The 43,807-nt window shown below is 28.1% G+C and carries 45 protein-coding genes and 2 pseudogenes; 46 read left to right on the top strand and 1 reads right to left on the bottom strand.

Translation table 11 applies throughout. The features are described 5' to 3' along the window. Nucleotides 1–223: pseudogene (locus tag J7M77_RS10775) on the bottom strand (hypothetical protein); the annotation flags it as partial. A gap of 270 nt (nucleotides 224–493) precedes the next feature. Here J7M77_RS10775 and J7M77_RS10770 point away from each other — a divergent pair. The 46 genes and pseudogenes from J7M77_RS10770 to J7M77_RS10550 all read left to right on the top strand — a co-directional run. Next, on the top strand, nucleotides 494–763 hold the full coding sequence (locus J7M77_RS10770) for an HPr family phosphocarrier protein (protein WP_296878388.1): 270 nt from the start codon (nucleotides 494–496) through the stop codon (nucleotides 761–763). 99 nt (nucleotides 764–862) lie between these two features. Beyond that, a complete protein-coding gene (gene mraY, locus J7M77_RS10765) occupies nucleotides 863–1,840 on the top strand; it encodes a phospho-N-acetylmuramoyl-pentapeptide-transferase (protein ID WP_296878387.1) in 978 nt (325 codons plus the stop codon). Between the two features lies 1 nt (nucleotide 1,841). Next, nucleotides 1,842–3,182 (top strand): UDP-N-acetylmuramoyl-L-alanine--D-glutamate ligase, encoded by a 1,341-nt coding sequence (gene murD, locus J7M77_RS10760; RefSeq protein WP_296878386.1) that lies wholly within the window; start codon nucleotides 1,842–1,844, stop codon nucleotides 3,180–3,182. Between the two features lie 118 nt (nucleotides 3,183–3,300). Then, entirely contained in the window at nucleotides 3,301–4,293 is a 993-nt protein-coding gene (locus J7M77_RS10755; protein WP_296878385.1) for an FtsW/RodA/SpoVE family cell cycle protein, read from the top strand. A gap of 162 nt (nucleotides 4,294–4,455) precedes the next feature. Further along, nucleotides 4,456–6,015 carry an AAA family ATPase gene (locus J7M77_RS10750; RefSeq protein WP_296878384.1) on the top strand — a complete coding sequence of 520 codons (1,560 nt, stop codon included), beginning with the start codon at nucleotides 4,456–4,458 and terminating at the stop codon, nucleotides 6,013–6,015. A gap of 789 nt (nucleotides 6,016–6,804) precedes the next feature. Continuing rightward, entirely contained in the window at nucleotides 6,805–7,317 is a 513-nt protein-coding gene (locus J7M77_RS10745) for a hypothetical protein (RefSeq protein WP_296878383.1), read from the top strand. A gap of 25 nt (nucleotides 7,318–7,342) precedes the next feature. Beyond that, nucleotides 7,343–7,957 (top strand): sugar transferase, encoded by a 615-nt coding sequence (locus tag J7M77_RS10740; protein ID WP_296878382.1) that lies wholly within the window; start codon nucleotides 7,343–7,345, stop codon nucleotides 7,955–7,957. A gap of 11 nt (nucleotides 7,958–7,968) precedes the next feature. After that, complete coding sequence (locus J7M77_RS10735) at nucleotides 7,969–8,787, top strand: aldolase/citrate lyase family protein (protein ID WP_296878381.1); 819 nt, start codon at nucleotides 7,969–7,971, stop codon at nucleotides 8,785–8,787. Beyond that, the gene (locus J7M77_RS10730; RefSeq protein ID WP_296878380.1) at nucleotides 8,774–9,688 is read left to right on the top strand and encodes an NAD(P)-dependent oxidoreductase; all 915 of its coding nucleotides are present in this window, start codon (nucleotides 8,774–8,776) and stop codon (nucleotides 9,686–9,688) included. The genes J7M77_RS10735 and J7M77_RS10730 overlap by 14 nt, the downstream gene beginning before the upstream one ends. After that, nucleotides 9,688–10,662, top strand: a complete 975-nt coding sequence (locus J7M77_RS10725) for an acyltransferase family protein (RefSeq protein ID WP_296878379.1) — start codon at nucleotides 9,688–9,690, stop codon at nucleotides 10,660–10,662. Before J7M77_RS10730 ends, J7M77_RS10725 begins: the two co-directional genes overlap by 1 nt. Continuing rightward, nucleotides 10,659–11,762 (top strand): EpsG family protein, encoded by a 1,104-nt coding sequence (locus tag J7M77_RS10720; protein ID WP_296878378.1) that lies wholly within the window; start codon nucleotides 10,659–10,661, stop codon nucleotides 11,760–11,762. The genes J7M77_RS10725 and J7M77_RS10720 overlap by 4 nt, the downstream gene beginning before the upstream one ends. Before the next feature lie 31 nt (nucleotides 11,763–11,793). Then, entirely contained in the window at nucleotides 11,794–12,924 is a 1,131-nt protein-coding gene (locus J7M77_RS10715) for a glycosyltransferase family 4 protein (protein WP_296878377.1), read from the top strand. A gap of 23 nt (nucleotides 12,925–12,947) precedes the next feature. After that, nucleotides 12,948–14,051 (top strand): glycosyltransferase family 1 protein, encoded by a 1,104-nt coding sequence (locus J7M77_RS10710; RefSeq protein WP_296878376.1) that lies wholly within the window; start codon nucleotides 12,948–12,950, stop codon nucleotides 14,049–14,051. After that, on the top strand, nucleotides 14,041–14,931 hold the full coding sequence (locus J7M77_RS10705) for a glycosyltransferase family A protein (RefSeq protein ID WP_296878375.1): 891 nt from the start codon (nucleotides 14,041–14,043) through the stop codon (nucleotides 14,929–14,931). Before J7M77_RS10710 ends, J7M77_RS10705 begins: the two co-directional genes overlap by 11 nt. After that, nucleotides 14,924–15,154 carry a glycosyltransferase family 2 protein gene (locus J7M77_RS10700; RefSeq protein WP_296878374.1) on the top strand — a complete coding sequence of 77 codons (231 nt, stop codon included), beginning with the start codon at nucleotides 14,924–14,926 and terminating at the stop codon, nucleotides 15,152–15,154. Before J7M77_RS10705 ends, J7M77_RS10700 begins: the two co-directional genes overlap by 8 nt. A gap of 22 nt (nucleotides 15,155–15,176) precedes the next feature. Beyond that, a complete protein-coding gene (locus J7M77_RS16905) occupies nucleotides 15,177–15,347 on the top strand; it encodes a glycosyltransferase (RefSeq protein WP_367236987.1) in 171 nt (56 codons plus the stop codon). 68 nt (nucleotides 15,348–15,415) lie between these two features. Then, on the top strand, nucleotides 15,416–15,709 hold the full coding sequence (locus J7M77_RS10695) for a hypothetical protein (RefSeq protein WP_296878371.1): 294 nt from the start codon (nucleotides 15,416–15,418) through the stop codon (nucleotides 15,707–15,709). Between the two features lie 342 nt (nucleotides 15,710–16,051). After that, the gene (locus J7M77_RS10690) at nucleotides 16,052–17,248 is read left to right on the top strand and encodes a glycosyltransferase (RefSeq protein ID WP_296878369.1); all 1,197 of its coding nucleotides are present in this window, start codon (nucleotides 16,052–16,054) and stop codon (nucleotides 17,246–17,248) included. Nucleotides 17,249–17,252: 4 nt separating this feature from the next. Further along, on the top strand, nucleotides 17,253–18,347 hold the full coding sequence (locus tag J7M77_RS10685) for a glycosyltransferase (protein WP_296878367.1): 1,095 nt from the start codon (nucleotides 17,253–17,255) through the stop codon (nucleotides 18,345–18,347). Further along, entirely contained in the window at nucleotides 18,331–19,350 is a 1,020-nt protein-coding gene (locus J7M77_RS10680) for a glycosyltransferase (RefSeq protein ID WP_296878365.1), read from the top strand. Before J7M77_RS10685 ends, J7M77_RS10680 begins: the two co-directional genes overlap by 17 nt. Before the next feature lie 110 nt (nucleotides 19,351–19,460). After that, nucleotides 19,461–20,540 carry a glycosyltransferase gene (locus tag J7M77_RS10675; RefSeq protein ID WP_296878363.1) on the top strand — a complete coding sequence of 360 codons (1,080 nt, stop codon included), beginning with the start codon at nucleotides 19,461–19,463 and terminating at the stop codon, nucleotides 20,538–20,540. Then, nucleotides 20,528–21,691 (top strand): polysaccharide pyruvyl transferase family protein, encoded by a 1,164-nt coding sequence (locus J7M77_RS10670; protein WP_296878361.1) that lies wholly within the window; start codon nucleotides 20,528–20,530, stop codon nucleotides 21,689–21,691. Before J7M77_RS10675 ends, J7M77_RS10670 begins: the two co-directional genes overlap by 13 nt. A gap of 2 nt (nucleotides 21,692–21,693) precedes the next feature. Beyond that, nucleotides 21,694–22,206: an acyltransferase gene (locus J7M77_RS10665; RefSeq protein WP_296878359.1), complete on the top strand. Its 513-nt coding sequence runs from the start codon at nucleotides 21,694–21,696 to the stop codon at nucleotides 22,204–22,206. 4 nt (nucleotides 22,207–22,210) lie between these two features. After that, nucleotides 22,211–23,374 (top strand): Coenzyme F420 hydrogenase/dehydrogenase, beta subunit C-terminal domain, encoded by a 1,164-nt coding sequence (locus tag J7M77_RS10660; RefSeq protein WP_296878357.1) that lies wholly within the window; start codon nucleotides 22,211–22,213, stop codon nucleotides 23,372–23,374. Then, nucleotides 23,353–24,903, top strand: a complete 1,551-nt coding sequence (locus J7M77_RS10655) for an oligosaccharide flippase family protein (protein ID WP_296878355.1) — start codon at nucleotides 23,353–23,355, stop codon at nucleotides 24,901–24,903. The genes J7M77_RS10660 and J7M77_RS10655 overlap by 22 nt, the downstream gene beginning before the upstream one ends. Next, on the top strand, nucleotides 24,884–25,741 hold the full coding sequence (locus J7M77_RS10650) for a metallophosphoesterase (protein ID WP_296878353.1): 858 nt from the start codon (nucleotides 24,884–24,886) through the stop codon (nucleotides 25,739–25,741). The genes J7M77_RS10655 and J7M77_RS10650 overlap by 20 nt, the downstream gene beginning before the upstream one ends. Nucleotides 25,742–25,743: 2 nt before the next feature. Further along, nucleotides 25,744–26,904, top strand: a complete 1,161-nt coding sequence (locus tag J7M77_RS10645) for a nucleotidyltransferase family protein (RefSeq protein WP_296878351.1) — start codon at nucleotides 25,744–25,746, stop codon at nucleotides 26,902–26,904. A gap of 9 nt (nucleotides 26,905–26,913) precedes the next feature. After that, nucleotides 26,914–27,765 carry a hypothetical protein gene (locus tag J7M77_RS10640; RefSeq protein ID WP_296878349.1) on the top strand — a complete coding sequence of 284 codons (852 nt, stop codon included), beginning with the start codon at nucleotides 26,914–26,916 and terminating at the stop codon, nucleotides 27,763–27,765. A gap of 72 nt (nucleotides 27,766–27,837) precedes the next feature. Then, nucleotides 27,838–28,176: a PqqD family protein gene (locus J7M77_RS10635; protein WP_296878348.1), complete on the top strand. Its 339-nt coding sequence runs from the start codon at nucleotides 27,838–27,840 to the stop codon at nucleotides 28,174–28,176. Further along, entirely contained in the window at nucleotides 28,173–28,595 is a 423-nt protein-coding gene (locus tag J7M77_RS10630) for a hypothetical protein (RefSeq protein ID WP_296878347.1), read from the top strand. The genes J7M77_RS10635 and J7M77_RS10630 overlap by 4 nt, the downstream gene beginning before the upstream one ends. 49 nt (nucleotides 28,596–28,644) lie before the next feature. Then, complete coding sequence (locus tag J7M77_RS10625) at nucleotides 28,645–29,766, top strand: radical SAM protein (RefSeq protein WP_296878345.1); 1,122 nt, start codon at nucleotides 28,645–28,647, stop codon at nucleotides 29,764–29,766. After that, on the top strand, nucleotides 29,756–30,220 hold the full coding sequence (locus J7M77_RS10620; protein WP_296878343.1) for a S24/S26 family peptidase: 465 nt from the start codon (nucleotides 29,756–29,758) through the stop codon (nucleotides 30,218–30,220). Before J7M77_RS10625 ends, J7M77_RS10620 begins: the two co-directional genes overlap by 11 nt. Continuing rightward, on the top strand, nucleotides 30,208–31,962 hold the full coding sequence (locus J7M77_RS10615; protein ID WP_296878341.1) for an ABC transporter ATP-binding protein: 1,755 nt from the start codon (nucleotides 30,208–30,210) through the stop codon (nucleotides 31,960–31,962). Before J7M77_RS10620 ends, J7M77_RS10615 begins: the two co-directional genes overlap by 13 nt. 12 nt (nucleotides 31,963–31,974) lie before the next feature. Beyond that, a complete protein-coding gene (locus J7M77_RS10610; RefSeq protein ID WP_296878340.1) occupies nucleotides 31,975–32,709 on the top strand; it encodes a CpsB/CapC family capsule biosynthesis tyrosine phosphatase in 735 nt (244 codons plus the stop codon). Beyond that, a complete protein-coding gene (locus tag J7M77_RS10605; RefSeq protein ID WP_296878338.1) occupies nucleotides 32,706–33,515 on the top strand; it encodes a hypothetical protein in 810 nt (269 codons plus the stop codon). Before J7M77_RS10610 ends, J7M77_RS10605 begins: the two co-directional genes overlap by 4 nt. Before the next feature lie 10 nt (nucleotides 33,516–33,525). Beyond that, nucleotides 33,526–34,896 carry a polysaccharide biosynthesis tyrosine autokinase gene (locus J7M77_RS10600; protein WP_296878336.1) on the top strand — a complete coding sequence of 457 codons (1,371 nt, stop codon included), beginning with the start codon at nucleotides 33,526–33,528 and terminating at the stop codon, nucleotides 34,894–34,896. A 4-nt stretch (nucleotides 34,897–34,900) separates the two neighbouring features. After that, nucleotides 34,901–36,295, top strand: coding sequence for a polysaccharide biosynthesis tyrosine autokinase (locus tag J7M77_RS10595; RefSeq protein WP_296878334.1), 1,395 nt, complete (start codon nucleotides 34,901–34,903; stop codon nucleotides 36,293–36,295). A gap of 19 nt (nucleotides 36,296–36,314) precedes the next feature. After that, the gene (locus tag J7M77_RS10590; protein WP_296878333.1) at nucleotides 36,315–37,478 is read left to right on the top strand and encodes a hypothetical protein; all 1,164 of its coding nucleotides are present in this window, start codon (nucleotides 36,315–36,317) and stop codon (nucleotides 37,476–37,478) included. 121 nt (nucleotides 37,479–37,599) lie between these two features. After that, nucleotides 37,600–37,737: a hypothetical protein gene (locus tag J7M77_RS10585; RefSeq protein WP_296878331.1), complete on the top strand. Its 138-nt coding sequence runs from the start codon at nucleotides 37,600–37,602 to the stop codon at nucleotides 37,735–37,737. After that, nucleotides 37,734–39,299, top strand: coding sequence for a recombinase family protein (locus tag J7M77_RS10580; protein WP_296878330.1), 1,566 nt, complete (start codon nucleotides 37,734–37,736; stop codon nucleotides 39,297–39,299). Before J7M77_RS10585 ends, J7M77_RS10580 begins: the two co-directional genes overlap by 4 nt. Before the next feature lie 26 nt (nucleotides 39,300–39,325). Next, nucleotides 39,326–39,448, top strand: coding sequence for an FtsW/RodA/SpoVE family cell cycle protein (locus J7M77_RS10575; protein WP_296878327.1), 123 nt, complete (start codon nucleotides 39,326–39,328; stop codon nucleotides 39,446–39,448). A gap of 28 nt (nucleotides 39,449–39,476) precedes the next feature. Next, on the top strand, nucleotides 39,477–40,553 hold the full coding sequence (gene murG, locus J7M77_RS10570; protein ID WP_296878326.1) for an undecaprenyldiphospho-muramoylpentapeptide beta-N-acetylglucosaminyltransferase: 1,077 nt from the start codon (nucleotides 39,477–39,479) through the stop codon (nucleotides 40,551–40,553). Nucleotides 40,554–40,562: 9 nt separating this feature from the next. Then, a complete protein-coding gene (murB, locus tag J7M77_RS10565; protein WP_296878324.1) occupies nucleotides 40,563–41,477 on the top strand; it encodes a UDP-N-acetylmuramate dehydrogenase in 915 nt (304 codons plus the stop codon). 3 nt (nucleotides 41,478–41,480) lie between these two features. After that, nucleotides 41,481–42,245: an FtsQ-type POTRA domain-containing protein gene (locus tag J7M77_RS10560; protein ID WP_296878322.1), complete on the top strand. Its 765-nt coding sequence runs from the start codon at nucleotides 41,481–41,483 to the stop codon at nucleotides 42,243–42,245. 87 nt (nucleotides 42,246–42,332) lie between these two features. Next, the gene (locus tag J7M77_RS10555) at nucleotides 42,333–43,592 is read left to right on the top strand and encodes a cell division FtsA domain-containing protein (protein WP_296878320.1); all 1,260 of its coding nucleotides are present in this window, start codon (nucleotides 42,333–42,335) and stop codon (nucleotides 43,590–43,592) included. 24 nt (nucleotides 43,593–43,616) lie between these two features. Further along, nucleotides 43,617–43,807: pseudogene (locus tag J7M77_RS10550) on the top strand (cell division protein FtsZ); the annotation flags it as partial.

Below are 43,807 nucleotides of genomic sequence, written 5' to 3'. Positions count from 1 at the left end.
TTCCTAGAATAATAAGACTAAATCCTAAGTAATTAAGTGTATTGTTGATATAATAAAGAATGCATTCAAACCAGTTTGCAAATGAAATAGTTCCGGCAGTATATAATGAAAATAAATATTTAGTAACATCGTAGAAGCTAAAGATAAAAGCAATTAAAAAGATTATTGCTAGAAGATATAAAATAATTGAAAGTTTATTGTATTTTTTTAGTTTTGATATCATAAATTTTCCTCCTGTTAGTTAATATAGATTTATAATAAGGGATAATTGTGGGTAAATTATGTAAAATAAGTTATATTTAAATGAAATATAATTCATATAAATAATTAAAAAGATAAGCATATTTTAGTGATAATAAACGTATTATTTAAATGCAGTATTGTTTTATCTAGAGATGATTTCTTAATATTATTTTAATGAAAAAGAGAATTATAATAGATGAAATAATTTAGCAACAATGGTATAATATAAGTAATAAAGGAGGTATGCAATATGGTAAAAAGAATTACTGTTACCGTAATTGATCCAGTTGGTCTATATGCGACTCCAGCAACCGAATTAGTTGATAATATGAAGGTGTTTAAAAGTGATATTAAACTAGTCTACGCTTCTAAAACTGTCAACATGAAATCATTGATGGGTGTTTTATCATTAGGAATACCAACAAAGGCTCAAATTGAAATCATTGCTGACGGGGAGGATGCTGATGCAGCAATTGACCATGCAATGAAAAAGATGAAAGAATTGGGTATTTGCGACTAACAATGATTGAATAAATGGGACTTTCTGTCCCTTTTATTTTGCCTATTTATTGATAATATGATATAGTAAAGACGGATTTTGAAAAAAGGGGTTAGATACATGGAAAATTTTTTTAAGTTAGTACTTGCCTTTGTGATTGGGTTTATTTTAGTGTTAATTGCAATGCCTAAAGTTATCCCGTTTTTACATAAGATGAAATTTGGACAAGTAGAACGTGAAGAAGGATTGGAATCTCATAAAGTAAAAAATGGAACACCGACTATGGGAGGAATTGTTTTTGTTTTAGCAGCAATTATTGCCATGATCGTTGTTAATATTGGGGGATTGTTTAATCCGGAATTGATCTTAGCGACAATTGTATTAGTTGGTTATAGTTTAATTGGTTTTGTTGATGATGCTTTAATTATTGTAAAACATAGTAATAAAGGATTATCACCATTAGCTAAATTATTAGCACAGATTGCTTTAGCAATAATTTGTTATATCTTTGCGATTAACTTTATTCCTGATTTTACTTCAATAGTAACAATACCAGTTATTAAAGTAGATATTGATTTTGGTATTTTATATCCATTATTAATTTTAATTATGTTTGCTGGTGAAAGTAATGGAGTTAATTTATCAGATGGATTAGATGGGCTGGCAACAGGTCTTTCAATGGTTGCCATTGCACCATTTATTATCTTTGCTATTATGACTAAAGACTACGCTTTAGCTAGTTATGCAACAGCAATGGTAGGGGCATTGCTTGGATTTATGATGTTTAACTACCATCCAGCTAAAATTTTTATGGGTGATGTTGGTTCTCTTGGTTTAGGAGGCTTTTTAGCGATTTTAGCAATCTTAACAAAACAAGAATTATTACTTATTTTAGTTGGTGGTGTTTTCTTAATGGAAACTCTATCAGTAATTATTCAAGTTGTTTCGTTTAAAACACGCGGTAAACGGGTCTTTAAAATGGCACCAATCCATCATCATTTTGAAATGTTAGGATGGAGCGAACAACAAGTTACTATTTCATTTTGGTTTATTGGGTTTATTTGTGGAATTTTATCAATTGTAATTGGGGTGTTATAAGATGTTAACAGGAAAAAAAGTATTGGTAATTGGACTAGCCCGAAGTGGTAAAGCAGCAATTAGATTATTACATCATTTAAATGCAACAATTACGGTCAATGAAGCTAAAGATGCTAAAGACATTCCTGAATATCAACAATATCTCGATATGGGAATTGAAATGGTTACTGGTAGTCATCCTGATGAATTATTTGAACGTGATTTTGATTTTGTAATTAAAAATCCAGGGATTAATTACCATAAACCATTTATCTTACGATTAAAAGAAAGAAAAATTCCGGTTTATACGGAAATTGAATTAGCTTATCAGGTAGCAAAAAAACAACATTATATTGCAGTTACTGGTACTAATGGAAAGACTACTACGGTAACTTTAATTGACAAAATTTTAAAAGGACAGTATAAAAATGTTCATCTAGCTGGTAATGTTGGTTATCCACTTTGTGATATTGTCATGGATAATAATTTATTAGAAGAAGAAAATCATTATGTGGTCATTGAAATGAGTAATTTCCAATTATTAGATATTGATACTTTTAAACCACATATTTCCACAATTATTAATTTAACGCCAGATCATTTAGATTATATGGCTTCATTAGATGAATACTATGCTTCAAAAACAAATATTTATAAAAATACCGATGAAAATGATTATTATATCGTCAACAATGACGATGCAACTGTTTTAAAATATTTACAAGATTATCAAGTTCCTTGTCAAAAGATAACTATGTCTTTAACTGATGAAGCAACTTGTATGATCAAAGATCAAGCAATCTATTATCAAGGCGAAAAAATTATTGCTTTAGATGATATTAAAGTAGTCGGAAATCATAATGTACAAAATATTATGGTAGCAATTTGTGCTTGTAAATTAGCTGGAGTTGACAATCAAATCATTAATCAAGAAATTGCTTCATTTATGGGCGTAGAACATCGAATCGAATTTGTTCGTGAAATCAATGGAGTTAAAGTTTATAATGACTCTAAAGCGACAAATACTGATGCCAGTATTATTGCTTTAAAAGCTTTTGATAAACCAGTAATTTTATTAATGGGCGGTTTTGAAAAAGGTTTAGACTTAACTGAAATGGCAAGTTATGGAAATAAAATCAAGCGTTTAATAACATTTGGCGCAGCCGGGAAACGTTTTAAAGATGAAATGCATGTTGGAAATAGTATTTGCGTTAAAAATCTTGAAGCAGCTACGCTTGAAGCTTTAAAAGAAGCTACTGCCGGTGATATTGTTTTACTTTCACCATCAACAAGCAGTTTTGATGAATTTTCCGGTTATGAAAAACGTGGCGAAGTATTTAAAGAAATTGTTAATAAATATTAAAAGTCATCATTTGATGGCTTTTTTATATCTAACAAATTAAAAACAATATCAATTTAAATATGACTTCTTTTTTACATTTTTAAAAATAATGACACATATACTTATACTGGTGGTATAAATGAAACGTAATCGTGTAGTTATTTTAGTTTTAATGATTGTTTTAATTGGACTTGCAATGGTATATAGCGCTAGTAATATTTGGGCTGGTTATAAATACAATGATTCATTGTATTATATTAAACGACAGCTTATTTTTGCAGTTATTGGGGTTATTTTGATGTTTGTAGTAGCTAAGATTGATTATCATGTTTATCAAAAACATGCAAATATTTTTTTGATCATTACTTTTATTTTAATGATCTTAGTCTTGATCCCTGGTATTGGTGCTGTTCGTGGGGGATCACGTTCCTGGTTTAATTTAGGGATCATTTCTTTACAGCCATCAGAACTATTTAAAATTGCGATGATTATTTATGGTGCTAACTATATTAGTAACCATTACCATGAGTTAAAGAAAATAAAAGCTAGTTTAAAATTATTAATTATTTTATTTTTAGGGTTTGGATTAATTATGTTACAACCTGATTTTGGTAGCGGGGTAGTAATGGTATGTTCGATTATTGTAATGATCATCGTTAGTCCGTTTCCGTTTAAATATTTTATTATGTTAGGAATTGTTGGCGTAATTGGGATTGTTGTGATGATTTTATCAGCGCCATATCGTTTACAAAGAATTGTTGCTTTTTTAAACCCGTTTGCTGATCCACTTGGTAGTGGTTTTCAAATTATTCAATCTTTATATGCCATTGCTCCAGGAGGAATATTAGGAGTAGGGTATAATAATAGTATTCAAAAGCATTTTTATTTACCAGAACCTCAAACTGATTTTATTTTTGCTATTTTTTTAGAAGAATTTGGATTGATTGGTGGAATTGTTTTGGTTTGTATGTATGGATATTTATTTATCACTGTTTTTAATCAGGCAATTAAAGTTAAAGATTTATTTGGCAGTTTTTTAATGATTGGAATTATTTCAATGATTGGAATCCAAACTTTAATTAACTTAGGGGTAGTGGTAGGCTTATTTCCGGTTACAGGTGTAATTTTGTAATTACGAAGGATTAGTTTATTTGAAGTTACATAAAATGATAAAAATTTAGCTGTTAAAAAATGTAAAAGAAAAAATGGCATTTTTATATTACAATGTATTATAAAATAAAGATGATTAATGAATATGGAAATGATATAATGAAAAGGAAAGAGGGTGATAAGTATGGGAATCTATTTAAATCCAACAAATCAAAATTTTTATGAAGCAGTTAATAAAGAAATATATGTTGATAAGTCATTACTTATTCAACATGTTGAATATTTAAGAAATAAAGTTAATAAATATATTTGTGTATCAAGACCCAGACGCTTTGGAAAGAGTACCGATGCCGATATGCTTGTAGCCTATTATTCAATGGGATGTGACTCTCATAATATCTTTGATTCACTAAAAATTAGTCAAACTGATCATTATTTAGAACATCTTAACAAACACCATGTCATTCATATCAATATGCAAAGTTTTTTAAGTAATACACATAATATTGATAAAATGATTCAATTACTAACAATTAGAATTTTAAATGAGTTTAAACAGGAATATTTAGTAAATTTCTTTGATGAAACAAATCTTTCATTATCTCTAGAAGATATCTATGCTTTTTCAAAAAACCAATTTATTTTTATTATAGATGAATGGGATTGTATATTTAGAGAATATAAGCAGGATAAAGAATCGCAGAGAATATATCTTGATTTTTTAAGAAACTTATTGAAAGATAAACCTTATGTAGAGTTAGCATATATGACAGGAATATTGCCTATCAAGAAATATGGAACCCATAGTGCCTTGAATATGTTTGAAGAAATCTCAATGATTGATCCAGGATTATTCGTTGAATTTATGGGATTTACGGAGGCTGAGGTTCAAAATCTTTGCATTCAATTCAACATTAGTTATGATGAATTGAAGCAATGGTATGATGGATATCACATGACAAATGATATTTCAACTTTTTCTCCTCGCTCTGTTGTTTCTTCAATTGTGAGAAAACAATTTGGAAATTACTGGACATCAACAGAAACCTATGAAGCTTTACAGGTTTATATAGATATGAACTTTGATGGCTTGAAGGATAATATCGTTCAATTGTTATCTGGAGAGAGTGTAGATGTCAATACAAGTAAGTTTCAAAATGATATGACAACATTCAAATCAAAAGATGATGTATTGACACTTCTTATACATCTGGGCTATTTAGGATATAACAGTTTTAATCATACATGTTATATTCCTAACAAAGAAGTTATTGATTCATTTGTTAATTCTATAGAAGATTCCAACTGGCAGGAAACTACAAAAGCATTATTAAATAGTCGAGAACTATTGGAAGCAACATGGAAAAAAGATGAAGATGCAGTAGCAAGATATATCGAAGAAGCTCATCTGGATACATCAATATTAACTTACAACAATGAAAATGCAATGTCATATACATTGTCAATAGCATATATTTATGCAAGAAATCATTATACAATGATAAGAGAGATGCCAAGTGGTGAAGGGTTTGTAGATATTGTCTTGATTCCATATCGAGATAAACCAGCTATGATCATAGAACTGAAATGGAATCAGGAAGCTAAGACAGCAATTGACCAGATTAAAGAAAAGAAATACCCAAAAGGATTAGAGAAATATAAAGATAATCTGTTGTTAGTTGCCATTAGCTATGATAAGAAAACTAAAAAACATACATGTTTTATTGAAGAAATAGGAAAGTAACACTTAAAATAAATGCTTTCAGGCTGTATGACAAAGTTTGTTTTTCAAACCGGTTTTGTTATACAGCTTTTTATATTTCCCACAAGTGAATAAAAAAGAGTGATTTTAATGTTTCAAATAGGCAGTTTGTCAACGCTTTGTTAATGTATCAACTCGTTGAAATAGATAAGAATAAAAGTGGTAGTGTAAATAATATAAAAATAATGAGAATAAATATGTAATCATGATAGATTAGTTTACTTGAAGATACATAAAGTGATAAAAATTTAGTTAAAATTTAAATGTTAAAAAAATGAGATGTAAAAAAATATTTTTTATGATTATGTTTAAAAAATGCTATGATGAATATTTAACATTTGGATTTTTTGGAAATTTATGTAGAATAATGTTGATTTGTTAAAATCGTAAAAAAGAAACTTATAGTGCACAAAAATTATACGATATTCCTAAAATTTGTCTTAGAATATCTTATTCTAGGACGCTATTTTGCTATAAAATTCAATTATTTCATCTGTTTTTGCAATTAAAAGCACATAAGTATGTCACATTTAAATCAAAAATATACATATTTTTTGTTGAAAAATGCATTTTTATCATCTATAATGAAGCAGAAGTTACAAAAATATCTTAGAATAAGATATTCTAGGACATTTATTTTAGACAAGATTTTTGATGAAGTAATCACTGACTTAGCGCATGTTATGGATTTGAAATGGTCATATTTTTTGCTGGTGGAACTATATCCTTTGATAGTTGCACTGGGATTTTGCTGTCTTTAAGGGGGTAGCTATGGAAAATGGATTTGTTTTAAAAGTGGATTATAAAAATGAAACTAAAATATTAAATATCTTAAATTCAGATCTTTTTAACAAATGTTTAAAAAGATCTTTTATTTTGCAGAAAGAACAGTTAAAGAATTATGGTGATGGCTGGAAGATATATGTAATTGATATTTTAAAGGGGTATATTTTTATTGATATTATTGATTTAGAGTTATTTAAAAGAACTCTTAGTAAATGTAAAGAGATATTTAAATTAAATAATCAAAATAAAATTCGCTTAGTTAAATTAAAGAAAAGAGATTTAATGTTTTTAGATGAATTTAATTTACCAGTTATTAAAAATTCTACTGGAGATATAAAAGATGGCAAGATAGTAGTAAATAAAGGACCGTTAATGAAAAAAGAAAAGATGATAAGAAAAGTTGATCGTCATAAACGATTAGCTTTTTTAAATTATCAGTTTTCTTTTGAAAACTATGATATATGCTTTGGATTAGAAATCAAAAATAAAGAGGTTTAGAAGTAATTTGAGGGGGAAATTTAGAGTGTATGTTAAGATAAAATGTATAATTTCAAGATTAATAGGTATATTAGGGTTATTAATTTTATGGCCTTTATTTTTATTAATTTCAATTTTAGTAAAATTGGATTCTAAAGGACCTGTTTTTTTTAAACAAGAGCGACTAGGATATAAAGGAAAAAGCTTCAATATGTATAAGTTCCGTTCTATGTGTGTGGGTGCAGAGAATATGGGGAGTGGGGTATATTCAGACAATCAAGATCCTAGAGTCACTAAAGTTGGACGTATTTTGAGAGCTACTAGTTTGGATGAGTTACCACAATTAATAAACTTAGCAAATGGGACGATGCATTTAATTTCATGTAGACCTCCATTAATTTATCATCCTTGGCCACTAGAAGAGTATAGTGATGAACAGTTGCATATGTTTGATCTACGTCCAGGTATAACTGGATGGGCACAAATTAATGGTAGAAAAGATGTTGAATGGAATAAACGAATTGAGTTGAATTGCTGGTATGTAGATCATCTCTCTTTTTTTTTGGATATAAAAATTTTCTTTATAACAATTTTTAAAGTATTAAAGAACGCTGATAATGAAAATCAAGGAAAAACAGTATTTAAGAAAGAAGAAAATTAAGGAGATAAAAAATGACAATAAAATTGATGTATATAACTAATAATCCTGATATAGCCAAAATTGCACAAGAAGCAGGTGTAGATAGAATATTTGTTGACTTAGAATCAATTGGCAAGGAAAAAAGACAGCCAAGTGATAGCGTTAAATCAAATCATACTTTAGAAGATATAAAAAATATAAGATTAGTAATAGATGAATCTGAATTATTAGTACGAATAAATTCGATTCATATTGATTCAAAAAAAGAAATAGATAAAGCAATTGAAAATGGTGCTGATATTATAATGTTACCATATTTCAAGACAGTTGAAGAAGTAAAAAAATTTTTAGAGTATATTGATGGAAGAGTAAAAACAAATTTATTAATCGAAACTAAGGAAGCAGTTGATAACATAAACGATATTTTATCTTTGCCAGGGATTGATGAGGTTCATATTGGTTTGAATGATTTGCATTTAAGCTATCATTTAGATTTTATGTTTGAATTACTATGCAATGGAATAGTAGAAGATTTGTGTAACACATTTAAGAGGTTTCAGGTACCATTTGGGATAGGTGGTTTTGGAAGATTGCATACTGGTGATCTACCAGCCGAAAAGATATTAACTGAACATTATCGTTTAGGTTCAAGTAATGCGATATTATCAAGAAGTTTTTATAATCAAAATAATGATAAAAGTTTGCAAGAAATAAGAAATATTTTTAATAGTGGGGTTAAAGAAATTAGGCAGTTTGAAAAAAATATAGATGAAAAATCATATATAAATAATCATAATAGTATACAGCAAGTTGTAAAAAAAATCGTGGAGAATAAATATGTCAAAGTATAAAGAATTATTATTGACAGGGTGTTTTCCATATTCAAAAGAACAAATAGAAAAAATAAAAAAAGCAGGATTTAATATTACATTTATAAAAAATGAATTAGAAAAAATAAAATTTGATGTATCTAAATTTGAATATATTGTTTGTAATGGATTATTTTTACATAACTCAGTAGAAAGGTTTACAAATTTAAGGTTTGTTCAAGCAACTAGTGCTGGACTTGAACGATTACCAATTGATTATTTTAAAAAAAATGATATTGAATATTGTAATGCAAGAGATATTTATAGTATTCCAATTGCTGAATGGGTAATTATGTTTATTTTAAATAGTTATAAATCAATGATGCAGTTTTACGAACAAAAAGATAATAAAGAGTGGATAAAAAATCGTAATATTAAAGAATTAACAAATAAAGTAGTAACGATTATTGGATATGGAAATATTGGTAAAGAAATAGCAAAAAGATTAGTTCCTTTTAATGTAATTATAAATGTTGTAGATATTAATAAAGTAGATGATTCGTTAGTTAATGAATCTTTTTTTATTGATGAAATTGAAGGAGTTTTACCGATATCCGATGTAGTAGTGCTTTCAATAGCATTAACAAATGATACATATCATTTAATTGATAAAAATAAATTAGAATCGATGAAAAGAAATTCAATTCTAATAAACATTGCTCGTGGATCTTTAATTGATGAGTTGGCATTAATAGAAAAAATAGATAAATTTAAAAATGTTGCTTTAGATGTATTTGAAACAGAACCATTAGCCAAGGATAGTCCTTTGTGGAATAAAACTAATGTTTTAATTACTCCACATAATTCATTTATATCGGATATGGTAAATGAAAGAATGTTTAAATTGATATATGAAAACTTAAGAGTTAGGTGTAAAGAATGATGTATGAGTTCATAAATTTTTTAAAAGTTATTGCAACAATTTTAATAACTAATGCTCATTATGAAAACATTTATCCAATTTCTATTATTGCTAATGGGGGATTGTTAGGTGATGTACTGTTTTTTGTAGTATCTGGATTTTGTTTATCAAATATAAAAGGTAGCTTTATTAAATGGTATAAAAAGAGAATTATCAGAATTTATCCAACAGTTTTTATTGTTACACTTATATGTATTTTTGCAGGATTGTACGTATATGAAAATAGTTTGCACGGTTTTATTTCTATGTTTATCTATCCAACTAATTATCATTTTGTAGCATCAATAATCATTTTATATGTTTTTTATTATCTAATTTTATCTTTAATAAAAAAAATTGGGATAAATAAAAGAAGAGGAATACTAGTTTCAATGATTTTTATATTAATAATTTATTTGATTTACTATTTTTTTATGTTTGATAAAAGTTTTTATCATATTGATTCAGTTTATGAAAATAACATTCGTTTTTTCTTTTTGATATGTATGTTGCTGGGAGCTTGGATAAAGGAAAAACTATCATATTATAAAAGTAAAAAAAATAAATATATTTTTTTGATAATTGGAGTTCTTTTTGTTATCTATGTTATTTCAAAAGTATTGTTTTCAAAAGTTGATATATTAGCACCTATTCAAATATTAAACCAAATAATTTTATTTGGATTACTTTATTTTATTTTTATAACAACATTAAGTTATGAAGATAAATTAGTACTGTTACCAGAATATATAAGAAAAACCATCAAATATATTTCTAATTTAACATTAGAAATATATTTAATCCAATATCTACTTATAGACCGTTTGAATAAATTTGCATTTCCAATTAACTTTATTATTGTTTCATTTTCAATATTAATTAGTGCCTTTTTAATTAAATTATTTATAAGTCAAATGAATAAAAAATTAACAAATATTTATGAGGTGAGAAAATGATAGTTTATTATTCTATGATTATTTGGATAGGTATAAATGGATTTATCTCAAGGTATTTACCTAAAAGAGTAGTTAATAATAATTTTGAAAAAATAAAAAAGCCTTGTTATTTCATCGTTTTTGCAACAATATGTTATATTTTTGTATTAATTGGATTGAGAAGTGGAGTTGGAGATACGTATGCTTATATTCAAATATTTAATAATTTACCCGACAAATTGAATTTAAGTGTTATTCAATCATTTGATAAAGATGTCGGTTTTTTTATATTTAGTGTACTTTTTAAGCAATTCATATCATCAAATTATCATATTTGGCTATTTGTAATTTCTTGGATAAGTGGATTACTTATTACAAAAACTTTGTATAAATATTCAGATAATTTCTTTTATTCAATGTTTTTATTTATTGTTATGCTAGATTTTGTTTGGATGTTAAATGGTATGAGACAATTTATAGCAGTAAGTTTAATATTTGGAAATATAGATTTATTTTTGGATAAAAAATTTATAAAATGTATGCTTTTAATAGCTTTAGCATCAACCATTCACATAAGTGCATTGTTCACAATTCCAATATATTTTCTAGTGAATTTCAACTGTTTTACGTGGAAATTTTATTTTTTCATAATCATTTTATTTGTTGTTGGTATCAATATTGATTATATAGCTAATACATTTTCTATTGTTTTAGAAGATACTGCTTATGAGGGTTATTTAACAGAAGCAGCAACAAGTACTGGATCAAATTTATTACGTGTTGCAGTAGGTGCTGCACCGTGCATATTAGCTTTTATTGGACGAAAACAAATTCAAGGAAATAAACTTATAAATTTTTGTATCAATATGTCAATAATTTCAGCAATATTCTATTTTATCTCATCATTTTCTGGAGGAATTTTGATAGGACGTATTCCTATTTATTTTGATGTATTTAATCTAATTTTAATACCTTGGTTAATTAAGAACATTTTTGTAGAAAGTAATCATTTTATTATGTATTTAATTGTGGGTATATGTTATTTTGCATTTTTTTATTTAAAGGCAAAATATGGAATGGGATTAGGTTATGAGAGTGATATTTTAAGAATATTTGTCTAAAAATAGTTATAAATTGTTAGAGGGGTATAAAATGAAAAAAATATTAATTGTTGCTACAGTGCAAAGTCATGTGGCTCAGTTTCATTTACCAATTATAGAAATACTAAAAAAACAAGGTTATGAAATTCATGTGGCTGGAAGGAATAATTTGGCTATTAAATCAGGTTTGGAATTAAATCAAGTTGATAAAATATATGATATTCCATTCAAAAGAACACCATTTTCTATGAAAAATATAGAAGCATATAAAAAATTAAAAGAAGTAATTGATAATAACAATTATGATATTATTCAATGCAACACACCTGTTGGAGGAATAATAACAAGGTTGGCTGCAATAAATACTAGAAAAAAAGGAACTAAAGTAATATATACTGCTCATGGTTTTCATTTTTATAAAGGTGCTCCATTAAAAAATTGGATATTGTATTATCCGTTAGAAAAAGCTTTTTCCTATTTTACAGATTTATTAATTACTATTAATTTTGAAGACTATTATTTTGCAAAAAAAAAATTTAAATGTCAAGTAGAACATATTTTTGGAGTTGGAGTATCAAGTAAAAAATTTTATGTACATGATGAAAATGATGTAGAAATAAAAAAATATATTGATAAACTTGGTATTTCAAATAACGATTTTTGTATTATTTGCATAGGGGAATTGAATGAAAATAAAAGCCAAATTACATTGATATATGCAATACATAAAATAATAAACGAATGTCCAAATATAAAATTATTATTAGCTGGGAACGGGCCTAAAGAAGAAGAACTAAAAAAATTAGTTTATAAACTAAATTTAAATAATAATATTATTTTTTTAGGATATACCAGAAAACTAGATAAAATAATCCCGATATGTGAGTGCCTAGTTTCATGTAGTTTGCGAGAGGGATTACCATTAAATATAATTGAAGCTTTATTATGTGGAAAACCTGTGATTGCATCAAAAAATAGAGGGCATGTTGAATTGGTAAAAAATAATGAAAATGGTTATTTATTTGAAAGTAAAAATATTGAGGAATGCTCAAGACTCATAAAGAAAATTTATTTCGATAAAGAAACACGAAATAGATTGGCTAAAAATTCAAGTATAAGTGTAGAAGATTATAAATTGGAAAACGTATTAAAAGATTTACAGCGATTTTATAATACGTTTTAGTCATAAAAGGGGAAATATAGTTTATGATTAGAGTATTACATGTAGTTACATATATGGGGCGTGGTGGTTTGGAAACTATGTTAATGAATTATTATCGCAATATTGATCACACAAAAGTACAATTTGATTTCTTGGTTCATCGCGATTTTGAAGCAGATTATGATAAAGAAATATTAAATTTAGGTGGAAAAATATATCATATTTCTAGATTAAATCCATTTGGTTTTAAATATCATAAAGAATTAAATGATTTTTTTAAAAATCATAAAGAATATAAAATAGTGCACGTTCATCAAGATTGTATGAGTTCTCTTGCATTAAAAGCTGCAAAGAAAAATAGAGTACCAATTAGAATTGCGCATAGTCATAACGCAAATCAAGCGAAAGATATTAAGTATTTAATTAAAAAATTTTACATGAAGAAGACTCCTAAATATGCAACTTCTCTTTTTGCTTGTGGTGAAGATGCGGGTGATTGGATGTTTGATGGTCATAAATATATAATTTTAAATAATGCGATAGATACTAAAAAGTTTGCTTTTGATAAGGAAAAACGCTCTAAAATAAAAAAAAAGTTCAACTTAGATAATGATGAATTGATCATTGGAAATATAGCAAGATTTCATAGACAAAAAAATCATCAATTTTTACTAGATGTTTTTAAAGAAATTTTAAAAATAAAAAATGATGTAAAATTATTACTTGTAGGTGGAGGAAAAGATTTTAATAGTATTGTAGAAAAAGCAAAATTATTAAATATAAACAAAAATATTATTTTTACAGGTGTTAGAGATAATGTTAATGAATTAATGCAAGCTATGGATATATTTGTATTTCCATCAATATATGAGGGTTTACCAGTAACTTTGATTGAGGCACAAGCTAATGGATTACCAATAGTTAAATCTAATAATGTACCTGATCAATGTATTATAACTGATAATGTTTACTCAATGTCATTAGATCAATCACCTCATGAATGGGCAAAGAAAATATTAGATATTGCTAGTAACTTTAAAAGAAAAGATACATCTCAGCAGATTATAGATAATGGTTATGATATTAGAACTAATGCAAAATGGTTAGAAAAGTTTTATTTAGATGAGGTGAATAAAATTGGAAAATAGAATACAACTAACAATTTTTACACCAGCTTACAATAGAGCTCATACATTACCAAGATTATTGGATAGTTTAATAAAACAAAAAAATAAAAATTTTGTTTGGTTGATTGTTGATGATGGTTCTACTGATAATACTAAAGATTTAGTAACTCAGTGGTTAAATAAAGATTTTGGTTTTAAAATCAAATATATTTATAAAGAAAATGGTGGCATGCATACAGCACACAATGTAGCATATAAAAATATTGATACTGAATTAAATATATGCATTGATTCTGATGATTGTCTAGCAGATGATGCAGTAAATAAGATATTAGATTTTTGGAATAAAAACAAAAATGAAAAATATGCTGGGATTATTGGTTTAGATGCGGATTTAAATGGAAAATTAATAGGCAATGATTTAGGAGATATAAAAGAAACAACCTTATCAGGATATTATAGTAGTGGGGGATATGGTGATAAAAAATTAGTTTATCGTACTAATATTATAAATAAATATCCAGAATATCCTGTATTTGAAGGAGAAAAATATTTTGGTTTAAATTATAAATATATTCTTATAGATCAAGATTATAAATTATTAGCATTAAATGATGTATTATGTAATGTTGAATATCAAGAAGATGGTTCATCTAATAATATGTGGAAACAATATTATAATAATCCAAATGGTTTTGCATATTTACGAAAGTTTTACATGCAATATAACACTTCTTTAAAAAGAAACATAATGGATAATATCCATTATGTTTCTAGTTCCTTATTAGCAAAGAATAAATATTTTATTAGAGAATCACCTAAGAAGTTTTTAACAGTATTGTGTATATTTTTTGGGGTTGTATTAAAGAATATTACTATTAGGAGAGGAAGTAATGGATAAAGTTAGTGTTGTAGTTCCTGTTTTTAATAAAGAAAAGGAATTAAAAAGATGCCTAAATTCAATAGTTAAACAGACCTATAATAATATTGAAATAATTATTGTAGATGATGGGTCTACTGATAACAGTTATAAAATATATACAGAATTTGCAAATAAAGATAAGCGAATTAGAATTGTAAAAAAGAAAATGAAGGCGTTGATATTGCCAGACATATTGGAATAGAAAAAGCGGGGGGGGAGGGTACATAACTTTTGTTGATAGTGATGATTATTTAGATAAAAATGCAATTAAATTGTTATTAGATGCTTTGCTGAAAAATAATGCTGATGTTAATTTTGGAACTTTTACAAGAGTATTAGGTAAACATGGATTTATAAAGAAAAGATATGCAACGATATTTATGATAATAAAATAATTTTTAATAGAGAGTTAATAGATGAACATTTAAAATCATTTTGCGGATGGGGTAATTTTCCTGTTAATATGTGGGGAAAATTATATAACATAGATTTAGTAAAAAATGTGCCAATTACAAAATTGATATATGGAGAAGATTTATGTTTTAATTTACATGTTCTTCTAAAGACAAATAAAATAGTTTCAATACCAGAAAATGTTTATTTCTATGTTTATGGTGGAGTTACAACTAATCTTAATGATAACAGAATATTTGAAGACGCAATAAAGCAATATAATTATAAAATATCTGAATTTATAAAATATAAAAAATTAAACTTTGCAGAATGGCAAATATTGAGTTATGTAATTATTTTTTAGGATATGTAGATGATGTTATTATGAAATATTCACAAAAAGTCGAAAAAAGATAAAATTTTGTATTACATTTTTAATTTTGATCTACAAAAAGCATGTAATGGAGTTTCTTTTGATTGGTTTAATAACGAACAAAAATACAAGATGATAAAAACAAAAGATATTAATGCTTTATATAACGAACGAAAAAAATATGCATGTATAAAACAAATAAAAAAGCAATTATTGAAATTATTAGAAAATATTTTGTAAATATAGTAATATATCACTAATAATTTATTATTGTATGGTGCTTATAATGATAAAATTGAATTTTCTCATTTTCTAATAAAGGGGATAATAAGAATGAAAAAAGTGATTATTTTTTTACACGCAATGGAAATTGGTGGTGCTGAACGTGCTTTATTAGGATTACTTGATAGTTTTGACTATTCAAAGTATCAGGTAGATCTTTTTTTATGCCATCATCAAGGGGAACTGTTCGATTCAATACCATCGAACGTAAATATTTTACAAGAAAATCAAGCAAAATATTTAGCAGTTCCAATGATTGATCTTATCAAAGAAAAACAATTTAAAATGTTATTTGGAAGATTGAAAGCTAAAATATTTGCAAAAAGCGCTATAAAAAGAAAAAAATTAAAAAAAGATAATCAGGTAGAGCTTACCTATAGTCATCGATATACATATAAGTATATTGATTTTATAAATAAAGATATTAATTATGATTTGGCTATTAGTTTCTTAACACCACATTACATTTGTTTATATAAATGTAATGCAAAAAAGAAAATAGCTTGGATTCATACTGATTATTCAACAATAGATATAGACATAGAAGTAGAGAAAAAGATGTGGAATAGTTTTGATAAAATAATTTCTATTTCTGATCAATGTACTAAAGCTTTTTTAACTAAGATGCCGGGATTATCAAATAAAGTTATTAGAATAGATAATATAATTACTAAGGGTATGATTTTAAGTCAAGCTGATAAAGATGTAGCCTTGGAAATGGTCAAAAAAGGTGATGATATAATTTTATGTTCTATAGGAAGATTTTCATATGCTAAAAATTTTGATAATATATCAGAAATTTGTAAAAAAATCATTGATTATGGAATTAATATAAAATGGTATATTATTGGTTTTGGAAGTGATGAAGAATTAATCAAAGAAAAAATAGAAGAACATGCTATGAAAGAGCATGTTTTTATTTTAGGAAAAAAGCAAAATCCATATCCATATATAAAAGCATGTGATTTTTATGTACAGCCTTCTCGTTATGAAGGGAAAGCGGTAACTGTTAGAGAAGCACAGATATTATGCAAACCAGTTATTATAACCAGATTCCCTACTTCTTCAAGTCAATTAACAGATGGGTATGATGGGATAATTGTTGATATGGATAATGATGGATGTGCTAAGGGAATTGTAGATTTTCTTAACAATAAAGATCTACAGAAAAAAATTATTAATAATTTAAAAAACAGTGATTATAGTAATTCTAATGAAATAGAAAAAATATATAAATTAATGGGTTAATGATATGAAAAAAATAAGAATTATACATTGTTTAGGAAGATTAAATGCTGGTGGGGCAGAAACATTAGTGATGAATATATTTAGAAAAATTGATAGAAAAAAATATAATTTTGATTTTTTAGTATTTAGTGATACCCATGGTTTTTATGATGATGAAGTCAAACACTTAGGAGGTAATATTTTTTATACCCCTAGTATATCAAAAGTTGGAATTTTAAAATACATAAAATATTTGATTGATTTTTTTAGAGAAAATTCACCTGATGTGGTTCATTCTCATATGGATTGGCAAGGAGGATTTATTGCGTATGCAGCATCCAAGGCAGGAATAAAAAAAATTATAGTTCATTCACATGCTAATCAAAAGATGTTTGAGTCAAATTTTATTTATCATTTTTTGATTGAAATAAATAAAAGATTAATTCATAAATATGCGACTGATTGTTTGGCTTGTTCAAATATTGCAGGCAAATCATTATTTAAAAATGACTTTACTCTATTATTTAACGGAATAGATACAAATAGATTTATTAAACCAAATGAAAAGATAATTGGTGATTTGAAAAAAGAGTTCAATATAAAAGAAGATGAAGTAATTCTTGGAAGTGTGGGGAGTTTATCTGAGAATAAAAATCACACATTTTTAATTGATATATTGCATGGATTACAAAAATACAGTAACAAATATCGATTAATTATTGTTGGGGATGGAGTGGAAAAGGAAAATCTAAAGAATAAAATTAATAACTATGGTTTAAAAGATTATGTATATTTTGCAGGAATTAGAAAAGAAATACCAGAAATAATGAGTACATTTGATATTTTTCTATTACCATCTAAAATGGAAGGATTAGGAATTGTTGCTATTGAAGCTCAAGCAAGCGGTTTATATTGTATTGTATCAAGTACTGTCCCTAAAGATATAGCTATAGATGATGATCATGTTGATTTTTGTCCTTTGGATAACAAAAAATGGATTGATAAAATTATTGCATTTAAAAATAAGAAAAGAGTTGATTCTAATAAAATTATTTCTTCTTTTGATATTAGTAAAACAGTAGAAAAATTAGAAAGGATATATGATGGAAACGGAAAATAATACATATAAAAAAATAAGTGTAATAGTGCCGATTTATAATGCTGAAAAATATTTGTTTACTTGTTTAAATAGCATTGTCAATCAAAGTTATTCTAATTTAGAAATTATACTTATTGATGATGGTTCAATAGATAATAGCTTAAATATATGTAATGAGTTTGCTGCAAAAGATAAAAGGATTAAAGTTATTCACAAGGATAATCAAGGTGTTTCGGCTGCAAGAAATGATGGAATTGAATATAGTAGTGGATATTATATAGCTTTTGTTGATAGTGATGATTATTTAGAATTAGACATGTATGAAAGAATGATGAAAATAAATAATCAATATGATTGTGATATTGTTATGTGTGATTGTTATAAGGAAAATAATGAGAAAAAAGAGATATTTACTCATAGCATAAGAGAAGGATTTTATAATCATGATATGTTAGTAAAAGAATATTTTCCAACATTATTAATGACAAACTCTGTTGATTATCCACCAACAATATCTAATTGGGTATGCCTATTTAAACGAAAAGTGATTATAAAACATAAAATACGATATAAGGCAGGTATGAGATTTTCAGAGGATTTATTATTTGGATCACAATTTATGTATTATGCAAATAGTTTTTATTATATGAAAAATCAATGTTTATATCATTATGTATTGAATGAAAATTCTGTTACTCATACGTATTATAAGGATAAATGGAAAATTATGAAACAATTATATTTAGCAATAGATGATTTTTTTAGAAAAGTCACCGAGTATGATTTTCAAAGGGAAATTGATTTAAGTCTATTATATATTGTATATCATTGTATTGGTAATATTAAAAATTCATTAGAAGATCGTAAAATCAAAAAATGTGAATCTATGAATATATTGAATGATAAGTATGTAAAAGACATGTTTAAAAGAATTAAAATTAATTCATTAGATATTAATTGGAAATTGAAAGTAATTACCTACATTTATAAATATAGATTGTATTTTTTGATTAGAATTATATGAAGAAGAAAATATTATTTGTTAATGGACATTTAAATGTAGGTGGTGTAGAAAAATCATTAATTGATATTTTAAAAAATATCAATTATGACATATATGATATAGATTTGGTTTTGTTTGAAGATTTAGGTGATTATATTAATGAACTACCAGATAAAGTTAATTTGAAATTTATGGATATAACAAATACTTATGGCCCAACTATCAAATGTTTAAAAAAATCATTAAAGAATAAAGATTGTTTTTCTTTTTGGTTAAAAATCATATTATTTTTAACTAATAAATTCAACCAAAAATTTTTATTTTTTGCAAAATTCTTGTTTAAGTTTAAAACTAAATATGATTGTGCAATTGCTTTTAGAGTCGGTTTCTGTGCCGAAGTAGTAGCACATTGTGTAAATGCTAATCAAAAATATGTTTGGTGGCATCATGGCGAATGCAATTACAACAATAATGAAAGATATAAGATGGCAAATATTTTTAATTATTTTGATCAGGTTGTAGCAGTTTCAAATGGTTGTAAAGAAATGATAGAGAATTATTTTGGTAATTTGAATAATAAAGTTATTGTAATCCCTAATATGATTGATACTGATGAAATTAATAAAAAGGCTATTTTTTTTAATCCGTATGAGAATGAAAATTTTAATATTGTTACCGTTGGAAGATTATCACCAGAAAAAAATATTATATGTATTGTAGAGATTGTAAAAGAATTAATTAAAAGTGGATTCTATGATTTTAGATGGCATATTGTTGGGAATGGATCAGAATTTGAGAAAATAAAAATAGAAATTGAAAAAAATAAGCTTAATAACCATATCATATTAAAAGGAGAAAAAAATAATCCTTATCCATATATAAAAAATGCGGATATTATGGTACATCCATCATTAGTTGAATCACAGTGTTTAACAGTACTGGAAGCATTAGCTCTATCAAAACCGTGTATAGTATCAGAATCTATAGGCCCAAAAGAATTTATTTTAAATGGTATAAATGGTATTTTGACTAGTCATAGTCCTAAAGACATTGCCTACGAAATTATAAATCTAATTAACAATGAAGAATTATACAACAAAATAGAGTTGAATGCTTTAAAGACAATTGAAAGTAAATATTCAGTAAAAAACATAATAGGAAAAATAGAAAATTTATTAGCTAACGGGGGAATTAATATATGTCAAAAATAGTATTATACTCGCATGGTGGTAGTGGTAATCATGGTTGTGAAGCTATAGTAAGAGGTACATATAAAATCTTAAATGGAAAAATTGATGAATTATATTCTTATCGACCTGAAGAAGATAAAAAGTTTGGATTAGATAAGATTATAGATGTTAAGGAGCATAAATCATCTTATTCTCGTTTTTCTTTAAAAAGATTAAAAGCATCATTATTAATTAGGTTATTCAATAATGACAAATATGCAGAAAAGATAACTTATGATGCGTTGTTTAACAATGTTGAAAAAGGTGACATAGCTTTGTCAATAGGTGGTGATAATTATTGTTATTCGAGTTATAAAGAACATGCAATATTAAATGAATATCTAAATAAAATTGGAGTAAAGACAGTATTATGGGAATGTTCGGTTGAGCCAGCATTAATTGATGAAGAAATGGAAAAAGATTTAAAAAAATATAGTTTAATAATTGCTAGGGAAAGTATATCTTATAATGCTTTAAAAAAAGTGAATAAAAATACAAAATTATTTCCTGATCCGGCATTTATCATGGAAAAGGAGAAGATAGAAATTTTCGAAGACTTTTTTTGTGATAATGTTGTTGGTATTAATATTAGTCCTGTAATTATAGAGTATGCTAAAAATAATAATATTGTAGTTAATAATTTTTGTAATTTAATAGATTATATAATTGAAAATACGGATTATAAAATTGCTTTAATACCCCATGTTTCATGGGATTTTACTAATGACAGTACAGTACTTACAAATATACAGGAAAAATATGAAAATAATTCTAGAATTATATTGATTCCTGAAATGAATGCAAAACAATTTAAATATCTAATAGGTAAGTGTACATTATTCATTGGTGCACGTACTCATGCAACAATAGCTGCTTATTCATCATCAGTGCCAACTCTAGTTTTAGGATATTCGGTTAAAGCAAAAGGAATAGCAAAAGATTTATTTGGAAGTTATGAAAATTATGTTATATCAACACAAGATTTGAAAGAAACAGATGAATTAAAAAAAGCTTTTATTTGGTTAAATTCAAATAAAGATAAAATTAGAATACATTTAAATAGCTTTTTACCACAATATTTAAAGAAAACAAAAAAACTTTATAAAGAAATAGAAGAACTAAGAAAGGATTAAAAATGTTTATTAGAAAGAAAGAGAAGAAAAATATAGTTGAATCATTACGAGATAGGGGAGTGAAAATAGGCAATAATGTAGATATTATAAATTCAAACATTGATTATTGTCATGGCTTTTTAATCTCAATAGGAAATAATGTTACAATAACTAATGCTACTATTTTAGGTCACGATGCTAGTACAAAAAAGTTTATAGGTTATACAAAAGTTGGACGTGTTGATATAGGAAATGATGTATTTATTGGTTTTGGTGCAATAGTCTTACCAAATACTAAAATTGGCAACAAAGTTATAGTAGGAGCTGGAACTGTTGTAGCAAAAGATGTTCCTGAAAATGTTGTTATTATTGGAAATCCATGGAGAATTATTTGTACATTTGATGAATATATTCAAAAACATCAAAGTAGTTTAAATAAAAAACCTACTTATAATACAATATGGAATAAAAAAACTGATGATGAAAAAAAACAAATGTTTTTAGAATTGGAAAATACAATGGGATATGATTTATAAGACTATGATTACAATAGAAAACAAAGAGAAATGTTCTGGATGTGAAGCTTGTAAAAATATTTGTCCCCAAAACTGTATAAAAATGATAGAAGATGAATATGGATTTAGGTATCCTTACGTTGATATAAAAAAATGTATAGATTGTCATTTATGCAAAAAAGTTTGCCCAATAAATAATTTAGGTGAAAAAAAAGGATTTAATCCTGATATATATGCAGTTCAAAATAATAATATAGATATAAGAAAAAAGAGTTCTTCTGGTGGAGCCTTTTCGCTTATAACGAAAATAATTTTTGATCATAGTGGTATTGTTTATGGAGCATGGATGAATAAAAATTTAGAAGTAGAACATATTTCAATTGATAATGAAAAACAGATGCCTTTAATAAGAGGATCTAAATATCTACAAAGCCATATAAATTATACATTTAGAAAAATAAAAGAAGAATTAGACGATGGTAGAATTGTTCTCTTTTCAGGTACTGGTTGCCAAATTGCTGGATTAAAAAAATATTTAGGAAAAGACTATAAAAATTTTTTAGCAGTTGAAATAGTTTGTCATGGGGTTCCTAGTGAATTGATTTTTAGAAAATATATAGCAAGTGTGGAACAAAAATATAATGCGAAAGTTGAGTATGTTGATTTTCGAGATAAAAAAGATGGATGGGCAAATTACGATATTACTTTATATTTTGATAATAGCTTTATTGAGAGTCAAAAAGCATTTAAAAATGATTTTATGAGAGGATATATTAATAACCTATATTTAAGACCTTCATGTAAAAGTTGTCAGTTTAAATGCATGAGTAGTGGTAGTGATATTTTATTAGGAGATTTTTGGGGAGCTAATGAATTAGGTGATATGTGGGCTGATAATAAGGGTACATCACTTATCTTTATTAATACAGATAAAGGAAAAAAGATACTTTCATTATTATCAAATCATGGGACTTTTTTTAAAACTAATTTAGAAATTGCAACTAAATTTAATCCATGCATTATTAAACCGGTTGAAAAAAGTTTAGACATCTATGATGAACTAGAAAGTAATACACTACATGATATTATTGAAAAGTATCAAACTAAACAAAATAAAGTAACTGTTTTTATAAGAGTAAAAAATAAATTAAAAAGGGTAAAAAAGTTATGGAAAATAAAAATCAATTAAAAATAGGTGTGATTTTATCATATATCAATCTTTTCCTTGGAAGTATAATTCCATTAATATATACCCCTATTATGCTTCGTTTATTAGGTCAAGCAGAATATGGATTATATAGTATTGCTAATTCTGTTATTGGTTATCTATCGTTATTAAGCTTTGGTATGGGTAGTACAATTGTACGATATATTACTAAATATAGAGTTGAAAAAAATAAAGAAAAAGAAGAAGGAATAATTGGGTTATTTCTTATTATATATGTATTTATTGCTTTGCTTGTATTAGTAGGCGGTTTTTTTCTTTCAAATAATGTAAATGTAATATTTCATAAAGGATTGACTAACGAAGAAATAAGTAAGATCAAGATATTAATTTATATATTATCTTTTAATACTGCAATTTCTTTTCCAATTAGTGTTTTCTCATCTATTACTATAGCTCATGAAAAATATCTATTTAGAAAACTTGTAGATATGTTAAGTACAATAGCAGTACCTATTTCAAATATCATTGTTTTGTATATTGGTTTTGGTTCAGTAGGTATGTCTTTAGTAGGTACAATGTTACAATTCATTATGTTGCCTATTAATGCAGCATATTGCTTAAAAAAATTAAATATTAAACCAAATTTAAAAAATATTCCTTTTTTTATGTTGAAAGAAATATTTTATTTTTCAGCATTTGTGTTTTTAGGAACAGTTGTAGATATGTTATTTTGGTCAACTGATAAAGTTATCTTAGGAGCATTAGTAGGTACTGCTGCAACTGCTATATATAATGTGGGCGGTACTTTTAGTACAATGATACAAAATTTATCATCTGGCATTAGTAGTGTTCTTATCCCGAAAATTACTGGAATGGTTATTAAAGAAGAAAACAAAAAAATTTGGAGTGATTTATTTATAAAAATAGGTAGATTACAATTTTATATAATTGCTTTGGTATTATCAGGTTTTATTGTTTTTGGACAACAGTTTGTGTTGTTTATTGCAGGAAAAGGATATGAAGAATCGTATGTAATTGCATTATTAACAATGATACCATTAAGTATTCCTCTTATACAAAATACAGGATTAAATATCGTGATTGCTCAAAATAAGCATCAATTTCGTTCAATCGTTTACTTAATCATTGCAATAATAAATGCTATTAGTACATATTTAATTGTACCTTATTATGGTGGAATTGGAGCCGCTTTGTGTTCATGTATTGCTTATTTTATTGGACAAGGGATTATCATGAATATTTATTATTATAAAATAACAGGATTGGATATTATATTATTTTGGAAAAATATTTTCAAAATTGCAATCATTCCTATAGTTATGATTATAATTTCTTTTTTTGTCTTACAATTTTATAGTATTAATACGATAATTTCTTTTTTTATTGGTGTAATTATTTATACTGCTATTTATATTTTATGTATGTGGTTTTTTGAAATGAATGAATATGAAAAGGAATTATTTTTAAAACCAATTTTAAAAATAAAAAATATTTTATGGAAAATAAACAATGAAAAAAATGATTTTTAAAATAATTCTAATTATAACTATTTGTCTATGTATGATCATAGGCTATTTTTTGTATATTTCATATTATCAAGTTGATATTACAACTTATGAAATATCAAGTTCAAAAATAAATAGTGATGTCAATATTGTCATGATAGCTGATGTTCATGATCATCATTGTAAGATCAAGGATAAAATAATTGATCAGATTGATAAATTAAATCCAGATATTATTTTATGTGTTGGAGATATTATTGATAATGAAGCTAATGATGATGGAAGTACGTTAGCTTTTTTAAGTTCATTAACGAAGATTAGTGATGTTTATATGAGTTTAGGAAATCATGAATTCGAATATAGTGAAAGTGATGAATTAATAAGTAATATTAAAGACATCGGAGTTGTTTTATTAGATAAAGAATATGTAGATATCAAGATCAATGATAACTTGATTAGAATAGGCGGTATGTATGATTATGCCTTTAGTCAAGATAGTGGTGATATTGATCAAAAAACAATGAAAAAAGATGTTTATAGTTTTTTAAATCAAATGAAACAAACAACATCATTTCAACTAATGATGGCTCATCGTCCTGATAGTTTTATTTTTGGTAAAGCATATAAATGGGACTTTGATTTAGTTGTCAGTGGACATTATCATGGAGGACAGGTAATTCTACCATTTATTGGTGGTTTGTATGCACCAGAATTAGGCTGGTTTCCAGAGGTGGATTACGGTCATTATAAATTAAAAGATATGGATTTAATTGTAACTAGAGGGATCAGCAGTAGTGATGAAAAATTGCCTCGATTAAATAATCCCCCAGAAATAGTTTCAATTAGATTAAAAGAGGAATAAGTATGAATGAAGAATTAATTACGTTATTAAAAGATGCCAGATTGAATCAAATCTCTAAGATAAAAACTAATTTAGATTATCCTAAATTATATAACTTAGCCAATCAGCATCAAATCACAGCTTTAATATATAACCAAATATACACTTTTCCAGGCATTCCTGAAGATCTAAAACAAATTTGGAAAAGAGAAACATTTAAAATCAATGCCTTTCAAACTAGAAAAACGATTAAAATGCTTCAAGTATATCAACAATTTATCAACAATAATCTAAAAGTATTGATCGTTAAAGGATTGATTTGTCGTTATCTCTATCCAATTCCTGATAATCGTCCTTCTAATGATGAAGATCTATATATCCAAACAAAAGATTTCTTAAAAGTCAAAGAAATCTTTTTAAGCAACAACTTTCAAATAATCAATGAAACTAGTGATGTTACTACTTTTGTTGATTATGAATCAGGTTTATCAATTGAGCTGCATACAGCTCTTTTTTCATTAGATTCTAAATCGTATGGTAATTATCAACAATTATTCACTGATGCATTTACTAATTGCATAACTCATCAAATAGAAAACATGCAAGTGTATTCATTAGAATATAGTAAACATTTATTATTTTTGATCTTACATTTTGCTAAACACTTCTTTCATGGTGGAGTAGGGATTAGACAAGTAGTTGATATTATCATGTATAGTGAAAAATACGAGGATAAGATAGATTGGGATTATTTGTATCAGGTGTTAAAAGATCTAAATTTATATCCATTGATCATGAATTTATTTGCTTTAGCTCATGATTATTTAGAATTTGATTATCAAATTCCTGATGATGTTGAAATTGATTATCAGGATTTATTTAATGATATCATGGATGCTGGTATTTTTGGTCAAAGCAGCAGTGAACGAATTCATTCAGCCACAATTACTTTAAATACGCTAGAAGATGGCAAGGTTTCTGTTGTTAAAAGTATTTTTCCATCATTAAAAGAAATGCAAGCTAAATATGATTATTTAAACAAATATCCGATTTTATTACCAATAGCTTATTTATCAAGAATTATCAAATATAAACAAAATCACTCATCAAAAGATGGACAAAAAACAATTGAGATTGGTAAACAAAGAATTGAATTATTAAAAAAATATAAAGTTATCAAATAGGAGGCCTATATGTATCAAATTGGTGATTTTATTTTTACGATTACTGGAATCAGTGAAAAACTAATTCCAGAAAACCTACAAAAATTCAAAACAAAGCAAACACCACAATATCATTATCACATTGATATTGTCGATGAAATAAACATTCTTGAAGATAACTTTATCGTAAACCGTCAAACAATCAAAATCAATCAAAACAACGGTTTAGAAATAAGATATTTAGCTTTTCCTCAAGACTTAAATATTTACGCTAGAATGCAGGAAATAAGTCCAAATCAAGCAACAATAATCTTTAAACAAGAATATCTTTCAATGCTTAAATACGATACTGTATTTAATTCCTTACTGGCATTAGAAAGAAGAATGAATAACTTTAATAGCTATGTTTTACATAGCTCATATATTGTCTATCAAAATCAGGCCATTTTATTTAGTGCGCCTAGTGGTACGGGTAAAAGTACCCAGGCAGATTTATGGAAAAAATATCGTAATATTGAAATAATCAATGGCGATCGTACTTTATTGACACTAAAGGATGATTGCTTTTTTGCTAACGGATGGCCTGTTTGTGGTTCATCAGAAATTTGTTTTAATCAAACTTATCCCATTAAAGCAATTGTTTTATTGCAACAAGGGAAACAAAATCAAATAAGCCAGTTATCATATATTGAAAAAACCAAACGATTATTAAAAGAAATAACGATCAATTATCACAATCAAGAATACTTAGATAATGCCTTAGTATTTATTGAACAACTAATCAAAAAGATACCCATCATCAATCTAAGCTGTACCATCAGTAAAGAAGCCGTAGAATGCTTAGATGATTATTTAAAGGAGGTGGTATCGATAAATATTTAGGCAACACATTTTTAAGGAGGTATTTATGGGAAAATAACTATCTCCTAGAAAACATCATGAAAGGAGATAATTATGGAAAATGAATTAAAATTCATCGCTCGAAAAGGCTTTGTCGTTCGTGAAATAGCCGGTGAATATATGCTAGTTCCCATGGATACTGGAACAATTCGTTTATCAGATGATACAACTCTTCCAGAATTTAATGGAATCATCGAATTAAACGAATTAGGATTATTTCTTTTTAACACTCTATCCTCACCCCAAACATTCAATCAATTAGTTGAAGCAGTTAAAAAAGAATATGACACATCAAATCAAGATATAACTGCTGATATTAATGAATTTTTAGATAGAGGGTTAAAGAATCAGGTTATTTTTATATCAACAGAAAGGAATGAAAAAGGGAAATGAAAAGTTATCTAAAACCAGTTTTTAACGTAGAACACTTTACAGCTAATGAATATGTAGCTGCTTGCGGTGATAGTGGTGTTGTCTACAAGTTCAAATGTGATGCCGGTAATGGGGTTTACGGTTCTGTTTATCAAGAAACAAACAAAAAACCTGGTCTTCAAACTGGCCGGGGAGGTGACACTCTACTTGTTGATTATAGTCAAGGATGGTTTGGAAGTGAAAGAGGATTTTACGCTTGTGACAAAACTCATGAAGCAGAATCTGATAATGAATTTGTAAATGGTTATTATTGTGCTAAAGGTAATACTAGTAATCCAGTAGATGTAATAGTATGGAAAGAACCACGGGGATGGTTTTCTCCAAATATTCACTGTACTACTAATCTAGATATGAGTACCTGGGAAACTGCAAAATCGTAAACTAATAGGCTTGGAGGGAAACCTCCAGCCTTTTTAAAAGGAGATAAAAATGGAACGTGACAACGAGTATGAAAATATGGTGGAAAGAAAGCTGTTTGATCGAGCGTTAAATGAAAAGATACCGATTTATGGGGTATTAGAGTTAACACCGCTTTGTAATATGAATTGTGATATGTGTTATGTTCGTTTATCTAAAGAGGAAATGAATCGTTTGGGTAAACTTAGAACTTTAAAACAATGGCTTATGCTGGCTAAGGAAATGAGGGAAGCAGGAGTATTATTTGTATTATTAACTGGTGGTGAACCGTTATTATATCCCTGGTTTAAAGAGTTATACTTGGGATTAAAAGAACTGGGAATGATTGTGACGATTAATACAAATGGTACTTTAATTGATGAAAAGTGGGTTGATTTTTTTAGCCAGCACAAACCAAGAAGAATCAATATTACGTTATATGGTGATAGTGAAACTTATTATGATCATTTATGTCACTATCGTGGTGGTTTTACTAAATGCATCCAGGCAATTCAAAGTTTAAAAGAAGCTGGTGTTGCTGTTAAGATTAATGGCAGTTTAACGAAAGCTAATTGTAATAGTCAAGATGGAATCTTAAAGATTGGTAAAGAATTAGATGTACCAGTTAGGATCGATACTTATATGTGTCCTGGTATCCGGGAAAGAAATAAACCGTTTGCTTTTCAAAGTCGAATGGATCCCAAAACTGCTGCTAAAAGTCGCATCAATGTCTTATATCAGGAAATGGGAAGTGCTGTTTTTAAGGAGTCTTGTACTTTGGAGTTTTCTAAAATAAAAGAAACTAAAGAAAACAAAGAGGGAATTACAGGTTTGTCATGTAAAGCAGGTAGATGTTCATTTACGATCAATTGGCAAGGTTTGATGCGACCATGTGTAGTGATGAATGAACCGAGCATTGATGTGTTTAAAACTGGTTTTTTAGAAAGCTGGAAATTATTGATGGAAAAATGTGAACTGCTTAGAGGAATTAGTGAATGTGGTAATTGTAAATTAAGAAAAGTTTGTAACACTTGTTTAGCGTATGCTCAGTTAGAAACAGGAAGTTATTATTTACGTCCTAATTATTTATGTAAATATACCGGTTATAGTTTAGCTTATATGCAAAAAAAGTTACAGGAAATTGATGAAAAGTAAATTAGATACACGGGCGTATGTCAGTATTTTAAAAGACTTAGTTGAACAAGGTGAAGAAGTTAATATGTATGTTTTAGGGAGTTCAATGGCTCCTTTTGTTGTCCACAAGCGTGATGTGATTTATTTTAAACAGCCTAAACGAAAGTTAAAAAAAGGCGATATTGCTTTTTTTAAACGCCGTAATGGTCAATATGTAGTTCATCGTATTTATAAAATTAAAGGTGATGATTATTATTTTGTCGGTGATAATCAGACAATGATTGAAGGACCGATAAAACGAAATCAAATTTTTGCAATCGTTACCAAAGTAAAACGAAAAGATAAGATCATCAAACCTGGTGATTTTTGGTGGGAGTTTTTTTCAAAAGTATGGATCAGGATCATCCCGATTCGTTATTTACTTGTTAAGGGATATAAATTTATAAAAAAAGGAAGTAAGAAATGGAATCAATAAAGTTATTAATCTCTAAATTTAAAGATGGCAGTATTAAAGAAATGATCGATGAGATTAAATGGATGTTTTCTTATGGTAAAAATTATAAAAAAGAAATTGTTTTTTATACATTACTAGGAGTTTTTTCCACGATCATGTCATTAATAAGTTCAATTGCCAGTAAGGAATTAATTAATATTGTTACCGGAATTCAAACTAATCGTGCTTTAGAAATGGCGGTTTTAATGGTTTCGATGTCATTATTTAGTTTGCTGTTCAATCAGGCGATGTCACGAATTACCTTAAAAATCAATATTCGGATCCAAAATGAAATTCAAGCCGATATTTTCGATAAATTAATTGAAGTTAACTGGTTAGATCTATCAAGGTATCATGGTGGTGATTTATTAAATCGTTTTAGCAGTGATGTTAGTACGGTAGCCAACAGTGCGATTGGCTGGGTTCCTAATTTAATTGTCAATAGTTTTACGTTTATCGCAACGCTATGCTTGATTTTATATTATGATCCAACGATGCTATTTTTAACGATCGCTAATATGCCAATTATGCTCCTTTCATCAAAAGTAATGATGTCCAGGATGCGTAAATATGATATGAAAGTTAAAGAAATGAATAGTGAAATGATGTCTTTTACAACCGAAACTTTTAGTAACATTGATTCCATTAAATCATTTAGTTTAGTTCATTTATTTAGTGATCGTTTAAAAGGTTTTCAACAAAAATATAAAGATGTTTCACTAGAATATAACTGGTTTAGTATTAAATATAATACCTTGATATCGCTGCTTGGAATGGTTGTTAGTTTTAGTTTCTATGGCTGGGCGGTATATCGTCTATGGTCAGGAGCGATTAATTATGGTGAAATGACACTATTTTTACAACAATCCAATCGTCTTTCATCAACATTTAGTTCGTTAGTTAGTATTATTCCTTCAACGATCAGTTCTACAATTTCAGCTAAACGGATCATGGAAATTATCTTTTTAGATAAAGAACCATTAGATATTCAAGTAAGTGATTATCTAGCTAAGATCCAGGATCAAGGTTTTTCATTACAATTTGAAGATGTCTATTTTTCATACGTTAAAGAAAAACAGGTTTTAGTTGATTCTTCTTTGATTGCTCGTCCAGGTGAAATTGTTGCTTTAGTTGGTCCTAGCGGTGAAGGAAAGACCACGATGATTCGGTTGTTTTTAGGATTGATCACACCTAATCTTGGTAATGCTTATTTAATTGATTATCAAGGAAAAAAATATTCTTTAGATGCTTCAACCAGACCATTATTTGCCTATGTTCCCCAAGGTAATACAATCTTTTCAGGTACGATTGCCGAAAATTTACGAATGGTTAAACAAGATGCCAGTGATGAAGAAATTATCAATGCTTTAAAATCAGCCTGTGCTTATGATTTTGTCATGCGTTTAAAAGATGGCATCAATGCTAAAATTGGAGCTCGGGGCCAAGGCTTATCGGAAGGTCAGGCACAAAGAATTGCCATTGCCAGGGCATTATTAAAAGATGCTCCAATCTTATTGTTAGATGAAGCTACTAGTGCTTTAGATGTTACTACTGAAAGAAAAGTATTACAAAACATTATTATCAATCATCCAAGTAAAGTCTGCATCGTAACGACGCATCGTCCAAGTGTTTTAAATATGTGTCAAAGAGTATATCGGGTAATGGATACGAAACTAACAGTACTAAGTGAAGAAGAATCAGCCAAGATGGCAATTGATTTTTAGGAGGATAATTAAATGATTGATATTCATAGTCATATTTTACCAATGGTTGATGATGGTAGTCCCAGCGTTGAACATTCATTGATGATGTTAAATGAAGCATACCAGGATGGCAGTGATGCCATTGTTTTAACACCACATTTAGCTTATCCATATCATTTTGATAACCCAAATGATAAAATCATTGCTCTTTTTAATGATTTTAAACAGATTGTTGCTAGTGAGAAAATACCAATTAAATTATATTTAGGCTGTGAGTTTTTATATGATCGTAAAGCTACATTGATTGAACATTTCGATGAAATTACGACATTAAATGATACTAATTATTTACTGATGGAATTTTTCTTTGATACTTTAGGCGATGAGATGTTAGAAGCAATTGATAGCGTTATTAACAAGAATTTAATTCCCATCATTGCGCATCCGGAACGTTATGAAAGTATCCAGACCAGTAGTAATCTGGCAAAACAAATGATCAAAGCTGGGGCATTGCTGCAATTAAATAAAGGCAGTGTTTTTGGTAAATATGGAAATATGGCTAAAGAAGCTGCTTTTGATTTATTGGATCATCAGTTAATCAGTTTTGTTGCCAGTGATAGTCATCATATACGATATCGAAATGCGTTGATGTATCGCGATTTTTTATTTATCCAGGAATATTATGGCAAAGATCAAGCAAGAAAAATATTTAATGATAATGCTAAAAAGATGTTACAAGGGATCGATATAAGGGGGTCAAGATCATGAAAAAGAATCGAAAATATATTGTCCTAATTGTTTTACTATTAATTATCTATGGGGGATTTGTTTATCTTTATGACCATCAAGAAAAAGTTGGTAATGATCCTACTATAGTTTTACCAGATACACCAGTTACGATGAGTGTTCAAGATAGTCAGGATAGCTTGTTAGCGGGGGTCAGTGCCAGTGATCAAGAAGATGGTGATTTAACCGCTAAAGTTTTTATTGAAAATATTTCTACTTTCCAAGAAAACCAGACACGAATCATCACTTATGCCGTTTTTGATAGTGACGATAATATCGCTAGAGCCACGCGCCAGTTAAATTACAGTGATTACCAGGCACCACAAATTAATCTAACTAAACCACTATGTTTTCAATACTTAGAATCCGATGATGCTTTAAAGGATTATGTTAGTGCTTCAAGTGTGGTTGACGGTGATCTAACTAGTAAGATTACAATTGAAAACGTTGAATATAATGATGATAGTGTTTATGCCACTTTTGCCGTTAGTGATAGCTGTGGGATGAATACATCATTACGGTTAAAAGGGACTTATTTAAATAGCCAAAGCAATATTGAAATTGAATTAAGTGAATATTTAATTCGCGTTCCGGTTAATACGACAATTCGGCCGTTACAATATGTTGAAGATGTTTTATATGCAGGAATTAAAGATCGCACGTTAGAAGATGAAGTTGAAATCACTAATAATTATGATCCAACAATACCAGGAACCTATGAATTTATTTATCGGGTTAGCCAAGGTAGTGATACGGGTTATACGAAACTAGTAGTGATTGTCGAATAGGAGGGATATGATGGAAAACCAGACACAACACCATAATTTATTGCTAAAAGTCGAATGCGTATTAGCGTCATTATTTAAAAAAGGCTGGATGATAATTACGATTATCATTATTTGTGGAATTGGTTTTGATGTTTTTAAAACCCTTACCTATTCCCCAAAATATGTTTCTAATATGCAAGCTGCTTTGAAGTTGGAACAAAACACTTATAGTCAATTAGAAAATGCTCAGTCTTATGTTAAAACATTGGATTATATATTTAATGGGCAGGTCGTTAAAGACTATATTAAAGCTCAAATGCAAGTTGAAGATGTTAATTATACTTGCGTAGTAGTTAGTCAAAATAACACTAATATCGTTAATGTCCAGGTAAGTGCTCCAACTAAACGGGAAGCCTATTATGCTTTAGAATATTTAACTAACTGGTATGTAGCCAATGCTATTAATTATCATTTAGAATATGAATTAGATATTTTAGAAAAAGGACAGTTAAATGAAGTTCCGGCAATTTTAAATGTTCATTCAAACAACTTTAAAAAAGGGGCGATGATTGGTATTGGAATAGTAGTAATTATGGCAATTTGTATTTATCTAAAACCAACGGTCAAAGTTGCTGATGAAATTGAAAAACAAGTTGACTGTCGTTTATTTGCGAAAATTCCTAAAGAAAGAAAAGGACATGGGCGCCGTCGTAAAGAAGCTATTTTGATTACTTCATTAAAAACCAGCTTTGCTTATAAAGAAGCCATCAAAAAGCTTCGTAATCGGGTAGAAACATCAGCTAAAAAGCATCAATATCAAACTTTTATGATTACTAGTTCGGTTGAAAACGAAGGGAAATCATCGATTGCTGCCAATTTAGCTTTATCATTAAGTAAAAACGATCATCATGTCTTACTCATCGATGCTGATTTGAAAAAACCGTCTTTGCATAAAATCTTTTCTTTAAATAATGAACGCTGTTTAAATAACTATTTAAATGGGCGGCAAAGCTGGCAAGATCAGGTAACGTATTTAGAAAAAAGTAATTTATTTGTTATCAGTTCACTCCAGGATGTTGTAAATAGTGAAGATTTATTACAGGCTCGGTTAGAAACTTTGATAAATGAAGCTAAAAAAGAGTTTGATTTTATTATTGTCGATACTACTCCAGCTTATGGAATTAGTGAACCGGCGATTATTAATCAATGGGTCGATGCTTCTTTATTAGTAATCAAACAAAACGAAGCATCAATTACAACGATCAATGAAACTATTTCGCGAATCGTTGCAGCTAAAAATAATTTAATTGGTTGTATTTTTAACGCTAGTGTAACTGATTTTACTAAAAATCAAAAATTATATGGTTATCGTTATGGTTACAACCGTTATAATCGGAGGTAAAAAGATGCAAGATAATAACGAAACTAAAATTGATTTAACTAAATATTTTGATTATTTTTATCGAACACTCATGAAAATGAAAGTTCTTTTTTTAGTGATCATTATCATAATGGTAGTGATATTTGAAATAAAAACACTTTTTTTCTTTAAAACTGCTTATAGTTCTAATGCCGTTTTTGTTGTCTACAAACAAGATCAAGATAATATCTTTGCTACCAACGATGAAAATGATGATATGTTTGTAACATTTAGTAATTTACTTACAGGAGAAATGATGCAATCAATTATTCGTGATGGCTTAGGAATCGATCCGAGCACTTTACAAATTAACTTAACTAAAGTACCGGATACTAATTTAGTATCTTTACAAGTTACTAGTGACGATGGTGAAACATCATACCACGTTGCTAATTGTATTTTAAATAATTATAGTCAGGTAACTGATTTAGTTATGAGTGATGTCCAGATTTCATTATTAGATACACCTGTTGTACCAGCTAATCCCGATAGTTATCCTGATTATCTAAAAAATGGGGTAATTGGCTTTGGATTAGGAATAGTAATTTGTTTTATGATTATTTTAATTAAGATGATCTTTAAACATACAATCATTAATAGTGAAGATGTTAAAGAAACATTGCATTTAAATAATATTACCAAGATTCCATATTTAAATGTAAAAAGAAAACGTAAAAGTAAACAATTGGAATTATTATTATCTAATCCAAGGATCCAATATTCCTTTAGACAAGCTTTCCATGATTTACGGTTACGTTTTGAACAAGTTAATAAAAAGAATAACGCTCAAGTATTTATGATTGGCAGTGTCCTGCCTAATGAGGGAAAATCAATGGTAGCTACAAATGTAGCGATTGCTTTAGCTGATAAAGGTCATCAAGTAGCTTTAGTCGATTTAGATTTAAGAAATCCCAGTATTTATAAAATGCTTGATCAAAAACAAGTTAGTGGCAGTATCACCGGATATTTAAAAGGAGAACTGTCAAGTAAAGAAATTATTAATCAATATCAAGATTATTCATTAAATATAATTTATGGCGTTGAATCTTATGATGAAGCACCAGAATTATTATCAAAACCTGCATTAAAACAATTATTAGAAACATTAAAAAAAGAATACGAATACATCATTTTAGATGTTCCGCCATTATATATTTTAGAAGATGCTTTGATCATCAGTGATCATTGTGATACTGGACTAATCGTAATTAAACAAGATTACGCAAGCCAGGGTGAAATCTTAGACTCATTAGAAGAATTAAATGAGCATCTTCCTTATATTATGGCAACTGTAATTAATCAAGCTAGATCATCAATCTTTAATAGTGAGGGGCATCGTTATGGCTATGGATATGGTGGTTATGGCTATGGCTACAAATAATAAAAAGGAGATATAATATATGTATAAAAGTTTTAACGTAAAAACATTAGGAATCTTAGAAATTACCCACTCTAAAAATGTTTTTCCAGAACAGGGGAAAAGAAGTTCACAAGTAGAGCTATTAGTCATTTATCTAATCATCAACCGTGATAAAAATATAACCGCAAAACAATTAATTTCTTTTTTATGGTCTGATCGTGAAAATCAGGTGACGATCGGAGCTTTAAGAAATCTTGTTTATCGCGCCCGTAAGGATTTAAAAAAGTTATATTCTAAAGAAGTTTGTATTTTATCTAAAGGACATAGCTATTTTTGGAATCCATCAATTAAATGCCAGGTTGATTATGAAAAACTGATGACTCTAGCTAGTAATATTGATAATCTGGATCAGTTAGATGAGCAGTATCAAGCTTGCCTAGAATTAATTGATGGTTTTGAAAACCAATTTTTACCAGAGTTTCATAATAACGAATGGATCGCGCAATTAAATAGTCAGCTAGTAAAAAATTGCTTAGCAGCAATTTTTTTAGTTATCAATAATTTGCAACAAGCTAATCGTTATCAAGATATTTTAAGAATCTTAGAGCATCCCCATATCGCTAAATTAGAAAATGAAGTTTTATTTGAAAAACGTTTAAATACCTATTATCAATTAAACCAAATTGATAAAGCAATCGATTATTATCAAAATATAATCAATAATTACTATTTACATTTAGAAACAGCAGTGCCAAAACCAATCCAAGATCTTTACCAGCAATGTCAAAATATTAACCCCCAATCATCAATAGATATTATTAGTTTAGATGATTTTATTAATAGCGGTGAAAGTATTAAAGGAGCTTTTTATTGTGACTATTATGTTTTTAAAAGAATCTATCAGTTAAATTTAGTTGATATTAAACATAGTAATCATGAACATGCATTAGTAATGTTGACTTTACAAGGGGAAGATCTAAATCAAGTTAGTAAAGAATCTGTGCGGTTAAAAAATATCTTAATCGATAATTTACGTAAAGATGATATTGTTTGTAAATATAACGCGGCACAGTATTTTTTAATTATTCATGCTTCTAAGTTAAAAGGAATTGAATCAGCGATTACGCGCATCATTAATTATTTTAATCAGGAAAAGCAGTCAGAAGTTGCATTATTGCAACGCATTGAACCGATAAAATATTAGTCAAAAAAGGGTATAGTCATAGTTGGCTATACCTTTTTTTATGAAGCTATCTTTAAATGAATTATTAGTTTCTAATCATTTTTTTAAATTGTACCAATATGGTTTAATATGGAGGTGCAAGATGAAACAATCATATCAATTAAAATGTAGTGAAGTAAAAGATGCTAAAGAATTAAAGATTGTTTTAGAAGAATGTTTTTTAGAATATTTTAAATCATTGAAACAACAAGAAAAACTAAAAAAGGAGCCGTTAAAATGATAACTTATTTAGCGGCAGGATATGAACGACTTTCTAAAGAAGATGATAAAAGGGATGAGAGTTCTTCAATTGAAAGTCAGAAAATGATCATTGAGTCATTTGCGAAATTTAATGCAATCAAAATCGTTGCTCATTATAGCGATGATGGCTTTACGGGTTCTAATTTTGACCGGCCTGGTTTTGAAAGATTGAAACAAGCTATTGAAAATGGAGAGATTAATTGTATAATTGTCAAGGACTTATCAAGATTAGGTCGTCAGTTATATGAAACCGGAACTTATATTGAAGAATATTTTTTAGCCAAAAGAGTTCGTTTTATTGCCATTAATGATGGTTATGATTCTAATGTCGGTGATGCGATGTTAGGAATTCGGTTAAGTGTTAATGACTTATATTTACGTGATACGTCGAAAAAAATTAGGACTACTTTTGATGCTAAAAGGAAAAAAGGAGATTATATTGCTACTTATCCTAAATATGGCTATCAAAAAAATCCCGATAACCCTAAGCAGTTAATCATTGATAAAGAAGCTGCAGATGTGGTTAGAATGATTTTTAAATGGATCAGTGAAGGAGCTGGGACCAGTGTTGTAGCGCATCGTTTGACCGCTAAAAAGATTGCCATCCCTTCGATTTATAAAAAAGAAACGCGTGGTAATCAACAAACAAGTTTAAATGATGGTTTTGGCATCTGGTCATCGCAGACGGTAAGAAGTATCGCTAGTGACCAGATGTATCTAGGTAATATGGTTCAAGGGCGCTGGCAAAAGCTAAGTTACAATTCCAAAAAGTTAATCGAGTTGCCACCATCAAAATGGATCGTAGTTGAAAATACTCATGAACCAATCGTATCTAAAGAATTGTTTGCCTGCGTACAAAATGAATTAAGCAAAAAACAAAAATATCGATCTCGTCATGAAAAAAAGTATTTGTTTCAAGGTTTACTAAAATGCAAAGAATGTGGTCATAACATCAGCATTTATAAACGCAAGAATAAAACGGGTTATTTATTATGGGGTGAATGTAATTATTATTCTAAGTACAGCAAGTATCATTTATGTTCATCACACCGGATTAATTATTCGATTTTTTTAAAAGAGATGGAAGCTTTGTTTAAAAGAATAGGAAATAATTTTTTTAAAAATTATGACGTTAAGCCATTATTAAAGAAGATGGAGTTATTAGTAAATCAAGAAAATGAATCATTGATAAAAGAATTAAACACGATTAAAAATGAAATTATTAAAAATGAACATATTTTAGCTAAACTTTATCAAGATCGTTTAGATGAAATTATTAGTAAACAGCAGTATGTATCATTAGCTAAAAAATATCAAAGTCAATTAGATACGTTAAAGAAAAAGCAAAAAAAGATCCAAAAACAAATGATGATAAAAACACCAAAAAATATCAGTTCGTTTGAATTACTTATTAGTGACTATTTGCAGTTTAATAAATTAAGTAATGAATTGCTTTATCGTTTAATTGATCGGATTGAAATTGATCGAAATAAAAATATGGAAATATTTTTTAAAGTAAAAGTTAAAGAATATCTTGATTAAATCAAGGAAAATTGGTAAATTTTAAGGTGAATCGTAATTGCATAATTACAGGTGTGACTTTGCCACTTATGTCTTATGGCGGGTCTTCTTTAACGATTACATTAATTGCGATGGGAATTGTTTTAAATATTTCAAAATCAACGTATTAATGGTATACTACTAGTTAGAGGTGAGAGAATGAGAGTAATTGTTGGAGCTGGAGGAACAGGAGGACATTTATATCCTGCTTTGGCTTTGGTTGAATATATAAAAGAAGTAGAACCTGACAGTGTTTTTTTATTTGTTGGGACCAAAGATCGTTTAGAATCACAGGTGGTTCCTAAAATGGGATATGACTATGTTGGGTTAAATGTTAGAGGTTTGGTCGGTAATCCTATCAAAAAAGGGATTGCTGCTTTAATATTTGTAAAATCAATATTTACAGCAAAAAAGGTTGTTAAAGAATTTAAACCAGATATTGTTATTGGTTTTGGTGGTTATCCTAGTGCCAGTATTGTTGAAGCGGCTACTCGACTGGGGTATAAAACGATGATCCATGAACAAAATTCGGTAATTGGCTTAACTAATAAAATTTTAATTAAAAATGTTGATCGGATCGTTTGTTGCTATGATCTAGCGTATCAGTCATTTCCTAAAGAAAAAACTTATCTGTTAGGAAATCCTCGTGCTAGTGTGATTGCTAAAATTGAACCAAAGGATATTTTTAAAGAATACGGTTTAGATAGAAATAAGCCATTAGTAACGATCGTAATGGGATCACTTGGTTCAAAATCAGTTAACGAAAAGATGGTAGAATCACTTCGGGCATTTAAAGATAAAGATTATCAGGTGCTATATGTAACCGGTAAGCCTTTTTTCAATCAAATGCAAGATGAGTTAAAAGATTTAAGCAGTAATATTAAACTGGTGCCTTATATTGAAGATATGCCATCAGTTTTAAAAAGTACGACTTTAGTAGTATCAAGAGCTGGAGCTTCAACTTTGGCAGAAATCACTGCAGTTGGTATTCCGGCAATCTTGATTCCTAGTCCTTATGTTGTCGCTAATCATCAGGAGTATAATGCTAAAGAATTAGCTGATAAAGATGCGGCGATGATGATCTTAGAAGCTGATTTAAACAGTGATGATTTTGTAAGTAAAGTTGATGAAATTATTGGTAATCAAATGTTACAAGAAAGTATGAAAAAAAATGCTAAAGCATTAGGTAAACCTGATGCTTGTAAAGATATTTATCAATTGATCAAAGAAATATAGGAGTTAGAAATGGATTTTGTTCAAATAAAAAAAGATATAGAAGAGTTAGATGTTGGAAGGATCATTGAAGATGAACCAATGTATAAGCATACTACTTATAAAGTTGGTGGTCCAGCTAGAATTTATTTAAAAGTTAAAGATATTGACAGTTTAATTAAAACACTTAAATATTGTAAAGATAACCAGGTTAAACATAAAGTTATTGGTCGTGGTTCGAATTTATTGTTTTCGGATCGGGAATATGATGGTATCATCATTTCTTTAAATGAATATTTTACTAAGGTAAGTATCAATGGTTGTACGATCAAAGCTCAAGCTGGAGTGATGATGATTAACTTGGCTTATCAGGCCGGGAAAATCGGTTTAAGTGGTTTTGAATTTATGGGTGGAATTCCTGGTTCAATTGGCGGTGGTATTTTTATGAATGCCGGAGCTTATAAATATGATATTGCCAGTGTGGTTAAAAGTGTTACGTTACTAGATGAAAATTATCAGGTAGTAACTTACTTAAAAGAACAAATGCAGTTTTCATATCGGCATTCAATTTGTCAGGATAATCGAAAATTAATTGTTTTGGAAGCTGAATTTGAATTGGCACCAAAAGATCCTGAAGAAATTAAAGCTGTTTTAGATAAACGAAAAGAAAGACGAATGGCAACGCAGCCATGGAATATGCCAAGTGCCGGGAGTGTTTTTAGAAATCCCGAAAACCATCCAGCATGGAAATATGTTGATGAATGCGGTTTAAGAGGATATGAAATTGGGGGTGCTCAAGTTTCACCAAAACATTCAAATTTTATCGTTAATAATGGTTATGCCAGTGCTAAAGATATTTATGATTTAATTATGTTAGTACAAACTAAAGTAAAAGAAAAATATGGGGTTAATTTGAAACGTGAAGTAGAATTAGTTAATTGGGAGTAGATTATGAAAAAGAAGCAGCAAAAAGTAATATATAATTATTACGATCAAGAACAAGTTAAATCTTATTTAAAGAAGAAAAAAGCAAAACGAAGAAAAAGAAAACGAATTTTAGTAATGATAGTAATTGTGATTATTTTAATTATTGCTTTCTTTATAAGTGATTATAGTAGATTGCAGTCAATTAAAGTAATTGGTAATGAAAAAGTTACGACTGAAGAAATTATTGCTGCTTCAAATATTGAATTACATCGTGATTTTACTTTTTTTACTGATTTAAGTGAGGCTGAAAAGGCAATTGAAAAAACATCTTTGATTAAAGATGCTACAGTAACTAAAGATCTTTTTGGTAAAGTGACGATTAGGGTCGATGAATGTGAACCAATTGGACAGGCTAATATAAATGGAATTTTATATGTTGTTTCCCAAACAGGTCGTGTGATCAAAAATGAAAGCGGCTCTTTACCAGGTTTTGTTCAAAGATGTCCTTTGATCAGTAATTTTGATGAAGCTCATTTTAAAGCTTTGGCAAAACAGTTTGCCAAACTCCCAACTCAGGTAATTAATCAGGTTTCTGAAGTTAAATACGCACCTGAAGGAGTGGTGGAAACTAGAGTAGAATTATTGATGGATGATGGTAAAGTTTTATATGCTTTATATGATGATATGGCTAAGCAGTTAGCTGATAATAATTATTCAGCCATCATGGAAAAATTTCCTGATCAAAAATACTATGACTTATGTGGAAAGTATGTTTATGCTTATAATTAATTTTTTTAACTCGTGATGTTTAAAGGAGTTTAAAAATTATAGGTTTTATGCTAATATTGTATATATACAAAGAAAAGGGGATACGTGATGAAAGATATTTACGCTGTTTTAGATATCGGAAGTGCAACTTTAAAGTTTTTAGTTGCGGAAATAAGTAGTATTAATGTAAATGTTCTTTTTGTCAAGACCGTTGCTAGTCATGGTGTTAAAAAGGGGATTATTGAAGATGATCGTATCTTAGCTAAAGATATTAAAAAGTTAATTGAAGAAGCGGAAAAGTTTTTGGAAAGTAAAATTACTAGTGTGGCGCTTACGATTCCCACTATTAAAGCTAAATTATATCAAAGTGATAGCAGTATCAGTTTATCAGAAAATGGTTCTAAAATCACAACTGATGATATTGTTCGGGTTTTAAGACTTTCTTCTAAATTTAAACGTTCTAAAGATGAAGAAGTCGTTTCTATTATTCCAGTACGCTATCATAGTGATAAAGGAGCTACTAGTGAAGCACCTTTAGGTGAAGTGTCACGAAATTTGATAGTTGATACTTTGATTATCACTACTAGTAAGGAATTACTTTATCCATATATTTCGGTTGTGGAAAAGTGTGGGATCGAAGTATTAGATATAACGATCAATGCTTATGCCTGTGCTAATGAGGCTTTTGATGCTGTGTATTTACAAGAAGGAGCTATATTGATTGATATGGGTCATAAAACTACAACTGTATCATTTTATAAAAATGGCTATTTGCAATATTTGACAGTATGTCAAGTTGGTGGTTATGATTTTACAAGAAAAGTAGCCCAAAATATGCAAATATCAATGAATCAGGCTGAAGCTTATAAGATTAAATATGGATCTTTAGATGTGACTACTGGGCAAAATGATATTATTCATACTACCTATTCTAAAGAAGGCAAACGCGACTATACACAACAAGATCTAGCTGATTTATTAAATGAAACTGCTTATGAAGTAATGAATAAAATTAAAGAGAAAATAGCAGTAATCGAAGATATTAACAAATATGAAGCATTGATTGTTGGTGGTGGCGGTGAGTTAGAAATGTTAGACAAAATTGCCAGTGAAGTATTGGATTGTTCAGTAAGATTGTATCGACCTGATACAATTGGGGCTCGCGATATGTCGCTAGTAAGTGCTATCGGAATGATCTATTATTTGATGGAACGAAAACAAGTAATTGGTGATTACACACCATCGTTAGTATTGCCAGATGTTACTAGTACAATGGCAATTAGATTTAAAGGGCTGACAAAATCAGCACCTAAAAACCAAGGAAAGAAAGTATCTAAATTATTGGATTCATTTTTTAGTGAAGATTAATATAAAAAGAGAGGAAATGTTGTCATGAGTGAAGAATTAGGATTTGAACAAGTAGCACGAATTAAGGTAATTGGTATTGGCGGTGGCGGAAATAATGCTGTAAACCGAATGGTCGAAGAAGGCGTTGAAGGAGTCGAATTCTATGTTGCCAATACGGATTTACAAGTGTTACGACGTTCACCAGTTGAAAATAAAATTGAATTAGGTCGTGATTT

It is taken from the genome of Thomasclavelia sp. (assembly GCF_017889095.1).
Taxonomy (GTDB): domain Bacteria; phylum Bacillota_I; class Bacilli_A; order Erysipelotrichales; family Coprobacillaceae; genus Thomasclavelia.
Note: the sequence above shows the minus strand (reverse complement) of the source record. Positions and strands in the feature narration are given on the sequence as shown.

Coding starts and splice junctions, on each gene's coding strand:
- J7M77_RS10750 (WP_296878384.1), top strand. CDS start 4,456: ATGGGAATCTATTTAAATCCAACAAATCAAAATTTTTATGAAGCAGTT.
- J7M77_RS10710 (WP_296878376.1), top strand. CDS start 12,948: ATGATTAGAGTATTACATGTAGTTACATATATGGGGCGTGGTGGTTTG.
- J7M77_RS10585 (WP_296878331.1), top strand. CDS start 37,600: ATGAAACAATCATATCAATTAAAATGTAGTGAAGTAAAAGATGCTAAA.
- J7M77_RS10600 (WP_296878336.1), top strand. CDS start 33,526: ATGGAAAACCAGACACAACACCATAATTTATTGCTAAAAGTCGAATGC.
- J7M77_RS10655 (WP_296878355.1), top strand. CDS start 23,353: ATGGAAAATAAAAATCAATTAAAAATAGGTGTGATTTTATCATATATC.
- J7M77_RS10650 (WP_296878353.1), top strand. CDS start 24,884: ATGAAAAAAATGATTTTTAAAATAATTCTAATTATAACTATTTGTCTA.
- J7M77_RS10665 (WP_296878359.1), top strand. CDS start 21,694: ATGTTTATTAGAAAGAAAGAGAAGAAAAATATAGTTGAATCATTACGA.
- J7M77_RS10605 (WP_296878338.1), top strand. CDS start 32,706: ATGAAAAAGAATCGAAAATATATTGTCCTAATTGTTTTACTATTAATT.
- J7M77_RS10555 (WP_296878320.1), top strand. CDS start 42,333: ATGAAAGATATTTACGCTGTTTTAGATATCGGAAGTGCAACTTTAAAG.
- J7M77_RS10745 (WP_296878383.1), top strand. CDS start 6,805: ATGGAAAATGGATTTGTTTTAAAAGTGGATTATAAAAATGAAACTAAA.
- J7M77_RS10610 (WP_296878340.1), top strand. CDS start 31,975: ATGATTGATATTCATAGTCATATTTTACCAATGGTTGATGATGGTAGT.
- J7M77_RS10725 (WP_296878379.1), top strand. CDS start 9,688: ATGTATGAGTTCATAAATTTTTTAAAAGTTATTGCAACAATTTTAATA.
- J7M77_RS10640 (WP_296878349.1), top strand. CDS start 26,914: ATGTATCAAATTGGTGATTTTATTTTTACGATTACTGGAATCAGTGAA.
- J7M77_RS10625 (WP_296878345.1), top strand. CDS start 28,645: ATGGAACGTGACAACGAGTATGAAAATATGGTGGAAAGAAAGCTGTTT.
- J7M77_RS10615 (WP_296878341.1), top strand. CDS start 30,208: ATGGAATCAATAAAGTTATTAATCTCTAAATTTAAAGATGGCAGTATT.
- J7M77_RS10645 (WP_296878351.1), top strand. CDS start 25,744: ATGAATGAAGAATTAATTACGTTATTAAAAGATGCCAGATTGAATCAA.
- mraY (WP_296878387.1), top strand. CDS start 863: ATGGAAAATTTTTTTAAGTTAGTACTTGCCTTTGTGATTGGGTTTATT.
- J7M77_RS10670 (WP_296878361.1), top strand. CDS start 20,528: ATGTCAAAAATAGTATTATACTCGCATGGTGGTAGTGGTAATCATGGT.
- J7M77_RS10590 (WP_296878333.1), top strand. CDS start 36,315: ATGTATAAAAGTTTTAACGTAAAAACATTAGGAATCTTAGAAATTACC.
- murG (WP_296878326.1), top strand. CDS start 39,477: ATGAGAGTAATTGTTGGAGCTGGAGGAACAGGAGGACATTTATATCCT.
- J7M77_RS10690 (WP_296878369.1), top strand. CDS start 16,052: ATGAAAAAAGTGATTATTTTTTTACACGCAATGGAAATTGGTGGTGCT.
- J7M77_RS10720 (WP_296878378.1), top strand. CDS start 10,659: ATGATAGTTTATTATTCTATGATTATTTGGATAGGTATAAATGGATTT.
- J7M77_RS10630 (WP_296878347.1), top strand. CDS start 28,173: ATGAAAAGTTATCTAAAACCAGTTTTTAACGTAGAACACTTTACAGCT.
- J7M77_RS10580 (WP_296878330.1), top strand. CDS start 37,734: ATGATAACTTATTTAGCGGCAGGATATGAACGACTTTCTAAAGAAGAT.
- J7M77_RS10695 (WP_296878371.1), top strand. CDS start 15,416: ATGTGGGGAAAATTATATAACATAGATTTAGTAAAAAATGTGCCAATT.
- J7M77_RS10560 (WP_296878322.1), top strand. CDS start 41,481: ATGAAAAAGAAGCAGCAAAAAGTAATATATAATTATTACGATCAAGAA.
- murD (WP_296878386.1), top strand. CDS start 1,842: ATGTTAACAGGAAAAAAAGTATTGGTAATTGGACTAGCCCGAAGTGGT.
- murB (WP_296878324.1), top strand. CDS start 40,563: ATGGATTTTGTTCAAATAAAAAAAGATATAGAAGAGTTAGATGTTGGA.
- J7M77_RS10770 (WP_296878388.1), top strand. CDS start 494: ATGGTAAAAAGAATTACTGTTACCGTAATTGATCCAGTTGGTCTATAT.
- J7M77_RS10680 (WP_296878365.1), top strand. CDS start 18,331: ATGGAAACGGAAAATAATACATATAAAAAAATAAGTGTAATAGTGCCG.
- J7M77_RS10715 (WP_296878377.1), top strand. CDS start 11,794: ATGAAAAAAATATTAATTGTTGCTACAGTGCAAAGTCATGTGGCTCAG.
- J7M77_RS10700 (WP_296878374.1), top strand. CDS start 14,924: ATGGATAAAGTTAGTGTTGTAGTTCCTGTTTTTAATAAAGAAAAGGAA.
- J7M77_RS10685 (WP_296878367.1), top strand. CDS start 17,253: ATGAAAAAAATAAGAATTATACATTGTTTAGGAAGATTAAATGCTGGT.
- J7M77_RS10755 (WP_296878385.1), top strand. CDS start 3,301: ATGAAACGTAATCGTGTAGTTATTTTAGTTTTAATGATTGTTTTAATT.
- J7M77_RS10620 (WP_296878343.1), top strand. CDS start 29,756: ATGAAAAGTAAATTAGATACACGGGCGTATGTCAGTATTTTAAAAGAC.
- J7M77_RS10660 (WP_296878357.1), top strand. CDS start 22,211: ATGATTACAATAGAAAACAAAGAGAAATGTTCTGGATGTGAAGCTTGT.
- J7M77_RS10635 (WP_296878348.1), top strand. CDS start 27,838: ATGGAAAATGAATTAAAATTCATCGCTCGAAAAGGCTTTGTCGTTCGT.
- J7M77_RS10735 (WP_296878381.1), top strand. CDS start 7,969: ATGACAATAAAATTGATGTATATAACTAATAATCCTGATATAGCCAAA.
- J7M77_RS10595 (WP_296878334.1), top strand. CDS start 34,901: ATGCAAGATAATAACGAAACTAAAATTGATTTAACTAAATATTTTGAT.
- J7M77_RS10730 (WP_296878380.1), top strand. CDS start 8,774: ATGTCAAAGTATAAAGAATTATTATTGACAGGGTGTTTTCCATATTCA.